Below are 56,052 nucleotides of genomic sequence, written 5' to 3'. Positions count from 1 at the left end.
CCGAACAGGACCCAGGCGATCCAGCCGGTCGGCGCCTTCTCGTGATCTGTCACCCGATCAGCGTCGCCCGCGGCGCAGGCGTACCGCGTCACCCTCGCCGGATGAGGTACGCCGCGCGGCTCGCTGGCGATACTCGGGAGCGACTCGGGCAGTTCTCGAGGAGGACGTCAATGACCAACGTCTATCGACCGCCGACACCGCCGCAGCCCGTGCTGAGCTCCGGCCGCCTCTGGGCCGGCGGCGCCGCCACCGCGGTGGTGGCCGCGCTGATCGCGGTCGTCGGCATCATGTTCGGCCGCGGCGTCTTCGACGTCGAGGTGCTCGCCCCCAAGGGCGAGGGCGTCTGGGGCGACGCCTCCACCGGCTGGTACGCGCTCGGCGCCGCCGTCGCCGCCCTGCTCGCCACCGGCCTGATCCAGCTGCTCATCCTCACCACGCCGAAGCCGATGCGCTTCTTCGGCTGGGTGGTGGGGCTGGCCACCGTGGCCGCGATGCTGGCGCCGTTCGTCACCACCGAGGACCAGGGCTCGCGCTGGTACACCGCCGGCCTCAACCTGGTGCTCGGCGTGGCGATCGGCACGCTCGTCGCCGGCGTCGCGAAGAGCGCGCTGCGGCCGGGCGTGATGCGGCGCGGCGCCGGCACGACTCCGCCACCACCTCCACCACAGACGGGATACCGCTGATGTCGCAGCACGCCGCTCGGCGCGGAGGCCTCACCAAGTGGATCGGCTGGATCCTGTTCCTCGGCATCGTCATGATCGTCAGTGGCCTGATCAGCGTGATCCAGGGCCTGGTGGCGCTTCTCGACGACGACTTCTACCTGGTCGCGGCCGAGGCCCTGGCCCTCGACGTGAGCTACTCGGTCTGGGGCTGGACGCTGATCGCGTTCGGGGTGCTGCTCATCGGCGCCGGGTACGCCGTGATGTTCGGATATCTCTGGGCCCGGTTGCTCTCGCTGATCATCGTGTTCCTGCACGCGCTGATCAATCTGACCTTCCTGGCCGCGTACCCGATCTGGTCGATCATCGCGATCGGCCTGGACCTGATCGCCATCTATGCGCTGGCCGTGCACGGCGCGGAGGCCAAGTTGCTGCGCCGCTCGGAGCGCGGCTGACGTGTCGCTGCGGATCCGGCTGACCCACAAGACCGCCGAGGGAACCGCGGCCGGGATCTACGGCGTCATCGTCAGCTCGGCCGTGCTGGTGACGGCGCACGCCGAGACCGCCTACAAGCTCGACCTCATCGTCCTGGTCACCCTGATCATCTACTGGCTGGCCGAGCGGTACGCCCGGATCGTCGCCGAACGGATCCACGAGGGACACCGGCCCGGCTGGCGCGCCGTGCGCGAGCAGCTCACCACCGGCTGGGAGATCATGAGCGCGTCGCTGGTGCCCCTGCTCGTGCTGCTGCTGGCGCGGGCGGCCGGCGCGGGGATGAACCTGGCGATCCTGTTCGCGCTGATCACCAGCACGCTGCTGCTCGGCCTGGCCGGATGGCGGATGGGCGCTCGCCTGCACCCGGGCGAGCGGGTGGTGTCCACGCTGGTCGCGGGCGCGTTCGGCGGCGTCATGATCTTCCTGAAGATCCTTCTGCACTGACCCCGATCCGTCGCACAGGGAGACCCCGATGAGCGCCACGATCTCCGCGAAGCCGGTCCTGTCCGTGGCCGGCTTCGCGGGCGTGGTGAGCCGGACCATCGCGTACGTCGCCGACTGTCTGATCGTCGCCATCGCCTCGACCGGAGCCGCCGCCGGGATCTACCTGGTCGCGTCGGTCGTCGGCAGCGACGCCCGCGACCTGGCCCGCACGCTCACGACGACCTACCTGGTCGGGCTGCCGGTCGTGTTCGCCCTCTACTGCACGGTGTTCTGGGGCCTGACCGGCCGCACCCCCGGCATGGCCGTGGTCGGGGTGCGGGTGGTCGGCAGCTCCCGCGACCGGGTGCGCTGGTGGTCGGCGCTGGTGCGGGCCGTGCTGCTGGCGTACTTCCCGATCGGCTCGCTGTGGCTGCTGGTCGACCGGCGGCACCGGGCGATCCACGACCTGGTCGCGCGCACCGTGGTCATCCGGCGATAAGGACGATTGCCCGGGCCGCCCGGGCGGCGTAGACAGGGATCACCACCGAAGGGTCTACAACGGAGTGTGCCCATGAAGCGCCGGCTCCTGCCCCTGGTCGTCGTCGTGCTGTCGCTGCTGGCGCCGCCGGGCGTCGCCGCCGCCCACCCGCCGGCGCCGGGCCTGCTCCCGTTCCCCAGCAACCGGTTCACCGTCCGCGACCGGACCAGCCCGACCGGCCTGCGGGTGCATTTCGCCGCCGGCGCGCTGCCGGCGAACGTGGCCGGCAAGCACATCGACCCCGCCGAGTGGAACCGGCAGGACGGCTTCAGCCCCGGCACGCCGATCCTCGCCGAGGTGCCGGGCCTCGATCCGGTGGTCACCGGCATCGCACCGGTCACCGACATCGGACGATCGCTCGCGCCCGGCGCGCCCATCGCGCTCATCGACACGCGTACGGGAAAACGCGTGCCCTATTGGGCCGAGCTCGACGCCCACGGGGTTCCCGGCGAGCAACTGCTCATCATCCGGCCCGCGGTGGCCCTGCGCGAGGCCACCCGATACCTCGTCGTCCTGCGCGGCATGCGCACCCACTCCGGCGCCCTGATCCGCGCGCCCCGGCACGCGACCACGCCGCACCTGCCGCCCGGCCTGCGCCACGATCTGTATCTGGCGTGGGACTTCACGGTCGCCAGCGAGCGCGGGCTCACCGCCCGGGTGCTGCGCATGCGCGACGACGCGTTCGCCAAGCTCGGCCGGCGCGCGCCCGCGTTCACCGTCACCCAGGTCACCGATTACACCCCCGAGCAGGACGCCCGCATCGCCCGCCAGGTGCGCGGCACGGTCGCCGTGCCGAGCTACCTCACCGGCGACGGCGGGCCCGGCTCCCGGCTGCACTATGGGCGGGCCGGCGACCTGCCCACCGCGGCCGGATCCGATCTGGCTTCCGACTTCGTCTGCAACATCCCGCGCTCGGCGACCGCGGCCCGGCCGGCTCACCTCTCGCTCTACGGGCACGGGCTCCTCGGCGCGCCCACCGAGATCAACGCGGGCAACGTCAAGGACATGTCGCAGACGTACGATTTCATGTTCTGCGCGACGAGCTGGATCGGGCTGTCCAACGGCGACATCCCGTTCGTCGCCGGGGTCTGGAGCGACCTGAGCCAGTTCCCGGCCGTGCCCGACCGGCTGCAGCAGAGCTTCCTCAACTTCCTGTTCCTGGGCCGGGCGATGACCGCGCCCGGCGGCTTCGCCTCGAGCCCCGCCTTCCGCGACGCGAGGGGCCGCAGCCTGCTCGACCGGGCCGGCGGCCTGCACTACGACGGCAACAGCCAGGGCGGCATCAACGGCGGCGCGCTCACCGCCATCGCCCAGGACTGGACCCGCTCGGTGCTCGGCGTGCCCGCGATGAACTACAGCACCCTGCTGCAGCGCAGCGTCGACTTCGCGCCGTTCCAGCAGCTCATGGATCAGGCCTATCCCGGCAAGAAGGACCAGCAGCTGATCCTCGCGCTGATCCAGATGCTGTGGGACCGCGGCGAGGCGAACGGCTACGCCCAGCACCTGACCGGCGATCCGCTGCCCGGCACGCCGCGGCACCAGATCCTGATGCACGTGGCGTTCGGCGATCACCAGGTCTCCCCGGCCGCCGCGCAGGTCGAGGCGCGCACCATCGGCGCCCGCATCCACCGGCCGGCGCTGGCCCCCGGCTGGTCCGACGAGGTGGTCCCGTTCTGGGGCATCAAGCCGATCCCCCACTACCCGTACCGGGGCTCGGCGCTCGTGCTGTGGAACAGCGGCCAGGCGTCCGCGCCGCCGCCCACCAACCTCGCACCGGTGGGCCCGCAGTACGGCACCGACCCGCACGAGTTCCCCCGCGCCCAGCCCTCGGCCCAGCTCCAGAAGGCGACGTTCCTGCTCACCGGCAAGGTCGTCGACGTCTGCGCCGGCGGCCCCTGCCCGTGAGCCGTGCCGGAGTCAGCCGTGCCGGGGTCAGCGCGGGGTGAACGCGCCGAGCTCGTCGTCGCCCTTCTGGACGACGCCGTAACTCGACTCGGGCACCTCGTTCCAGGCGCCCGCCAGCTCGCCGAGGGGCTCGGAGACGACGAGCCGGGTCTCCTCGGAGAGCCCGCGCAGCAGCTCCATGTCGGGGTGCAGCGCGCGTAACGCGGTCAGCGCGGTGCTGAAGGACAACGTGCGGCTCTTGCCCTCGCTGGAGTAGCGGAAGGCCCAGACCCGGTCGCCGTCGGTGGCGCCCACCGTCATCTGCAGCGGGCTGGCCACGCCGTGCGCGCGGGCGACCTGCTCGACGAAGCCGGCCATCCGCTCGACGGCGCGCAGCGGATCGTCGCGCAGGCCGAAGGTCAGCGCCAGGTAGAACATGACCTCCGAGTCGGTGGAGCCGGCGACGCTCGGGAACAGGTCGGGGTCGATCGCCAGCATCAGGTCGCGGCGCAGCTCACGGAAGTCGTGGATGGCCCCGTTGTGGCACCACAGCCAGCGGCCGTACCGGAAGGGGTGGCAGTTGGTCTGCTGCACGGGGGTGCCGGTGCTGGCGCGGATGTGCGCGAGGAACAGCCCGGAGCGGGTCACCCGGGCGAGCTCGCGCAGGTTGACGTCGCCCCAGGCCGGGCCGGTACCGCGGAACAGGGCGGGGACGGGCTGGTCGGAGGGTTCGTACCAGCCGACGCCGACGCCGTCGCCGTTGGTGGTCTCGACGCCGAGCCGGGAGTGCATGCTCTGGTCGATGAGCGAGTATCGCGGCTTGTAGAGCAGTTCGTCGAGCAGGATGGGCGTTCCGGAATACGCCAGCCATCGGCACATCGGGTTCTCCTCAATGCAAGGACTTCAACCAGGACTTCAAGAGCTTGTGTACGTCGTCGGCACTGTCCAGCCGGCGATCGACCGTCAGCGACGAGGGGTGGATCAGCAGCGGGCGGTTCTGCCAGCCGCCGAGCCCGCCGTGGCAGCCGACCAGCTCCTCGAACGCGGCCACCTCGCCGGTCGCCGGGTCGTGCAGGCTGTTCACCAGGATGTCGGGCGCGTGGCTGAGCCGATCGTGCCGGCGCAGGTCGCCGGCGGCGTACGGGCCGAAGCCGTCGAGCGGATCCGTGCCGGTCACCGTGTCGTCGCGGAGCAACCGCCGGCCGGCGCCGCCGAGCACCAGCGGGCCGTCCTCCGTCCGCACCATGACCCACCCGATGCCGGGGTGCCCGGCGAGCCGGTCGACCAGCCCCGGCGCGTGCTTCTCGATCTCTTCGAGGGACAGCCGCCCCGGCTGCCGGGCGAGGTACACCAGCCCGAGGTTCCCGGAGGCGACCACCACGAACTCGGGCTCGTCGGCGACCGGGCGCGGGGCGTCGGCGCCCGATGACGGCAGGAGGCTGGCCTTCAGCGTCGCCGCCCGTCCCTCCTGCTCGTCGTCGGTGGCCAGGGCGACGTCGCCGCGCACGAGATCCTCCAGTCCGGCGCCGTAGCGCTGCCGGAAGGTGGCGCCCTGGCTCTGGCCGTGGTCCGACACCACCACGAAGTGGTACGGCCGGGGCGCGGCCGCCGCGACCTCTTCGAGGTTGGCGAGGACCCCGTCGATGCCCTCCAGGGCGGCGAGCGCCTCGGGCCGGGCCGGGCCGGCGTGGTGGGCGATCTCGTCGTAGTCGACGAAGTCGCAGTAGATCGCGGGCGTCCCGCGCATCAGGTGCTCGGCGAGGATCGTCAGGTTGAGGTGGCGCAGCAGCACGTTGGTGACCCCGCGCAGCAGCACGTACGACGGCTCCCGCCTGATCCGCGGCTCGACCCGGCGCAGCCGCTGCCGGCGGGCCTGGTGCAGCTCCTTCACGATCTCGCCGACGGTCAGCACCATCGACCGGGTGAGCCCGAACGGATCGAGCAGGTAGGCGCTCACATACCGATCCGGGCCGCGGCCGGCGCGTGCCGTGCTCATCGTGAGCAGGCTGACCGGGGCGTCCCCGGAGAACACGTTGCTGACGCTGACCCCGCCGGCGGCCAGCAGCCCGTTGCCGTCGCTGAGCCGGGTCTCGACCACCGCGGCGTCGGCGGGCTGGTTCGTGACGATCAGGCGGCCGCTCTCCTTCTCGTACCACCGGAACGCCGGAACCTGATCGCTCGCGCCGTGCAGAAGTCCCGCCTGGCTGGCCGGCGTCGTCGCCGGCAGCCGCGCGTGCCACTCGGTCAGCGAATGACTCCCCGACCGCAACCACCGCCCCAGCGTCGGCAGGTTGCCGGTGTCGAGGGCCCAGCGCGCGAGCGGCGCCGACAGCCCGTCGATCTGCACGAAGACCACGCCCGGCACGCCGGTCTCGGGCACCTTCCCGCGGAAGCGCCGGTTGACCCAGAGCAGATGCCGGGTGACTGCCTCGGTGCGCCCGGCGGTGACCACCCAGAGCACGATGCTGATCAGGATCGAGTAGATCCACGAGGCCCAGAAGGCGGTCCAGAAACCGTCGACGTGGACGCCCGGGGTGATCGCGAGCGCGAGGTAGACCAGCGCGGCCTGGGCGAGCAGCCAGCCGGCCAGCACGCCGATCCAGCCGATCGTCGCCATCAGCCCGGCGAGCGCCGGCCGCAGGACCACGCCGAACAGTCCCAGCAGGAGCGCGGCGAACAGCACTGACCACCCGTTGTCGGCGGTGAGGCCGGGCAGCACAAGGACGGTGAGGCCCAGCGCCGCCCAGCCGACGAGCAGAATCCCGGCGGCGCGCATCGGCTAGGCGGGCGCGCGCCCGATGGCGAAGGTCTCGGACATGACCACAGCCAACGCCGTACGCGAGCAACGGTCTTCATCCCGGAGGGATGCTTCAGAGCAGGCCCATCAGAGCAAGCCCAGCTGGCGTGCCCGGACCACGGCCTCACGCCGCCGGGCCGCACCGAGCTTGCGGTAGATCGAGCGCATGTGCGCCTTCACCGTGTTGATCGAGATGTTCAGGTTCCCGGCGATCTCCCCGGCCGTGAGGACCGTGGGCAGATAGCGCAGCACGTCGCGCTCCCGCTCGCTGAGCACGTCGGACGGCGGCGGGGCGTCGTCGCCGGGCGGCCTCGGCGGCATCACCGCCGCGCTCGCCGTGTGCTCCTCGACCCAGCGGCGCCGGTCGAGCAGCACGGCGAGGCGGCGCTGGTCGAACGACCGGAACACCGCCCGGAATCCCTCCCGCTCGGCGATGGCCACCGCCCGGGAGATCGCGTCGATCGACCGGTTGCCGTGCCCCTCGGCGTCGGCGGCGAACGCCGTGGCGATCCAGGCGGTGACCGCGGCGACGTGGTCGGCGCCCTGCCGCACCCGGGCCAGCAGCCGCTCGGCCGCGTCGTGCTCACCCACCGCCAGCAACGCCCGGGCCAGGCAGACCAGCTCGTGCGGGCTGAGGATGCCGCGCGGCAGTTCCGGGTCGTAGCGGGCCACCACCTCGCGGGCGCCGCCGAGGAGCAGGTCGGCCTCCGACTCGGCGAGCCGCAGCCAGCGGTCGAGCACCGGCGCCACCAGGGTCGCCGGGGCGTCCGCACGGGCCTGCCGCAGCAGCGCCCGGGCGGCGGCCGCCTCGCCCGCGGACAGCAGCATGTGCGCGCGAACCAGCACGGCGAGCAGGGCCGGCGCGGCGGCCGGCTCCTCGCCGCCGGCGTGCAGCGCCACCCGCAGCGCCTCCTGCGCCTCCGGCGCCCGGTCACGGCCGACCTCGATCAGCGCCCACGCGAGGTACGCGATCGCGACCTGGGCGGCGCCGTCGAAGCCGTGGCGCCGGGCGAGGTCGAGCGCCGAGGTCACGAGCTCGGACGCCTCGCGTACCGAGCCCTGCATCAAGGCCAGCAGGGCCAGGTGGGACAGCGCGTTGACCTCGGTGAGCGTGGAGCCGACGCCGCGCGCCGCGATGGCGGCCGCCCAGAGGTAGCGGTCGGCGTGGTCGGGATTGTCCGTCCAGAGCAGCCCGGCGCCCTTCTCGTTGAGCGCGACCGCCCGGTAGTGCAGCAGCGACGGCAACTCGTCGAGGCGGTAGGCGGTGAGCAGCTTCAGCGTCTCGGTGGACTTCTCGACCAGCCCCGGCATGTCGCCGACCCGCCAGTGCAGGACGCCGGCCTCCATCAGGCGCAGCGTCATGTCGGTCGAGGTGGCCAGGCCGCTCTGCCGCCGCGCGAGCGAGCGGGCCAGCCGCAGCAGACCGGCGGTGCCGGCCCGGTCGCCGCTGATGTAGCGCACGGCGGCGCCGCAGAGCGCCAGCTCGACCGTCGCGCCGTGCTGCTCGGCCGGGATCCGCACCAGGATCGCGGCGAGCGACCGCTGCTCACCGGAGAGCACCTGCACCATGGCTCGCTGGACGGTCAGCCGGCCCAGGTACGCCCAGTCGCCCGAATCGGCCGCGTGCCGGAGCGCCTCGGAAATCTGCTGCCGGGCGGCGAACCACTGCGCCGCGAGCAGGTGCAGCTCGGCCTCGGCGCCGGGCAGGTCCAGCTCGATCTGGTGCCGCAGCGCGTCGCGCAGCAGCGGGTGATAGCGGAACCAGCCCGGCCGGTCGTCGACCCGGGTCAGGAAGACGTTGCGGCTCTCCAGGTGCTCCAGGATGCGCCGGCCGTGCGACTCGCCGGTGAGCGCGTCGGCGAGCGGGCCGCAGACCTCGTCGGGCACGCTGGTGCGGATCATGAACTGCCGGGTCTTGGCCGGCAGCCTCGCGACGACCTCGCGCAGCAGATAGTCGGAGACCGCCCGGACCTCGCCGTTGCCGAGCGCGCCGTGCTCGGCCGGCCCGTCGGCCATCAGCTGCAGCCCGGCCACCCAGCCCTCGGTGCGCTCCAGCAGGCCGGCCAGTTCGGCCGCCGGCGGGCGCCGGCGGTGCACGGCCGGCAGCTCGGCGGCCTCGGGCGCGAGGAACGCCAGGTGCCGGGCGCGGATCTCGGTGAGGTCGCCGCCGGCCCGGATCCGGTGCAGCGGCAGGGCCGGCTCGCCGCGGGACACCAGCACCAGCCGCAACGCCGGCGGCGGGTCGTGCAGCAGATCGGTGAGGCCGCCGATGACCCGGGCGTCGTCGAGCTCGTGGAAGTCGTCGAGAACCAGCACGACCGGCGTCGGCAGCGCGTCGAGGGCGGCGAGCACCCGCGCGCGGGCGGACCGGGCATCGAGGTCCCGGCGTTCCGGATCGTTGCCGGCGGGCAGGGCGCCCGCGATGCGCAACGCCATCACGACGTCGGGCCAGAACGCCCGCGGATCGTTGTGCTGTGGCCCGAGGGCCAGCCACGCGATCGGCCCGGAGGTCACCCGCTGCTCCGCCCATGCGGCGACCAGCGTGCTCTTGCCCCAGCCCGGTCCGGCACAGACCAGCGTCACCGGCCCGCGCACCCCGGCGTCGAGCATCTCCGCCAGGCGGCGGCGCTGGACCAAGGGCTGTCGGACCGCCGGGCGCCCCAGCCGGCCGGCGGCCCACTCGGTTTGTGTTGTGATCCTTCCGGACTCCCTCACGTGCCAACCACCCCCGCGGTCGAACCCCCGGCGGCTCCGGACATGCGGCCCGGGTCCTCGCGGCGCCCGGGCGACGGCGAACATTCACGCTCCGCGTTTCGTGCCGCCGATGCACCAAGGTCCGTTGTGGGAAGCCCCTTGGCTCACGAACTACAGAGAGTGACCGTCGTCGTACTTGTCATGCGTCCCCGCCCACACCCCAACACAGAACGCAGCGCAAACGCAACACAGCGCCCTGGATGATCTCGTTCCACGGCCGAGGTTGACCCATCCGGCCCACCGGGCGGCTCGGGCCGCCAGGCCCGCTGTCCGGATGGACATGCGCCGGCCGCCGGTGACGCTGTCACCGGCGGCCGACGTTCTCACCCCCGGATCAAGATCCCAGGATCCTGGCCTTCTGCTGCTGGAACTCCTGCTCGGTCAGCACGCCCTGGGCCTTGAGGTCGCCGAGCTGCTTGAGCGCGTCCAGTTTCGCCTGCATGTCGTCGCCGGCCGGCGCCGCGGCCGGAGCCGGCGGGGGCGGGGCCTGCTGTTGCTGGTGCGCCTGCTCGTAGTAGGCGTTCGCCTCTTCCTGATCCGCCTGCCGTTGCCAGCGTCCGGCCTGCCGGCGGGACACCCGGTTGGACACCGCGGTGGCCGTTCCCGCCACCACCGCGGTCCGCGCCATGCCACGAAGAAGACCCATCACTCAGCTCCTCACGAACTCGGACTCGGTGGCGTCCAGCGCCGCGAGCAGGGACTGGACCGGGATCCGGCCGCCCGCGATCACGCGGCCGCCGGCCCGGCGGACGGCCACCGCGAACGGGGCCGCCCAGACGTTCTCGTACACGATCAGGGCGGCCGCGCTGCCCGGCTCCAGCACCGCGGCGGCCTCCTCCAGGTCGTCGCCGCCGATCATCCCGGACGCGGCGCCCTGGAACAGCGCGAGCCCGGTGTCCAGCTGCTCGCCGACGAGCTCGTTCACCGTGCCGTCCGCGTTCTTGCGGAGGAACCTCAGGTCGAGGACCCGGATGATGCCCCGATCCACCAGGCTCACGATGTGCGGCAGGCCCTGGCCGGGCTGGCTGCCGGGGGGAAACTCGAGGCAGAGATAGTCGACCGGACCCATCTCCTGCAGATCGTCCATCATGGCTTCCTTCCCTTCACGGGCCGCCGACCGCCGCCAGGGCGTTCGGGATGTGCATGAGCGCGAGGACGGTGCCGTCGGTCGACGCCACCTCGCTGGCTAGGTCGTTCACCCACAGGTGCTCGACGAGGACGGCGAGCGCATCGGTCCGTTCGTCGACGAGCTCGCCTACCTCGTCGATGTCGGTCTCGGTGATCAGTCCCGTGGCCATCCGCGCGAGGTCCAGCGGATCGCCGGCCAGCCCGGGGAGCTCGCTGAGCTCCACGCCGCAGGCGCCGCCGGCGGCGTCGGTGCGGACCACCAGCACGTCGACCACCCGGACCCCGGGGGCGCCGTGCAGCCGGTCGAGAGTCGTGCGGACGCCGTCGTTGAGCCGGGCCATGGGGAAGGACAGGACGATGAGTTCCAGCGGACCCAATGCCATGACCGTCAGCATGCGCCCGGCGCTCATCGCGCCGCCTCACCCGTTGCGGATGAGACGGGCGGCCGCTCGATCGGGAGGAACGCCGCGGCCAGCAGGCCCAGCAACGAGATCGCCGCGAGCCGGCCGAGCGGCAGCACCATGGTCCGGGCCGCGGCCGCCGCGGTCCTGGTCATGTCGTGACCGCCAGCAGGTGCTGTCCCCAGGGCGGCAGCTCGACGTAGAGGCCATCGGCGATCAGCGCGTCGCCCTCGCGGTCGAAGGTGCGGTTGTCGAGCAGGTCGAGCAGCCGGCATCGCCGGCCGGCGAGGGCCGGCCAGGGCATCGCGATGCGGGCCTGGGACGGGTGGCCGGACAGATTGATCGCGATCACGTGGTGCGGCACATCGTCGTGCCACGCCCACGCGATCACGTCGGCGTGCGTGGGGTTGTCCGGCCAGCCCTCGCTGTCCAGCATGGTCCACTCGCCGCGGCGCATCCCGGCCACCACCGCGAGCAGCCGGTGGTGGAAGGCGCGCAGGTCCTCGTCGACCGGCTCGTCCGGGAAACGGCCGAGGAAGACGGGCAGGCGCGTGCGCCGCCCCTCGAACTCGCCGTCGTGCCAGAGCGTGGCGCCGGGCAGCGTCGCGATCGCCACCGCGGCGGCCCGGTCCCGGCCGCCGGGCAGCGCCGCCGCGGCCCGCGGCTCGTCGTGGTTCTCGATGAACCGGATCAGGTGGTCCTGATAGTCCCGGCCGGCGGTGAGGTGGCCGCGCACCGCCGCGGCGTCGTCGTGCGCCAGCCGGTCGTAGAGCCGCTTGTCGTAGCAGAAGTCGAAGCCCTGCTGCTGCAGGGTCCACTCCATGTCCCAGTAGGCCTCGGCGATCAGCACCACATCGGGCCGGCTCCGCCGCAGGCGCGCGATGACGGCGGGCCAGAACTCCTCGGCCGGGCGCGGCCCGGCGTGCGCTCCCCAGGTGCGGGCGAACACGTCGTTGGTGAGCAGCATGGCCATGTCGCACCGCAGCCCGTCGCACTGCGCGGCGATGTCGGCGAGCGCCCGCGCGGTGGCGTCGCGCAGCCCAGGGCTGAAGGCGTTCAGCTGGGCCACGTCCGGCCACGGCGGGAAGTAGGGGTCCCGGCCGTGCGCCAGGATCCGCCCGGCGGCCCGGAACCAGGCGGCCGGCTCCTTGTTCTCGTCGGCCTCGTCGCCCTGGATGAACCAGGACGGCTCGGCCGCGACGGCGGGATGGTCCGGCGCGACGTGGTTGGGCACGTAGTCGAGCACGAGTCGCAGCCCGCGCCGGGCCAGCGCGGCCCGGGCGGTGGCCAGCGCCGCCGGGCCGCCGAGGTGGTCGTCGGCCCGGTAGCGGCGCACGCAGTACGGCGACCCGGCCAGGTCGGCCGGTCGCATGCCGGGCAGCGCCTCGTGGAAGGAGCGCTGCAGCTCCTCGTCGGCGCGGGCGACGACCAGGCCGGCCGGGCTGCGCTCCCAAACGCCCATGAGCCACACCGCGTCGATGCCCGGCGGGAGGGTCGCGTCCCACACCTCGTCCGGCACGTCGGCGAGGGTGACCGGACGGCTCAGCCGCTCGGCCACGCCGGTCAGCCAGGGCCAGGTGTCGATCTCGTACACCACGGGCGCGGCGGGCCATCCGGTCGTCATGACGCCCCCTCCTCGAACGCCGTGAAGATGCCGGTCATGCCGTGCTCCAGCAGCTGCGGTCCGGTGACCCGGGCGAACAGGACCGGGAAGACGGCGGCCAGCCCGGTCCAGCCGGTCTGGTGCGCGGCGCCCAGGCCGGCGCCGTTGTCGCCGTGGAAGTACTCGGAGAACGTGATCAGGTCACGCCAGTGCTCGCTCGCGAAGATGTCCTGGCCGCCGTGGCAGGGCCGGCGCCCGTCCGGGCCGGGCAGGAAGATCCGGGTGAGCCGGTGCGAGATCTCCCGGGCCACCTCGAAGAGGGTCAGCCGCACACCCGAGCCGGTCGGGCACTCCACGGTGAAGTCGTCGCCGTAGCCGCCGTAGAGGTTGAGCAGCGCGCGGATCATCAGGGCGTTCACCGGGAACCAGATCGGCCCGCGCCAGTTGGAGTTGCCGCCGAACATGCCGCTGTCCGATTCGGCCGGCGTGTAGGCCACTCGATAGCGGGCGCCGCCCACGTCGAACTCGAACGGGTGGGCGTCGTGAAACTTCGACAACGACCTGATCCCGTACGGGCTGAGGAACTCGTTCTCGTCGAGCAGCCGGGCCAGGATCCGCCGCAGCCGCGTCTCGTCGAACAACGCGAGCAGATGGGTGCCGTGCCGGCCGGCGTACCCGCCCGGCACCGCGGCCGACACGCTCGGGTGGGCCGCGAGGAAGCTGTTGCCCTCGTCGATGATCTCCGGGTGCCGGGCGACCACGGACGCGTCGAACACGGTCGCGGCGGCCAGCGGCAGCAGGCCGACCATCGATCGCACCTTCAACCGGGTCGCGGTCCCGTCCGGCAGCCGCAGCAGGTCGTAGAAGAAGCCGTCGTCCTCGTCCCACATCGACGCCCGGCCGGGGTGGTTGACCGCCGCCGCGATCCAGGCGAAATGCTCGAGGTAGGTCTGCGCCTGCTCGACGTAGCCGGGGTCGTCGCGGGCCAGCTCGAGCGCGATCTGCAGCATGTTCTGGCAGTACAGCGCCATCCACGCGGTGCCGTCGGCCTGGTCCAGGTGGCCGCCGGTGGGCAGCGGCGCGCTGCGGTCGAACACCCCGATGTTGTCCAGCCCGAGAAAGCCACCCTGGAAGACGTTGTTGCCGTCGGCGTCCTTGCGGTTGACCCACCAGGTGAAGTTCCTGGCCAGCTTGTGGAACGCGGTGGCCAGCCAGTCCCGGTCGCCGTGGCCGTGGCGCGCCTTGTCCAGCTCGTGGACCAGATAGGTGGCCCAGGCGTGCACCGGCGGGTTCACGTCGCCGAAGTTCCACTCGTACGCCGGGATCTGGCCGTTGGGGTGCAGATACCGGCGGCTGAGCAGCAGGTCGAGCTGGCGCTTGGCGAAGGTCAGATCGATCAGGCTGAACGCGACCGTGTGAAAGGCCAGGTCCCACGCCGCGAACCAGGGATACTCCCAGGCGTCGGGCATCGAGATCACGTCGTGCGCGATCAGGTGGTACCACCGGCCGTTGCGGATGTCGCCGGCGTCGAGCGGGTCGCGGCCGTGCTGGGCGAGCCACGCCTCCACGTCGTACCCGAAATATTGCTTGCTCCACAGCATGCCGGCCATCGCCTGCCGCACCATGCGGCGCTCGTCGGCCGACAGGCCGGCGGCGAGCCGCTCCGCGTAGAACTCGTCGGCCTCGCGCCGGCGCTGCTCCACGGTCTCCTCGAAGGCCGGGCCGAGCCGCTCGCGGACCGCCCCGGGCACGACCGGCTCCTCGGTGAGCCGCAGCCGCACGACGGCGCGGTCCCCGGCCGGGATCTCCAGGGCGATGTCGGCGGCGAGCTTGGTGCCGGTCAGCGCGGGGTTGACCGCCTCCTTCTCGCCCCGCACCACGAACCGGTCGATCGCGTCCTTGACGAACGGCGCGGCGTTGGGGCCGCCGCCGAAGCGCTCGTCGTTGCTCTCGTTCTCGGTGAACAGCAGCGGGTGCTCGCCCTGCACCAGCAGCCAGCGCCGGCCCAGCTCGGGGTGGCGGGCCTCGGCCACGGCGGCGCCGGTGACGCCGGGCATCTGGAACATGCTGGGCCGCTCGCCGGCCGTACCCGTCCAGGTGTTGCGGAACCACAGGGTGGGCAGCAGCCGGATGACCGCCGGCGCCGGGCCACGGTTGTGCACGGTGATCCGCACCAGGATGTCCTCGGGACCGGCCTTCGCGTGCTCCACCTCGACGTCGAAGTAGCGGTCGCCCTCGAACACGCCGGTGTCGAGCAGCTCGTACTCGAACTGCTCGCGGCCCCGCGCGCCGTTCGTCGCCACCAGGTCGTGGTACGGAAACTCCCGCTGCGGATATTTGTAGAGCATTTTCTGGTACGAGTGGGTGGGCGTCCCGTCGAGGTAGAAGTAGTACTCCTTCACGTCCTCGCCGTGATTGCCCTCGGCGTTGGTCACCCCGAAGAAGCGCTCCTTGAGGATCGGGTCGCGGCCGTTCCACATCGCCAGGGCCAGGCAGAGCAGCTGCCGGTCGTCGCTGAGCCCGGCGATGCCGTCCTCACCCCACCGGTACGCCCGCGAGCGCGCCTGGTCGTGGGTGAGGTGGTTCCACGCGTCCCCGCCCGGGCTGTAATCCTCGCGGACCGAGCCCCACTGCCGTTCGCTGAGGTAGGGACCCCACTTCCGCCAGAGCACGCCGCCTTCGTCGGCGTCGGTGAGGCGCTGCTGCTCGGCGCTGGTCATCTCTCGCCCCCCTTCGTTCCGGCGCCACCCGGGTGGCGCCGGAACGCGGAACCGTCAGGCCTCGCCGGTGCCGTGCAGCGCCTCCTGGAGCTGCTGCTCGGCGTCCTTGGACAGCGAGGACTTGAGCACGGTGCCGCCGAACTGCTTGAGGGCGTCGACGGCCTTGTCCGGGGTGACCGCCTCGACGATCAGGAACAGCGCGGACGTGCCGGGCTGCACGAGGTCGCGGACCTGCTCCTGGAATTCCTTGTTGATCGCGCCCTTGGTGAACTTGCCCATCAGAGCGCCGAGACCCGCACCCACCGCCATGCCGATCACCGGGATGAAGAACAGCAGGCCGAACAGCAGGCCCCAGAACATGCCCCAGGTGGCGCCGCCGCCCACCGCGTGGTGGTTGGTGGTCACGTGGTACTTGCCCTCGACGTCGCGCCGGATGACCGCGATGGCGTCGGGCTGGATGATGAGGTCCTTGGCGAGCCGCTCGGCCTCCAGGCCGGCGGCGGTCGCCGTGGTCTCGTCGGGATACCCGATGGCGACCAGAGTTGACATGGTTTTGGCCCTTTCTCCGTCGGTCGGTGCCGGTGCCAGTCAGCCACAGCCCCGGGGGTCGCCTCCTCATCACGGGGGAATGAAACTGGGGCGTTCATTCGCCTTGGATGACGCGTGTTCGCGACGACGAGGCGAGCGTCGAAGCATGACGCAGCAGATGGAAACGGACGAGGTCGCGCGTCTTCGCGAAGAGGTCGCGTCCCTCCATTCCCGCCTCGAGAACCGCCGGCGCCGGCAGTTCGCGTTGCTGGCCCTGCGCCGGGTCGCCGCCGCGGTGTTCATCATGATCACGGCGTTCGCCCTGGTGGCCAGCGTCGTCGGTCTGTGGGCCGCGACGACGGTGCTGAGCACCGACCGCTGGGTCTCCACGGTCGCGCCGCTCCCGAAGGACCCCAGGATCGCCGCGGCCGTCGCCGAGTACTCCACCACCCAGCTGTTCGAGGCGATCGACGTCCAGCAGCGGATCGAGAGCGTGCTGCCCGCCCAGGCCGCCTTCGTGGCCGGCCCGATCACCGGCCAGCTGCGCACCCAGATCCGCAACACCGTCGACAACGTCATGCGCAGCGACCAGTTCAACAAGATCTGGGTCGAGCTCAACCGGCGCGTGCACGACCGCGTGATGGCGATCGTGAACAACGAGAGCGAGCTGGTGTCCACCACCGAGCAGAGCGTGCAGATCGACCTGCTCCCGCTGATCAACCAGGTGCTGCGCGACCTGAGCGCCCAGCTACCGACGCTCTTCGGCAAGACAATTACGCTTCCCGACCTCAGCAGCGGCGAGATACCCGAGAACCTGAGGGTCCGGGTGCAGGACGCGCTGGGCGTCACGCTGCCGGCGAATTTCGCCCAATTCACCGTGTACGACAACGGGCAGCTCAACGCCGTACAGCAGTCGGTGGCCGCCGCGAAGCGCTATCTCGTGCTGTTCGTGGTCGGCACGGTCGTGCTGCTGCTGCTCGCGCTGGTGATCTCGCCGTGGCGGCGGCGGACGCTCGTGCAGCTGGGGCTCTGGCTGGTGGTGGCCGCGGTCGTGGTCAGCGCGGTCTTGCGCGGGGTCCGTGATCAGCTGCTCGCGCAGGTGCCGGAGGGCGTCTACCGCGACGGCGTGGCGGCCGCGGTGACCAGCGTCTTCAGCCTGCTACGCACGCGCGGCACCCAGCTGATCTGGATCGGCGCGATCCTGGCCGTGGTCTGCTACCTGTTCGGGCCGGGGCGGGGGGCGGTCTGGCTGCGAGGCCAGGTGCGGCGCGGCGCGGTGGCCGGCGGGCAGGCGACGGCACGCGGCGGGCGCTGGCTGGGCGCCAACGCGCCGGGCTGGACCGCGGCGCATCGCGACGTCCTGCGGGTCGGCGGACTGGTGGTCGGCGGCATCCTGGCGCTCATCCTCACCTCCTGGACATCGCTGCTGATCATCGCGGTCGTGGTGGCCGCCTACGAGGTGGCGGTGACGCTCATCGGACGCACCGAGCCGGCCCCCGGCGAAGTGCCGGAGCCGGTGCCGCCGTCACCCGCCGAACCGGCACCGTTGTGAGACACGTCGAGACAGAGTGGGGTTCGCGCCCATGAACACACGGTACGAGATCCGCGTCCACGGCCTGATCGGCCCGCTGCTGCGCAGCCGGTTCCACGGCATGACATGCGAGGCCCTCCCCCGCCAGAGCACGATCCGCGGGAAGCTGTCGGTGGACGAGCTCCACCGGCTGCTGGACCGCCTCGACCAGTCCGGGGTGGAGCTCGTCTACCTCGACTCGAGGAGCTAGATCCCCGATCTAGATCCCGGTCTCGGCCCGGACCCGGCCGTCGCGCACCGCGGCCGCCATGGCCTGGTGGTCGCGCTCGGTCTGATCGGCGTACCGCTCGGCGAAGTCCGCGAGCGCGGCGCCGAACGCCGCGTCCTGCCCCAGATAGGCGGCGATCGCGATCCGGTCGCCGGTGCGGGCGTGCGCCCGGGCCAGGGTCCAGCCGCAGAGCGCGGCGTAGGCGCGCATCCCTTGGGGGTTCATCTCCTCGACCACCGCCGCGCCCTTCCAATCGCGCAGCTGCCGCACGTAGAAGTCACGGCTGCGTCCGTCGAAGCCGGCGGCGCGGTGCCAGCCGAGGAAGATGTCGCTGACCGCCTGCATGAGCCGCTGCCCGGTCACCACCCGCCGGCCCTCGTGCTCGTCCGGTCCGGCCGCGCCAGTGGCCAGCACCGACCGGCCGGCCTCCTTGACCTGCAGCAGCAGCGGGTCGTTCTCGTCGCGGCCGGCGAGCAGCACGATCCAGCAGCGGGTGCCGACGCTGCCCACGCCCACGACCTTGCGGGCGAGGTCGACGAACTCGTACTGGTCGAACAGGTGCCGGCGGTCCTCGGCGAGGCTGTCGCGGTAGCCGGCGAGCAGCTCGCGCAGCCGGCTCTCCAGGTCCCGGCGCTCCAGTTCGGGCATCAGGTCGGCGATCGGGACGAGCAGCGGCGGGTCGGCGGCGATCCGCCGGCGCCCGTCGACGACGGTCGTGAGCTTCTTGTACGCCTGCAGGCTGTCCCGCGTCATCGCCTTGGTCCGCGCGCGGTCGAGCGCCTTCCGGCGGGCCTTGTCGAGCTGGTCGCCGAGCAGCGCCACGAGGTCGTCGATGTCGGCCTTGGCGTACCAGACGTCGAGGTCGCGCATCGCCGCGAACTCCGCCATCGCGCGCTGGTAGCGCTCGGCCATCGCCTGGGTCACCCCGCGGCGGTCCTTGCGCTTGAACCCGTTGTCCCGGCCGGCCACGGCCAGGCTCGCCGCCAGCCGCTTGACGTCCCACTCGAACGGGCCCGGCCAGGTCTCGTCGAAGTCGTTGATGTCGAAGACCAGTCGCCGCTCGGGCGAGCCGAAGACGCCGAAGTTCAACAGGTGCGCGTCGCCGCAGAGCTGGACGGTCAGCCCGGTGTCCGGCCCGGCCGCCAGGTCGGCCGCCATCACCGCGGCCGAGCCGCGCAGGAAGGTGAACGGGGACAGGCCCATCCGGCCGTGCCGGATCGGCACCAGCTCGGGGAGTCGCTCGGCGTCCTGGGCCTGGAGGATCGCCACCGGGTCGCGGCGGTCGTCCGCCGGGGCGAACTCGGCATGACTCTCGACCGGCACCCGCTTGCGTGCGTCCCGGCCGGCCTCGGCTCGTGATCCCGGATCTCTCATGGGGCACCTCCCAGCTCGTCTGGCCTGAGCACAACGCACGCCCACCAGCCGCGCCTCATCTGCCCAGGGTGACGACGGAAGCCACGCACAGGTCGAGTGTTGAAGGTCCAACCGACCGCGGGAGGGACGGTAATGACCGCCACGAACTACCAGGTGCGGGTGTCCGGAACGATCCCGAGCGAACTTCTGGCCGAGCTTTCCGAAATGACGATCTCGGTCGAGCCGCCGGAGACCGTCCTCTACGGGGAGTTGCCCGACCAGTCCGCCCTTTTCGGTCTGATCTCCCGGATGCACGGCCTGGGTCTGCGGCTCATCGAGATCAGGCGGCTGCCCGGGGCCGAGGACCCCGGAAAGCCCGACAAATAGATGATCAGGCGACGGCGCACGCCGATCTGGTCGACGGACAGCTACGGCCCGCTGATCCTGCTGATCGCCGGAACGTACGTGATCGGCACGACCGCCAACCACCGCTGGACGGTCTCGCTGATGCTGTTCGCCCAGGTCGGCACGGTCTGGTACGCGCTACGGGTCTCGCGCGCCCGCACCTCGCTGCGCGCGCCGGCCGCCGTGGTGCTCCTGCTGTCCCTCGTCGCCGGCTCGTGGAACTTCTTCGCCCACGGCAGCACCCTGATCGGGCTGACCTTCTTCGCCGGCAGCCTGCTGTACATCGTGGCGCCGGTGGCCATCGTCGGCGACCTCGGCCGCCGCGCGCACGTGGACCGCGAGCTGATGCTGGGAGCGCTCGCCACGTACCTGATGCTGGGGATGGCGTTCGCCTTCGCCTACCGCTGCATCGCCGCGTTCCAGCCCGGCCCGTTCTTCGGCGCCCAGGGCGACGGGACGCTCGCCGACAGCCTCTTCTACAGCTTCGTCACGCTCACCACGACCGGGTACGGCGACCTCGTCCCGGCCGGCAACCCCGGCCGCACGCTCGGTGTCCTGGAGGCGCTGCTGGGGCAGTTGTTCCTGGTCACCGCCGTGGCCAAGGTCGTGAACGTGTGGCGGCCACGGGGCTGGCGGGACACGTTTCATTCGCCCGGGATGGGGTCCGCGGCGTCCGGAACGACGAACGTAGACCCTAATTTACCCTCCACCGAGGAGTGAGGCATGTCCGAGACACAGCAGAGGCCGCTGGCCTCCGATTCCACCTACGCGCCGCGCCGTCCCCAGGCGACGGGCTGGGTCGGGTACGTCGTCTTCGCCGGCGTCATGCTGATGATGCTGGGCGGATTCCAGGCGATCGAGGGCCTCGTCGCCATCTTCAAGGACGAGTACTACCTGGTCACCCGCAGCGGGCTGCTGCTCACCATGGACTTCACCACGTGGGGCTGGGTGCACCTGATCCTCGGCCTGATCGCGGTGGGCACCGGTATCGGCGTCCTGCTCGGCCAGACCTGGGCCCGGGTCACCGGCATCGTGATCGCGGTGCTCAGCGCCCTGGCGAACCTGGCGTTCCTGCCCGCCTACCCGATCTGGGCCACGATCATCATCGCCCTCGACGTGCTCGCGATCTACGCGCTCGCGGTGCACGGCCGTGAGGTCCAGTACTGATCGGCCGCCGCGGGTGAGGCCGGCGCACTCCATCGCGGGCGCCGGCCTCCCGCGCGGCGTGATCGTGCTGCTCGGCACCGCCTGCCTCGTGGTGGTGGTCGGCGGGATGCGCATCACCGCCGACCTGCTCGCCCCGGTCTTCCTGGCGCTGATGCTCACCGTGACGATCAGTCCGATCGCGATCTGGATGCGCGGCCGGGGCGTGCCGCTGTGGCTGGCCATGATCGCCAACGTGGTCGCCGTCTATCTCCTGCTGGCCGGCCTGGGCGTGGCCATGGCCATGTCGCTGGCCCGGCTGGTCGACCTGCTCCCGCAGTACCAGCAGCAGTTCCTCGACCTGCGCGCCGACCTGGCGAGCGCGCTGGGGAGCCTGGGCATCGACCAGGCCCAGGTGATGGCCGCGCTGGACAAGGCCACCACCCCGGGCCAGATCGTCGGGGTCATCGAGTGGATCTTCGGTGGCGTCGCCGGCGTGCTGTCCAACACCATCTTCCTGCTGGCGGTGCTGCTGTTCATGGGCGTCGACGCGGTCGACTACCCGTCGCGGCTGGCGGCCAGCGGGGCGCAGCGGCCGCAGGTGGTCGGCGCGTTGCGCGAGTTCGCCCAGGGCACCCGCCGCTACCTGTGGGTGACCACGGTGTTCGGCCTGATCGTGGCGGTGATCGACACGCTGGCGCTGTGGGCGCTGGACATCCCGCTGCCGTTCCTCTGGGGCCTGCTGTCGTTCATCACCAACTACATCCCCAACATCGGCTTCATCATCGGCGTGATCCCGCCGGCGTTGCTCGGGCTGCTGCAGGGCGGCGTCGAGAAGATGATCTGGGTGATCGTGGTCTACTGCGCGATCAACTTCGTCATCCAGTCGATCATCCAGCCGAAGGTCGTCGGCGACGCGGTCGGGCTCTCGGCCACCATGTCGTTCCTGTCCCTGATCTTCTGGGGCTGGGTGCTGGGCCCGCTCGGCGCGCTGCTCGCGATCCCGCTGAGCCTGCTCGCGAAGGGCCTGCTGGTGGACATCGACCCGGCCACCCGGTGGATCAACCCGCTGGTGTCCGGCGGACCGCTGCCGGCGACCGACAGCGGTCCCGCCGCCGGCCGGGACGGGCGGGTCACGGAGCCGGCCGACCCCGCCGAGCCGGACTGATCGCCGGCCGGCTTCATCCCGCATGGATGGTACGCAACGCCGTACAGTTATAGGAGTATTTATTGTATTTCTTCCCCGAACGCGAATCTGATTCTAGAGTCGAAGCCGTCCGGCGGATTCGCGCATCGGGGGGACGGCATGCCCAGACCGGCCGAGGGGGACTCCTCGCCCATCACGGTGCAGCGCAACGTCTTCGAGGCGCTGCTCGGCGACCGCAGCCTCACCATCAAGGCGGTCGCCGCGGCCGCCTTCGTCGCGATCGTGGCGCTGTGCGTGGCGGTCCTGTCGATCAACCGGATGGCGACGCTCAACGCCGACCTCAAGCAGATGAAGGCCCAGCACGTCGACAGCCTCCAGGAGGTCGCCAACGTCCGTGGCGAGCTCGCCGCGATGTTCCGGGGCGTCGTGCTCACCCAGCTCGCCATCGGCGACAAGGCCACGATCGCCAGCGGCCGCGACTCCATCGCCACGGCCGACGAAGCGATGGACGCCGCCCTCGCCCGCTACGCCACGATCACCGCCGGCTCGGCCGAGCGGCAGGCCGCCCTCGCGAAGTTCACCGACGCCATCCACCACTACCGGGCGCTGCGCGACACCGTCCTCTACGGCGAGCCGCTCGCCCCCGGGTACACGATGCCGGCCGCCGACCAGATCGCCCCCGAGTTCACCAAGGTGGAGAGCACGATGGCCGAGGCCGTCGTCCGCATGCAACAGCTCGAGGACCAGCTCTCCGACAAGATGGCGGAGGACGGCGCCGCGGCGTACGGACGGGCCCGGACGGTCACCCTGTTCGCGCTGATCGCCGGGTTCGTCCTCGCCGCGTTGATCTGTGTCGTGGTCATCCGCCTGATCCGCCGCCAGCTGACCACCGTCGCCGACGCCCTCGACGCCGTCGCCGCCGGCGACCTCACGGTGGCCGCCGAGGTCCGCTCCCGCGACGAGCTCGGCGCCATGGCCGCCGCCGTGAACCGGGCCCGTGCGGGCCTGTGCGACACCGTGTCCGCGCTGACCCACGGCGCCGAGACCCTGGGCGCGGGCACCCAGCGGCTGGCCGGCGTCTCCGCCCGGCTCGCGGCCGGCGCGCACGAGGCCGCCGAGCAGGCCGGGGTGGTCGCCTCCGGCGCCGGCGACGTCTCCACCAGCGTGCAGTCGGCCGCCGCCGGGTCCGACCAGATGGGCGCCTCGATCCGCGAGATCGCCGAGAACGCCAACAACGCCGCCCAGGTCGCGGCGAGCGCGGTGGGTGTCGCCCAGTCCACCAACGACACCGTCGCCAAGCTCGGCACCTCGTCCGAGGAGATCGGCAACGTGGTCAAGGTGATCACCCAGATCGCCGAGCAGACCAACCTGCTCGCGCTCAACGCCACCATCGAGGCGGCCCGGGCCGGCGAGGCCGGAAAGGGCTTCGCGGTGGTCGCCACCGAGGTGAAGGATCTCGCCCAGGAGACCGCCAAGGCGACCGAGGACATCTCCCGGCGGGTCGAGGCGATCCAGGCCGACACCACCAGCGCGGTCGAGGCCATCGGCGAGATCTCCCGGATCATCTCGGAGATCAACGACTACCAGGTCACCATCGCCTCCGCGGTCGAGGAGCAGACCGCCACCACCAACGAGATGAGCCGCAGCATCGGCGACGCCGCCGCCGGCAGCGCCACCATCGCCGGCAACATCAACTCGGTGGCGGAGGCCGTCCAGGCGCAGACCGGCGCGCTCACCGAGGCCGACCAGTCGGTGACCGAGCTGTCCCAGGTCGCCGACGAGCTGCGCGGGGTCGTCGCCCGCTTCCGCGTCTGAGCTAACCGCAGGGAGATCTCGTATGCGCCTGTTCGGGAATATCAAGATCGGCGCCCGGCTGGCCGGGGCGTTCACCGGCGTCTGCCTCTGCCTGATCGTGGCGGTGGGAGTCGGCCTCTGGGGGCAGCAGCGGGCCAAGAGCGCCTCGGCCGAAATGGCCGCGGCGGCGCAGTTGCAGCACGATGCGCTCACCGCGAAGTTCCGGACCGCGGACTTCAACGGCTGGCAGAGCGGATACGCCTTCGACATCCAGCGCGGGGTGCAGGGCGCCGACTCCGACACGGCCGGGCAGCGCAAGAACTTCCTGGCGTCCACCGCGGCGTTCAAGCAGGACATCGCGCTGCTCGAAGGCCGGCCGCTCACCGCGGCCGAGAACGACGCCGTGGCCGCCGCGTCGGCGGCGTTCGACGACTTCATGGCGATCGACGAGCAGGTCATCGCGGCCTTCCGCACCGGCACCGCGGCCGGCGCCGCCAAGGCCGGCGACCTCGTCTCCGGGATCGCCCTCGAGGACATGCAGAAGATCTTCACGGCCATCGACCAGCTGGTCGAGCTCACCGGCGCCCAGGCCGCGGCCGCCCGGGCCGACGCCGCGTCGACCGCCGACACGTCGCGCACCCTGATGCTCGTCGCGGGCGCGCTCAGCCTCTGCCTCGCCGCGATCCTCGCCGTGGTCGTCACCCGCAGCATCACGCTGCCACTCGGAAAAACCGTGGCGACGCTGCGCGCGGTCGCCGCCAAGAACCTCACCGTCCAGGCGCCCGCCGAGGGCCGCGACGAGCTGGGCGCGATGGGGCGCGCGGTCAACAGCACGCTCGAGGTGCTGCTCACCGCGTTCGGGCGGATCAACGAGCACAGCCGTACGCTGGCCGGCGCCTCGCACGAGCTGACGGTGGGCGCCGCCCGGATCTCGGCGGCCGCCCACGACGCGTCCGGGCAGTCCGACCGGGTCGCGTCGGCGGCCGAGGAGGTGTCGCGCAGCGTGCAGACGGTCGCCTCGGGCACCGAGGAGATGAACGCGGCCATCCGCGAGATCTCCGGCAGCGCCGCGATGGCGGCCGGGGTGGCGGCCAGCGGGGTGGACAGCGCCCGCGCGGCCGGCGAGACGATCGGCCAGCTGAGCCGCTCCAGCGTCGAGATCGGCGAGGTGGTCAAGCTGATCACCTCGATCGCCGAGCAGACCAACCTGCTCGCGCTCAACGCGACGATAGAGGCGGCCCGGGCGGGCGAGGCGGGCAAGGGCTTCGCGGTGGTGGCCTCCGAGGTCAAGGATCTGGCCCAGGAGACGGCCAAGGCGACCGAGGACATCGGCGCCCGGGTACAGGCGATCCAGCAGGACACGACCGCGGCGATCTCCGCGATTGATCGGATCACCGAGATCATCGCCCAGGTCAACGAGCACTCCACGACGATCGCCGCGGCCGTGGAACAGCAGACCGCGACGACCGCCGAGATGGGCCGCAACATCGTCGAGGCGGCGACCGGCTCCGAGGAGATCGCCGAGGGCGTGTCCGGGGTGGCGACGGCGGCGCAGGTGACCGCCGCCGGAGTGGTCGAGGCCCAGGAGACCGCCGAGAACCTGGAAATCATGTCGCGCGAGCTCAAGGAGATCGTCGACCAGTTCGAGGTCAGCCACGCCTAGCTGTGCGCTGGAACGGTGGTGCCGGCCGCCCTCGTCGGACGGGCGGGTCACGGAGCCGACAGCTCCCGCAGCGCCTGATTGATCTTCCCGGCGGCCGAGACGATGCGCGCGCTGCCGACCAGCGGCGCGAGCTCGACCAGCATGGCCTCGATCGTCTCGGCCCGCACCCCGCCGCGGTCGGCGATACCGAGGTGGACGAGGTAGGACGCGGCGGCCGCGTCCATCGCGACCAGCGCCGACATACGGACGAGCAGCGCCGTCCGCGGGTCGATGCCGGCATGCTGAAGGGCGCCCTCGGACTGCTTGGCGAGCGCCTCGAGCACCGGCCCACCGCCCCGCGCGAGCTCGCGCAGGGCGTCGCCGAATTCCTCGGTCATCGTCATGCGGCCAGCTTCGCCCGCAGGTCCGGCTCTCGGCTTCATCCCGCGCGGACGGTACGCGAGCCCGGCGTGGTCGTGCCTACCGCCTTCAGAGGATGCCGAGCCGGCGGGCCCGGAGGACCGCGTCGGTGCGCCGGGTGGCGCCGAGCTTGCGGTAGACCGCGCGCATGTGAGCCTTCACGGTGTTGACCGAGAGCCCGAGGTCGGCCGCTATCTCGGCGGCCGTGAGCATGGTGGTCAGGTAGCGGAGGATTTCGGTCTCGCGGTCGCTGAGGCTCTCCACCAGCGGATCGCTGCCGGCCGCCTCGGGGTCGCCCCGCAGGCCGTCGACGAGGTCCGCGACGAACGGCTCGTCGTGCTGGGTGAGCAAGCGCAGGCGGCGGAGCAGATCGTCCAGCCGGGTGTCGGTCAGCACGACGAACGGCCGCCGGATCCCTTCTCGCGCGGCCAGGCCGACCGCTGCGGAGAGCAGGTCGGCGGCCCGGACGCCCCGCCCGCGCGCGCCCGCCACCAGAGCGCCCAGCACCGCGGCCTCGGTGCGCGCGACGGTGTCGCGCTCGGCTGTGGCGACGGCGGCCAGCACGTCCTCGGCGCGCTCGTGGCTGCCCTGGAGGTACGCGGCACGAGCAACGCGGATCTGCTCGGCGGGATCCAGGTGATCCGCCTCGGCGTACCGCTGCACGACGAGATCCGGCCGGCCCTCGGCCAGGTCGAGGTCGGCCCCCGCGAGGGCCAGCCAGCGGTCCAGCGCGGGCGCGTGCAGGCGCGCCGGGCGGTCGCGTGCTGCCTCGTCGAGCATGCTCCGGGCGTTCCGCAGCGCGCCGCGGGCCATGGCCAGCCGGGCCTGGACGCCGAGCGCGACCAGCCGCTGGGCCGCCTCCGGGTCGCCGAGGTGCGCGCGCAGCCCGTCCCGGGCGGCCCGCTCCGCGCCGTCGAGATCGAGGGCCTGCAGCCGGACGAGCGCCTGGGCGAAGTGGGCGGCGACCGTCTGCAGCGCGTACCGCCAGCCCCGGCGGCCGGCGAGGTCGAGGGCGCCCGCCGCGAGCTTGGCAGCCGCGTCGATGGATCCGTGGAAGGCGTGCAGGAGCGCGAGGTGGCCGGTCGCGTTGACCTCGGCGAGCTCCACGCCGGCCGCGCGGGCGGCGTTGGCGCCGGCCCAGAGGCTTCGTTCGGCCTCGTCGACCTGGCCGGTCCAAAGCAGCGCCAGGCCGCGGTTGTTCAGGGCGATCGCCCTGTTCTGGGCGACGGCCGGCACGGCGGCCGACCGCGCCGCCCGCAGCAGAGCGAGCAGCCGGCCACTGCCCGCGATCACCGAGGGCATGTCGCCGACGGCTCGGTCCGCGGCGAGCTGCAAGGTGTTCGACAAGATCTCGATGGGCTCGCGGGCGGCCTCCGGCCGGGTGCTCAGCAATGCGCGAGCCGCGTCCAGGCGGGCCGGGATGGTCTCGTAGTCGCCGGCGTGGAACAGCAGGAGCACCCCGCAGATCATCAGCTCCGGCGTCGAGCCGAGTTTCGCCGGCGGCACCTGTTGAAGGATCTTGACCAGCGGCCCGCGGTGGGCCGACACCATCAGCGGGCCGGCCTGGCTCACCACCAGACGCCCGACGTAGGCCCAGTCGCGAGCCGACACCGCGTGCGCCAGCGCTTCGAGCACCGAGTTGTTCGCCAGGTGCCAGCGCGCCGCCCGGCGGTGCAGCTCGGGAATCACGGCCGGCGTCTCCAGCAGCAGCCGGTGCCGCAGCACGTCGCGCAGCAGGTGGTGATAGCGGAACCAGAGGGGTTTCGCGCCGAGCCGCAGGACGAAGTCGTTGTCGCGTTCGAGCTGCTCCAGCGTGCGCTGGCCGTCGCCGCCGTGGGTGATGGCGTCGGCCAGCTCGGCGCAGACGTTCGCACAGATGCTGGTCTGCAGCAGGAAGCGCCGCTGCCGCCGCGGCCGTTCGGCCAGCACTTCCTGGGTGAGGTAGTCGTCGACGGCGCGCACGTCGCCGGCGAACTCCGCGATCGCCCGGTCGTCGTCGCGGCCGGCCAGGAAGGCGGCGCCGAGTTGCAGCCCGGTGGCCCAGCCCTCGGTGCGGTCGACCAGCTTGGACACGTCGTCGGCGGTCAGCGTGACACCGTGCCCGGCGATGAGCGCGCCCGCCTCGCCCGCGGTGAAGGCCAGGTGCTCGGTGCCGAGCTCGGCCAGCTGCCCAGCCGCCCGCAGGCGGTGCAGCCGCAGCTTCGGCTCGGACCGGCCCACCAGCACCAGCCTCAGCGCCGGCGGCAGGTGACGGAGCAGACCGGTCAGCTCCTGCAGCACATCGGCGTCGTCGATCTCCTGGATGTCGTCCATCACGAGCACGGTGCCGTACGGCACCTGGGCCAGGCCGGCTGTCAACCGGCTGCTGCGCTCCAGCTCGTCCGCCGGGACGGCGGCGAGGTCGTGCAGCGGATTCTCCGCGGTGATGGCCCCCGCGACCCGCAGCGCTCCAAGCACATAGGCCCAGAAGATCCGCGGGTCGTTGTCGTGCGGATCGAGGCTCAGCCAGGCGACCGGCTCACGGCGGGCCTCGGCCCAGGCCGACACCGCCATCGTCTTGCCCCAGCCCGCACCCGCGCAGACCAGCGTCACCGGTTTGCGGACCGCGGCGTCCAGCAATTCGGTCAGCTGTGCCCGGCGGAGAGCGGCGCGCACCATCCGCGGGCGGGACGTCTTCGCGGCGACCAGCGGGGGCAGTTCCACGTCAAGCTCCTCCACGGTCATGCGGCGGCCTGCGGTCCGGCGCCGTCCGCACGGTGGCGGGCAGCGCTCCACGCGCCCGCGGCCGCCGCGACCGCGAAGAGCGCTATCGCCGGTCCATACCGTCCGAGCCTGGCATAGGAGAACGCCATCACCAACGGTGTGGCGAACCCGGCCAGACCGGCGACCGCGGTCACCAGCCCGGTCACCAGACCCACCATGGGCTGCCCCGCCTCGGCCGCCACCTGCACCAGCGTCGCCGAGCTCGCCACGCCGAGCGCGACCGCCATGATCGGCATGATCAGCCCGGCGGTGACCGGGAACGGCGGCGTGCACGCTTGCGCCGCGGCGGCGAGTGCCAAGGCACCCAGAGCGGCGACCAGCGGGCGCGCCGGCCCGAAACGGTCCGCGACCCACCCGCCGACCGGCCGGGCCAGCACCGCGACGATCACGAACGCGGCCATCCACAGTCCCGCGCCGGCGGCCGGCAAGCCATAGGCATTGCCCAGGTAGACGGGCAGGTAGACGGAGAACGCCACGAACAGGCCGAACTGGACCGAGTACCACCCGGCGCCCTGCCAGGTGATCCGCAGGCGCAGCGCGGCGGCAAGCCGGCTCGCCGCCCGCTGCCCGGACGGCAGCCAGTCCGGCGCCTCGCGGCCCAGCAGGAAAACCGCCATCGCGCACGCGGCCAGCAGGGCGGCGCTCACCGCGAAGGGCACGGCCATCCCGTACGCGCCGGCCCAGCGAACCGCGGTCAGCCCGCCGGCCGCACCACCGCAGACACCCATCCCGAGCACGCCCACGGCCACCCCGCGCCCGGCGCCGGGAAACCAGCCGCTGATGAACTGCACGCCCGCCGCGAAGGTCGTGCCGGCGGCGCCCAGCAGCACGGCGCCGGCCATCAGCCCGGGCAGCGACCGGTAGCCGCCGGCCGCGAGCTCCGCCAGCGCGCCGATCGTGACCCCGGTGACCGCCAGGAACAGGGCCCGGCCGCCGAACCGGTCGGCCAGCGCGCCCACCGGGACGCGCCCCAGGCAGCCGACCAGCACCGGCACCGCCACGACCAGCGCCTGCTCCATCTCGGCGAGCCCCGCCGAGTCGCGGAGCAACGGCGCCAGCGGGCTCAGCAGGCCCCACGCCCACGCGCTGAGGAAATAGCCCACGGTGACGAGCACCAGCATCTGCCGGCCGCGTCGCAGTTCCGCGACAGGCCGGTCCCGAACGTCTGCTCTCCCCAAACCAGCCCCCGACGCGAATACCCCCAGTGCGACACCATCTCACCTAGATCACCAGCCCGCATCATCCGAACCGGATGACCGGCGACGCTCACTCGGACGCCGGAGCCGACCGGATCCCGGCACCTGAGGCGACGGCGGCCGGCGGCCACGTCAATCACTCGCCGCGGGTGAGGTGAGCATTCCCGCCCCGCCCAACACTGAGCAAGCTGGGGATGCCCGCCCTCTTCCTGGCGTATGAGATCCGTTCCGACCAGGAGAGTGATCACCGATGGCAGCCGAAGCCCCGTCCCGGCCCGGCATTCAAGTCGGCCCGACGAGTGAGTTCAGCTTGTTCTTCCACGTGAAGCCCGGACACGGCGAAGCCCTGCGGGAATCCCTGCGTGCGCTGCAGGAGTCACCTGGCTACCGGCCCGGCGACTACGAAATGCCGATCGCGGTCATCCACGAAGCCCGGTTCGTGCCGTTCGACAACGACACCCGCCTGCTGTTCGCGACCAGCTTCGACGGCCCGTGGGACTCGTACATGCTGGACTTCGCGTCCAAGCCGCTCAAACTGTTCGACGCCATCTTCCGGCACGTGGTGGGCTACGAAGGTCTGCCCGATCTGGAGGCGGTCAAGGCCTTCATCCGGTCGGCGCAGGTCAGTGCCGGCGGCTATGCGCGCAACTACGGCGGAACGGTCAAGGAGATCCGCAAGGCCGAGCGCGTGAACAGGGCGTTCCAGCAGGTCCTGGACGACCCGGAGGCGGCCGAGCTGCTGCAGGCGCCGGCCCTGGCGCCGCTGCTCGCCGAAGCGGCCGACTGAGCATGTCCGATCACATCTCGGGCCCGCGCGCGCTGGCGGTGCCGATCGCCGATATCACCGATGTCTTTGCCTTTCCCAGTCCGGAGTCGCCGGGGAACCTGGTCCTGGTCCTCAACACCCTGCCGTTCGCCCCGCCGGACGGCCGGTTCTCGGACGGGCTGATCTACCGATTCCGGCTCCGGCCGCTCACGCCGGCCGGCGGGCCGCCCGGATCGGCGCCGTTCGGCACGGGCGCCGGGGAGTGGGTCTTCGACTGTGTCTTCGCCGACCAGTCCCCCGAGGCCGGCCCGCAGGCCGGCTTGTGCCGGACACCGGCCGGCGACGAGGTCGCCTTTCCGGTCGGCGACCCGGAAGGAGGCAAAGGCGCGGGGGTACGGGTGTTCGCCGGTCCCCGGTGGGACCCGTTCATCCTCGACGCCCCGGCGGCGCTGCGGACCGTGGCGACCGGCAAGCTGGCCTTCACGGACCCGTCGGCGATCTTCCTGGACGGCAAGAACGTGCTGAGCATCGTCGTCGAGCTCGACTGCGCGCAGCTGCTCGGCGGACGGGCCGGCCTGGTCGGCGTGGCCGCGGAAACGCTCACCCGGGGCCGGCTCAACGTCCGGATCGAGCGGACCGGCCGGCCCGAGATCAAGAACCTGCTGCTGGGGCCGAAGCAGTTCGACCCGGTCAACCGGGACCTGGAGATCCGCGACATCTACAACATGGAGGACGCGTTCCACCTGGCCGGCGGCTACCTGGGCGCCTACCGCGCCCGCCTGAACGCCAACCTCACCTTCTGGGACAACCTGGACGGAACCGTCGACTGGCCCGCCGACGAGCACGGCAACCACCCGCTGACCAGCCTGGTCCTCGCGGATCATCTGGCGGTCGACATCGGCAAGCCGTATCAGGAGCACGGGTCGTTCCTGGAGATCGAGCGGGCCACCCTGGCCGGGCACGGGCACACGACCTGCGGCGGCCGGACGCTCAACGACGACGCGATGGACACGTTCTTCACCCTGCTGATCAACGCCGGCACCGGTCCGGTCATCCGGGACGGCGTCGACCGGTCCTCGCGGCCGGCCTCCCGCACTTTCCGTACCTCTCGCCCGCGAATCCCACGCCCCCGCAGCCACCCGAGCACCTGTAGGCGGCCGGCACGTACCTTCTGCTGCGGGTGAACGTCCCGCAGGACGGCCGTGACCTGATCCGCCGGCTGATCCCGCTGCTGTTGCCGGCCCGATCCGTCCTGGACCGCACCCCGTCCCCGTGGATGACGGTCGCCTTCACCTACCAGGGATTGAAGGCGCTCGGCGTGCCGCAGGAGTCCCTCGACAGCTTCGCCCCCGAGTTCCGGCAGGGCATGGCGGCCCGCGCGGCCGAGCTCGGCGACGTCGGCGAGAGCAGCCCGGATCACTGGGAAGAACCGCTCGGCCGCCCCGACGTGCACATCGCGGTCGCCACACTCGCCCCGGACCAGGCGAGTCTGGCGCAGCTGGTGGAGCGGGCGCGCCAGGCCCAGGACGAGTTCCCGGGGGTCGACGTGATCTGGCGGCAGGACTGCTATCAGCTGGCGACCGGACGCACCTCGTTCGGCTTCAAGGACGGGATCGGACAACCGGTCGTGGAGGGTGCCGGAACCGCGCCGGCGAACCCGGGCGAGCCGCCGATCAAGGCCGGCGAGTTCATCCTCGGCTACCCGGACGAGACCGGCGGGCTGCCGCCGATGCCCACTCCGGACGTGCTCGGCCGCAACGGCACCTACGTGGTGTTCCGCAAGTTGCACACCCGGGTCGCCGCCTACCGCCGCTATCTGCGCGAACGAGCCGCCGACCGGGCCGAGGAGGCGCTGCTCGGGGCCAAGATGGTCGGCCGGTGGCAGTCCGGGGCGCCACTCGCGCTCACCCCCGACCGGGACGACCCGGAACTCGGTGCGGATCCGAAGCGCAACAACGACTTCGGCTACCGCGACGATCCGCGCGGCCTCAAATGCCCGGCCGGGGCGCATGCCCGGCGCGCCAATCCGCGCGACTCCCTCGAGGACGACTCCGTCGACGTACGGCTGCATCGCATGATCCGGCGCGGCACCAGCTACGGGCCGGCCCTGCCCGACGGCGTCCTCGACGACGACGGGGCGGACCGGGGCATCATCTTCGTCTTCGCCGGTGCGCACCTCGACCGGCAGTTCGAGTTCGTCAAAACGCAGTGGATCAACGACGGCATCTTCATCGGCGCCCCGCAGGAGAGCGACCCGCTCGTCGGTCCCCGGGACGGAACGGGAACCTTCACCGTTCCGCGCCGGCCGATCCGTCGCCGCCTGCGGGACATGCCGCCGTTCGTGGTGACACGCGGCGGCGAATACTGCTTCGCCCCTGGCCTCCGCGGGCTGCGCTGGCTGGCCGGCCTCACCGAGGAGAGCCGATGACACACACCACCGGCACCGACCGCTGGAAGCCTCTAGACTTCGGGCCTCCGGCACCCGACGACACCGACCCCGCCAAGTCGGTGCTGCTGGACTACGCCGCCGGCGGCGCGGTCGCGGTCATCACCCTGAACCGGCCGCCGGCCGACAACGCGATCACCACCGAAATGGGCGCCCGGCTCACCGAGGTTCTGGAGACCATCGCGGTGGAGCCGGCGATCCGTGTCGCGATCATCACCGGCGCCGGGAGCCGCGCCTTCTCGGTCGGCAGCGACCTGCGCCAGCGCAAGAGCATGACGAAACAGCAGTGGCTGCGCCAGCGGCAGGACTTCGACCGGACGCTCTACACGCTGCGCCAGCTCCGCAAGCCGATCTTCGCCGCCGTCAACGGAATCGCCTACGGCGGCGGTTCCGAGATCGCGCAGAGCACCGACTTCATCATCGCCTCCGACAACGCCACGTTCGGGCAGCCCGAGGCGATGATCGGACTCGCCGCCGGCGGCGGCTCGCCGGCCCTGCTGCCCCGGGTCCTGCCGCCCGGCCGGGCCTTGCAGATGCTGATGACCGGTGACCCGATCACCGCCCAGGAGGCGTACCGGCTCGGCATGGTCAACGAGCTCCATCCCCCGGACGAGTTGTTGCCGGCGGCCCATCGCATCGCCGCGAAGATCGCCGGCAATTCGCCGACGGCCGTGCAGGCGGTCAAGCGGGCGGTCCAGATGGGCGCCGGCCAGCCCATCGAGCACGCGATCTCGATCATGATGGAGGCCCACTGGCGCTCCGCGGTGCACCCGGATCGGATCGAGGGAATCGGCGCCTTCAACGACAACCGGGACCCGCAATTCCAGGACCCTGACTACTGAGCCACCGAGGAGCGCTCGCCATGTCCCTCGCCGTCACCGACGCCATCGCCGCGAACCGGGCCGCACTTGCCATGATCAAGGAGGAGCCGTTCAACGCCGAAGCGCCGCACGCGGCCCTCCGCGATCCCATCACCTCGACCGACGAGCACTACGTCCGCAGCAACTTCGCGCTGCCGGAACACGACGGCACGCTGCACGTGGCCGGTGCGGTCGGTACCGCCCTGCGGCTCACCCTCGACGACCTGCGGGCGATGCCGGCCGTGGAGCACGCCGTCACCCTCGAATGCGCCGGGAACGGCCGCCTCGACACCAGACCGTTGCCGGCCGGTGAACCGTGGGGCGGCTACGCCGTGTCGACGGCCTACTGGAAGGGCGCCCGGCTGGCCGACGTCCTGGCTCAGGCGCGGCCCGGGCCGGACGGCGCCGAACTGCGCTGCGAGGGGGCCGACCACGGCAAATACCACCTCAGCTCGGTCCTCGAGGACGTCGACGACCTGACCTTCGTGCGCTCGCTGCCGCTGGCCCACGCCGCCGATCCGGCCGCCGAGATCCTCATCGCCTACGAGATGAACGGCGAACCGTTGCGGCCCGACCACGGCGCGCCGTTCCGCCTGGTGGTGCCGCACTGGTACGCGGTCGCGTCGGTGAAATGGCTGAGCCGGCTCGACGTGCTCACCGAGCCGTTCGTGGGCGAGTTCCAGACCGGCCACTACATCTACCAATGGCCGGACCGCCCGTTCGAGCCGGTCACGCACATGCGCGTGCGGGCCCGGATCACCGACCCGGCTCCGGAGACCACCATTCCCGCCGGCACCTGCACGATCCGCGGCAAGGCCTGGTCCGGTGCCGGGCCGATCACCAGCGTCGGACTCAGCTTCATCGGCGAGAGCGACTGGAGCCCCGCCGTCGTCGAACCGCCCAAGGGCCCCTACCAGTGGCAGGACTGGCACTACACGTGGGAGGCCACACCCGGCCGGCACAGCCTGCGGGCCCGGGCCACCGACGCGGCCGGCAACGTCCAACCCGACGTCCCGCCGTGGAACCGGCTCGGGTACGGCAACAACGCCATCGAGATCTCGTACGTCGACGTCCGCTGACCGACTCCATCCGGCCGCGGGCGAGCGTTGCCCCGGAAAGGTGGTGCCGCCGCATGTCGCGATCGGGTCGCCGGGAATCCCGGGGCCGGGCGATAACCTCTTCCCGAGGGGTCTTCCGAGGGGAGTGGTGGGATGGCCGAGGACGAGGCCGGTCGCCGGCGGGCCCGGGGCGAGCTCGAGTCCGAGGTGATGGCCGCGCTGTGGGCCGCCGGCGAGCCGCTCACCCCGGGCGGGGTGCAGGCGGCGCTGGGCGGCGACCTGGCGTACAACACGGTCCAGACCATCCTCATCCGCCTGCTCGACAAGGACCTGGTCCGCCGCGGCCCGGCCGGCCGCGGCCGCGGCCACGCCTACTGGCCCGCCCAGGACGCGGCCACGCTGGCCGCGACCCGGATGCGGGCCACCCTCGACGAGCGCCCCGACCGCCGGGCCGTGCTGCAGCAGTTCGCCGCCGCCCTCGGCGAGGACGACGCCGAGACGCTGCGCGCGCTGCTCGCGGAGCGTGAGTCATGACCCTGGCCGTCTATCTTCCGCTGGTCCTGCCGCTGCTGGTCGCCGTCGCCGCGCGCCACGCGATCGACCGGGCCCGCCCGCGCGCCGCCGTCGCCGGCCTGGTCACCGCCGCCGTCCTCGCCGCCGCCGCCACCATCTGGTCGCTGCTGCTGCTGTTCCTCACCCTCTTCGACGACCTCCCGCCGATGGTCGCCACCAACGCCCGGACCGGCATGGTCCTGCCCGAGCCGGTCCCCGACGGGGTTGCCGTGACCGCCCTGGTCGTCCTGGCGATCGTGCTGTTCCGCCTCGCCCGCGACCTCTCCTTCCGCCGCGCCGCCGCCCGCCGCCTCCGCAACGCCGGCCCGTCCGCCGGCGGCGTGGTCGTCGCCGACTGGGCCGAGCCGCTCGCCGTCGCCGTCCCCGGCCGCCCCGGCGAGATCCTGCTGACCACCGGCATGCTCCGCGTCCTCGACGCCGCGGAGCGCCGCGCCGTGCTGGCCCACGAGCGCGCCCACCTGGCCCACCGCCACCACACGGCCGTCCTGCTGGCCGGCGCCGCCGCCGCGGTGAACCCGCTGCTGCGCCCGGCCCGCGACGCGGTGAGCTACCTGGTCGAACGCTGGGCCGACGAGGAGGCCGCCCGCGGCGTCGGCGACCGCGACCTGGTCGCCCGCGCCGTCGCCCGCGCCGCCCTGGCCACCGTCGGCCACCCGGTCGCCGCCCCGGCTCCGGCTCTCGGCATGCACGGCGGCGTCATCGTCCGCCGGGTGCACGCCCTGCACAGCCCACCCCCGGCCGCGGCTCGCTGGCAGCTGGCCCTGCTCGCCGCGGTCGCGATCGCGTGCCTCGCCCTGGAGGCCTCCGCCACCGCCTCCTTCGTCGGCGTTCTCCGCACCTGGCTGACCGGCTGACCCCCTCCTCCCCGCACTCCCCCGCCCGCATTCCGCCTTCCCCGGGCGATTTCCGTTCCCCGCGCTTCGCCGCCGACCGGCCTCCTACGGCCTCGTCACGGCCGGTCGCGCCCTTCATCCGCCGGGAGTGATGTCCCGCCGCCGCCGGTCACCGAGGCTTTCGGTGAGCCCGGCCCGCGTCCGGCGGGCCCACGCGGCGCGCCCGTGCGCCGTCCCGGCGCCGAGCTCGAAGGGACTTCGGATGAGACTGCCCACGCACGCCGGCCCGCTGGTAGCGGGGCTCGCCCTCGCCACGGCGCTGGCCGGGCTCGCGGCCTGCGACGCGGGCGGGGACGGCACCGCGTTGCCGTCGACGGCGCCTTCGCTGGATCGCACGGTCAGCCGCGAGGCGCCCGCGCCCACCCGGACGAGGGAGGGCCAGGCGACCACCGAACCGGCCGAGCCCACGCGCACGGCGGCCGAACCGGCCGAGCCCACCCCCACCGAGCCCACCTCCGCCGCGCCCGCGACCACCAAGCCGGCCGAGCCGGACCGCACCACCGACGCCCCCGCGACCACCGCACCGGCCCGCACGACGAATCCGCCGGAGCCCACGACCGCGCCGCCGGCCACCGCCGACGCGACGACCGGGCCGGCCGCGACCGGGCCGGCGACGACCGGGCCGGCGACGACCGGGCCGGCCGCGACCGGGGCCGCCTCGCCGGCCGCCACCCCATCCGAGGTGGCCGCCACGACGACCGGCGGCGTCAGCGCCCTGGGCTGGGTGTTGATCCTGCTGCTGCTCGGGCTGCCGATCCTGGTGGGCGTCCTGCTGGTCAACCGCAGGCGCCGCGCCGCCGCCTGGAGCACCGAGGCCGCGGCCGCGGCCGATGCCGGCCGCGGCCTGATCGCCACGCGCCTGCCCCTGGTGCTGAGCACCCGCGACGCCGCCGAGCGGGCCCTCGCGTGGCCGCCGGTGCGGGCCGGCCTGACCGAGACCGCGGCCCGCTGGTCGGCCCTCGCCACCAGCGCGCCCGACGACTACCACCGCGCCGCCGCCGGCCAGATCGGCGTCATGGCGCAGGACCTGGTGACCGCCGTCGACGCCGAGAATCAGGCGCTGGCGACCGGCCGTGACTGGCGCCGGCTCAGCCCTCAGGTCGACCAGATCGTGCAGACCCTGGACGCCGCGCTGACCGCGTTCGTGGCGCCCGAGCCCGGCCCCGGCGCCGACACCGGCGCGGGCCCCGACCCCTACCCGGCGTGAGACCCGGCCGGCCCCAGGGACAGCGCCGGCCCCGGCCGGGACGGCAGAATCGGTCCGTGGAGATCAGAGAAGCCGTTCCCGGCGACATCGACGCCATCATCGAGATCGGCCACCGCACGTGGCCGCCCACCTACGGCTTCGCCGGTGACGAGTACGTCCGGGACGGCCTCGCCACCTGGTGGTCAGCCGAGGCGATCGAGCGGAGCCTGCGCGACACCACCATGCTGGTGGCCGCGACCGGCGACGGCCTGCGCGGCGTCGGCAACATCGACCTGCGCGGCGAGATCCCGATCATCTGGAAGCTCTACGTGGTCCCCGAGTCGCAGGGCACCGGCGCCGGGACCGCCCTGATCAACGCCCTGATCGACCGCGCACCGGGCCGCCCGGTCCGCCTCGAGTACGTCGACGGCAACGCCCGCGCGGCCGGCTTCTACCGGCGCCTCGGCTTCACCGAGCTGCGCCGCGACCCGGGCGAGCGCCCCGGCTGGCCCGACACGGTCTGGATGGAGCACCGCCCGGCGGGAGACCGGCCGGCCGGAGACCGGCGGGGCTGAAACCGGCCGGCCGGAGAGCGGCCGTGCGGCGAGCGGGAGATCGGGTGTCAGCCGGTGAACGCCGCCGGCGACTTCGTCACTTCCTCCGCCGGGGCCGGTTCCTCGCCCACCTCGGCCGGCGTCCGGTGCGCGAGCAGCCGCTCGGCGACCACCGCGGCCACCGCCCCGCCGATCGTGGCGAAGATGGCCGTCATCGCGATGGCCCGCCCCATCCGCCGGATCTGCCGGCCGCGCATCACCTGGTAGGCCTGCCCGAGCCGGTCGGAGTAGACCGGCACCAGCTGCCGGAACTGTCCGCCGCTGACCTTGGCCGCGGTCCAGGCGCCGGCCATGGCGTCGCGCAGCTCCATGTCACGTCGTCCCATGGTTCATCCCTTCCCGGTGCGGTTGGCGAACTCCGGTCCCGGCGAAGGCAAGCTCATCAAGATTCCGCCGGTCCGAGAGCCGCGAGTCCCACCCTCCCGTCCGCGCGCCCCCGGCCGCCTCACCCCGTCCGGATGAATGGCCCGCCCACCACCCGCTCCCCCAAATACGGAAATATCAGCGCAGATAAGCGAGCTCGGGCAGGTGCCGCTGGTACTGCGCGATCAGGCGCCGCGCCACCGGCACGGAATCGATCAGCGGATGGCACGCCATCGCGCGTACCGCCACCGCCCGCGACCCGGACCGGGCCGCCTCCAGCACCGCCCGCTCGACCGACTTCATGCGCGTCACCAGCGAAACCCCGTGCGCCGGAAGCGCAGCGCCGGAACCGGGATGCGCCCCCGAACCGTCGACCCGGCACGGCACCTCGACCACCGCGTCGTCGTCCAGGACGGCGAGCGTTCCCCGATTGCGCACATTGACGATCAGATCGGACGGCGTGTCCGACGCGATCGCCGTCATCAGCGCGAGCGCCACCGCCTCATATCCGCCGCCCTCGGCCTCGTCGCGTTCGCCCAGCCCTTCCAGCGCCATATAGGTGGCGTCCCGCTTGCGCAGCGCCGCGGTCCACGATCGCAACGGGTCGGCCGACGGCGAAGTGAGCCGCGCATAGCACTCGTCCTGCTGCCGCAACAGGAACTCCCCGCGCGTCTCGGTGGCGGCCAGCGATGCCCGTACCAGATCCTCGGTGTCGTAGTAATAGTGCAGATATTCGTTGGGCACGGCGGCCAGCGCGCGCAGCCGCGACGCCCCGAAAAGGCGTCCTTCTTCGAAGGACGCGAGGGCTTCGTCGGATTCCAGCAGCCGCGGGAGCAGATTCTCGCCATTGACGCGTACGCCGGAGAGCCACCCCAGATGATTGAGCCCCGCGTATTCGAGCCGCGCGGACGGCACCCCCAGCGCCCGCATCACCCGCCGCCCGAGGGCCGAGGGCGAGTCGCAGATCCCGATCACGCGCTCGCCCAGGTGGGCGGCCATCGCCTCGGTGACCAGCCCGGCCGGGTTGGTGAAGTTGATGACCCACGCGCCGGGCGCGACCAGGGCGATGCGGCGCGCGATCGCGTCCACCACCGGCAAGGTCCGCAATCCGTACGCGATACCGCCGGCCCCCACCGTCTCCTGCCCGAGAACGCCCTCGCCGAGCGCCACCCGCTCGTCGATGACGCGGCCCTCGAGGCCGTGCACCCGGATCGCGCTGAACACGAAGTCGGCCCCGGTCAGCGCCTCGGTCAGATCGGTCGTGACCGAGATCTCGGGCGGGTGCGCGACGGTCGCCGCCTGCGCGGTCAGCACCCGGGAGATGGCGCCGAGCCGGGCGGCGGAAACGTCGTGGAGCACGACCGAGCTGATCGGGCTGTCGCCGCCGAGGAGCGCGCTGTAGACGAGCGGCACCCGGAACCCGCCCCCGCCGAGAATCGTGAGCCGCCGCCGGTCAGCCATGGGCGTGCGCATCCGACAGCCGGGCGAGGGTCGCCCCCGCGCGGCGGACCACCCGCTGCTCGCCGCCCGGGATCACCGCGCCGAGAAAGGCGTACCGCGGATCGCCGGAGGCCCGCCACCAGTCCGCGATGTCGCCCCATCCGGGCGCCGACAGCGACCCGCCGAAATGCTGCACCGACAACGACGCGATGAGGTTGGCGAAGGCCAGCCGCTGCGCGAGCGGCCAATCGCGGAGCGTGCCCAGGATGAAGCCGGCCATGAAGACGTCCCCGGCCCCGGTCGGGTCCAGGGCCTCGACCGGCACCGCCGGCACGCGCACCAGCTCCCCGGTCGCCGAGTCGATCGCGATCGCCCCGTCCGAGCCGCAGGTCACCACCACGACCGGCACCAGCCCGGCGAGGCGGCGGGCGGCCTCCTCCGGTGACGACGCCCGGGTGTAGCGCATGGCCTCCACCGAGTTCGGCAGGAAGGCGTAGCAGTCGTCGAGCATGGCGAGGGCCTCGGCCGGCCACTCCTCGCTGTCGTCCCAGCCCACGTCGGCGAAGACCAGCGTGCCGGCCGACCGGGCCTCGCGGACCCAGGCCAGCCGGTCCTTCGTCAGGCTGACCGAGGCCGCCCGGGCCGCGGGGAGCGCACCCACCAGCCCGGAGGCGTTGAGCGCCGGCGGATGTGCGTGGGTCACCATGGTGCGGTCCCGGGAGGACGCGAGCGACACGGTGACCGGCGAGTGCCCCTCGGTGCGGGTCGAGGCCGACAGGTCGATGCCCTCCTGGCCACACAGGATCGAGGCGCAGAAATCGCCGTATGCGTCGGTGCTGAGCGTCGTGCCCAGCCCGGTCCGCAGGCCGAGCCGGGCCGCGGCGACCGCGAGGTTGGCCACCCCGCCGGGACACGAGCCCATTCCGGTGGCCCAGACCTCGGTGCCGGGGCGGGGCAGATCACGGAGTCCGGTGAAGACGATGTCGAGGTAGACGACACCGGGAACGAAAAGGTCCAGCGTCGGCGCCATTGTGCGATCTTATTTCGGCCGGGCAACGGCCGAGGGTGATCCCGCACGCAGGACCACCCGCAACGCCTGTCGGATATCAGATGTCGAGGGTCGTGGACGACGCGTCGGCGGGCACGTCGGCCGCGTCCCCGCCGACGATCTCAACCCGCCACGGCAGCGCCGCGCCATCCCGGGAGACCCGGACCGAGGCGCCGTCGCGGGTCACGGTGAAGGTGGATTCGCCGACGCGGACCGTCGTACGCGCCGGAAGCGGGCCGAAGAGCCGCAGCGTGACCCCGTCGCGATAGTCGTAGTCCGGCCGGTCGGCCCGGTTGCCGATCGGCAGCACCGCGCCGGGCCGCACGAGGAGCGGCACGCTGCCGAACCCGTGCGTCTCGGTGACCCAGCCGGGCCCCTCGACGACCTCGCCGGTCTCGAACCGGGTCCAGCGACCGGCCGGGACGTAGTACGTGACGTCTCCGGCCTCGCTGAACACCGGCGCGACCAGAAGAGAGGAGCCGAGGAGGTACTGCCGGTCGAGGTGGGTGACGGCCGGGTCGCCGGGGAACCCGACGACCATCGGCCGCATGACCGGCAGTCCCTCCTCGTGCGCCTGGCGGGCGGCCTCGAACAGGTACGGCATGAGCGTGTACTTGAGGTGCGTGAACTTTCGCAGCACCTCGACCGACTCCTCGTCGAACAGCCACGGCACCCGGTAGGAGTGGTTGCCGTGCAGCCGGCTGTGCGAGGAGAGCAGCCCGAACGCGATCCACCGCTTGAAGACGGCCGGGTCCGGCCGCCCCTCGAAGCCGCCGATGTCGTGGCTCCAGAAACCGAAACCGCTCGACATCAGCGAAAGCCCGCCGCGCAAACTTTCCGCCATCGATTCGTACGTGGCGGAGTTGTCCCCGCCCCAGTGCACCGGGAACTGCTGCCCGCCGACCGTCGCCGACCGCGCGAACAGCACCGCCTCCCCCTCGCCGCGGGCCTCCCGCAGCACGTCGAAGACGACCTGGTTGTAGAGCTGGGTGTAGTAGTTGTGCATCCGCTCCGGGTCGGACCCGTCGTGCCAGACCACGCCGGTGGGGATCCGCTCGCCGAAGTCCGACTTGAACGCGTCGACGCCCATGTCCACCAGCGCCCGCAACTTTCCGGCGTACCATTCGCGCGCCGCCGGGTTGGTGAAGTCGACCAGCGCCATGCCGGCCTGCCACCGGTCCCACTGCCAGACGTCGCCGTCCGGCCGGCGAACCAGGTAGCCGTTCGCGACGCCCTCGGCGAACATCGCCGAACGTTGCGCGATGTACGGATTTATCCACAGGCAGGTGCGCAGGCCGCGATCGTGCAGGCGCTTGAGCATGCCGGGCGGGTCCGGGAAGATGCGCGGATCCCACTCGAAGTCGCACCAGTGGAACTCGCGCATCCAGAAAGTGTCGAAGTGGAAGACGCTCAACGGCAGATCGCGCGCCGCCATCCCGTCGACGAACTGGCTGACCGTCTCCTCGTCGTAGGGGGTGGTGAACGAGGTGCTCAGCCACAGCCCGAACGACCACGGCGGCGGCAGCGCCGGGCGGCCGGTCAGCGCGGTGTACTTGCGCAGGATCTCGGCCGGCGTCGGGCCGTGGATGACCAGGTAGGACAGGGTCTGGCCGGCCACGCTGAACTGCGTGCGGGACACCATCTCGCTGCCGACCTCGAAGGATACTTTCCCCGGATGGTCGACCAGCACGCCGTACCCGTGGTTGGTGAAGTAGAACGGCACGTTCTTGTAGGCCTGTTCGCTGCTGGTGCCGCCGTCCTCGTTCCAGATGTCGATGCTCTGCCCGTTCTTCACGAACGGCCCGAACCGTTCGCCGAGGCCGTAGACGGCCTCCCCCACCCCAAGATCCAATTGCTCGTGTACGAAGTGAGCGCCGTCGGCCGTGTCGACGATGCCCATGCCTTTCCAGCCGCTGCCGGTCAGTCTCTTCCCGTTCGCCAGAAAGTCGAGGCCCCAGTCCTCGCCGTCCCGGAACCGCGCGGTCAGCTCACCGGACGTGATCTCCCGCTCGGCGATCGTCGGCGGGAAATTCTCCTGAGTCAGCGCGAAATTCGGCCCCTTGGCGACGCCGCCGAGGAAGTGCCCGATCGTCACGCGGATGACGTCCGGCGCCGGCGCTTCCGCGCGGATCGTGATGATCGGGGCGTCCAGCGTGTCGCTGCGGCTCGAGACTTTCCTGGCGGTCGCGTACGCGGTCAGCGTCGTGCCGTCGTTCTCGGTGTCGTGCAGCTGTGCCGGATGCAGCACGGTCAGCCCGGCACGCTTGAGCCAGAAGCCGTCGGTGAACTTCATGTAGGTCCTTACTCTTTCGGAAGCCTTCGGCGGCTACTTGATGGCGCCGGCGGCGATGCCGCGGGTGAGCGTGCGCTGGAAGATCAGGAAGAACACCATGGCGGGCAGGATGCCGATCAGGGCCGAGGCGCTGGTCGTGGTGGCGTCCATCAGGCGGTCGCCCTGCAACACGCCGAGCGCGACCGGCACGGTCTGGTTGTCGTTCGAGACCAGGAAGACCAGCGGCAGGAAGAACTCGTTCCACGTCCAGATGAAGAAGAACGTGAACAGCACGCCGAGGGTGGGCCGGCTGACCGGGACCACGACGCGCCAGAGGCTCCGCCATTTCCCGGCGCCGTCGATGGCGGCCGCCTCCAGCAGCTCGGTCGGGAACTCCGCGTAGACCGAAGTCAGCAGGTAGGTCCCGAACGCGCTCTGGACGACGGTGAAGATGATGATGATCGAGATCAGGTTGTCGTAGAGCCCGGCCTGCTTGGACAGGTAGTACAGCGGATAGACCAGCGCCTCCTGCGGCAGCAGGTTCGCCACCAGGAAGAAGACCAGGAACCAGACCCGGCCCCGCACCCGGCCGATGCCCAGGGCGTACGCGTTGAGGATGCTCAGCAGCACGCCGAGCGTCGCCACGACGATGCTGGAGATGAAGCTGTTCCAGAGCTTCTGTCCGAAGTTGATCCGGTTCCAGAAGTTGACGATGCCGTCCCAGTACAGATGGGCCGGGATCGACAGCGGGCCGTTGCCGGCGTAGTCGCTGGGGCTCTTGAACGCGTTGAGCGCGACCACGAGCAGCGGCGCGATCACCAGCAGGAGCAGCACCAGCAGGCCGGCCAGGATCGCGAAGCGGGCCGGGTTGCGGCGCTTCGCGGCCTGGACCGGAGCGTCGCCGGCCTTCGCGGGCGCCGGGGCGGTGGTCACGGTCATGTCAGGCCCCGGTCCTCTCGGCCCGGTTCTGCAGCCGCAGGAACACGATGGCCAGCACGATGATGATCACGGTGAGCACGGTCGAGATCGCCGAGCCGTATCCCACCTGGGCTTTCTCGAAGAAGTTCTTGTACGCGAAGTACGACGGCACGAGCGTCGCGTTGCTCGGCCCGCCCCGGGTGAGCACGAAGATCTGCCCGAAGATCTTCAGCGCCGCGATCGTGGTGGTGATCAGCACGACGTAGAACTCCGGCCGGATCATGTAGACGGTGATCTTGCGGAAGCGCTGCCACCAGGTGGCGCCGTCCAGGTCCGCCGCCTCGTACAGCGCGGGGTCGATCCGCTGCAGGCCGGACATGAACATCACGATCGGGTAGCCCAGCTGGAACCAGACCATGACCGCCATGACGCTGTAGAGCGCGTAGTCCGGGTCGCCGAGCCAGTTCTTGGCCAGGCCGTGCAGCCCGATCGAGTCGAGGACCTTGTTGAGCGCGCCGTAGTCCGGGTGCAGGATCCAGCCCCACACGATCCCGGTGACCGCGACCGGGATGACCTGCGGAACGTAGTACCCGGAGCGGAACAGCGACGCCCATCGGTTGCTGAACCTCTTGGCGATGTAGTCGAACAGCAGCGCCGCGAGAACCAGGCCCACCAGCGTCGGCACCACGGCCATGGCCACGATCAGCAGGATGATGTGCCCGAACGACTGCCAGAACAGCGTGTCGTGGAACAGCCGGGTGTAGTTGTCGACGCCGATCCACTTCTGGTCGCCCACACCGTTCCACTTGGTGAAGCTGGTGTAGACCGTCATGACGAGCGGAACCACGATGATCGCCAGGGACGCGACGACCCCGGGGATCAGATAGACCGCGTAACCGCCGCCCCGGCTCGCCCTCTTGCCGGCCATAGGGCTACGTCCCTTCTCCCATTGCCTTTGCCTTTGCTCTGCTTACTGTGAGGAAGCGCCGCCGCCCTGCTTACCGCGAGGAAGCAGAGCGGCTCTGCTTACTGCGGCGGAGCGCTTCCTCCGAGTGAGCAGAGCAAAGGGCTCTGCTGCTCGGTGGCCGCGGGCGGCCGCGAGGCCGCCCGCGGGAAGGTCACTTGCCGAGATCGGCGAGGTTCTCGTTGTACGGCTTCGCGATCTCGTCGAGGAACGCGCCGGGCGTCTTCGAGCCGTTGATCAGGCCCTGGACGCCCGCCACGAGCACGTCGTAGTAGCCGGGCGCCGGCCAGTCCGGGTAGAAGGCCAGCCCGTCCTCGGACGAGATCTTGTTGAAGTTGTCGATCAGTTCCTTGTTCTTGGCGTCGGTGATCGACGCGCTGTCGGCCGCGACCGGGACGCCGCCGCTGTTGCCCAGCAGGTTCTGCACCTCGGGCTGCATGGTGATGTCGATGAAGTCGTACGCGAGGGACTTGGCCTTGCTCTTCTCCGGCACCACCCAGAGGTTGCCGCTCGAGCCCGGGTGCAGCTTGTTGCCCGGGAAGAGGAACGAGCCCCATTGGAAGTTCTTGACCTCGCTGGCGAACCGGCCGTACCACCAGCTGCCCGAGATCAGCATCGGGAACTTGCCCTGCTCCCAGGCGACGCCCATGTCCTCGGCCTTGATGCCGGCCGAGTTCTTGGCGATGTAGCCCTTGCTCACCCAGTCCGCGAAGGTCTGCGCGCCGTAGGTGAGCTGCGGGTCGTGGAAGTCGACCTTGTTCTTGTAGAGCTGGTAGTCGTCGACCCACGCGCGGTCGGCCTTGGACAGCGCGAGCTCGTAGAAGATCTGCTGGGCCGGGTACTCGGCGCCGCCGACCGACAGCGGGGTCACGCCCTTGGCCTTGAACGCGTCCATCACCTTGGTGAACTCGTCCAGCGTGGTCGGCACCTGCAGGTTGTACTTCTTGAACTGGTCCTGGTTGTAATAGACCATGACGTACTCGCCGTAGTTCGGGATGCCGAACCACTTGCCCGAGCCCATGATGCCGTCGTCGTCGTACTTCGCGGTGGTCTGCAGGCTGGCGCTCAGCTTCTTGTCCCACCCCCGCTTGGTGGCCTGGTCGCTCAGGTCGGTCAGCAGGCCCTGCTTCGACAGCAGGCCGGCGGTCGCGTTGCCCTTGTTGTATTCCAGGATGTCCGGCGCGCTGTCGGAGTTGAGGATCATCTGCGCGTTCTGCTGGATCTGCTCGAAGGACTTCTCCTCGAACTTCACCTCCACGCCCGGGTGCGACGCCTTGAACAGCTCGATCGCCTTGTTCCAGGCGACGCCCATGGCGCTGGTCGGGCCCTCGTAGTGCCAGAGGGTGAGGGTCTTCGCGTCGCTGGCGCTGTCGTCGTCGTCCGAGCCGGAACCGCTGCATGCGGTCAGCGCGAGCGACGATGCCAGCAAGAATGCACCGGCAACAGCGCCGGCTCGTGTTCTGAACATGCCGTCCTCCGGGTGGGTTCGTCGAAGCGCTTCGACTCGCGGTCGTCGAAGCGCTTCGACGCGGGACTTTCCGGTGACGTTAGGGTTCGCCGCGCACAGATGTCAACGGTGTGACGAAGAGATTTCACAACGATCGATGCCCGGCGATCGTGACGTCCGCCCGGAGGACGCGCGGCCGTTCAGGCCGGATGCGGTCCGGCGCAGCTGTCGCGCTCGACCAGGGTGGGCGGCAGCAGGCGTACGGGTTCGGTGTGCCGCCCGTCGAGCAGCTTCATCACGGTCTCGACGGCCAGCCCGCCCACGTCGTGCGACGGTATGTCGACCGACGTCAGCGGGATCGGCATGGCCAGGGCGACATCGCGGGGGCAGACCGCCACCACCGAGATGTCCTCCGGCACCCGCCGCCCGGCGGCCCGCAGCTGGTCGAGCAGCGGGCGCAGGGCCTCCTCGTTGTGCACCACCAGCGCGGTGACGCCGTCGAGCTCGGCGTCGATGTCGGCCAGGCAGGTGCGCACCCCGTCCTGGGCCGGCTCGCAGGGATGGGTCATCGTCTGCAGCCCGAGCTCGGCCGAGGCCGACGTGAACCCGGCCAGGAACCGGTCGGCGTACGAGGTGCCGCGGCGGTACACCGACGGCGACGGCCCCACGAGGGCGATCCGCCGGTGACCGTGCCACGCCAGGTGGCGCAGCGTCTCCTTGGCGGCGGCCGCGAAGTCGAGGTCGACGCAGACGATGCCGGCCGGGTCGTCGGGCAGCCCGATCAGCACCGACGGCTGCTTGAGCCGCCGCAGCGCCGGGATGCGCACGTCGTGCTTCTCCACGTCCATCACGATGAGCGCGTCGACCATGGTCGAGTGCGCCACCCGCTCGAGGCCGCTGGTGCCCTCGTCCTTGGTCAGCAGCAGCACGTCGTGGTTGTGCGTGCGGGCCGCGGTGACCACGGCCGTCGCGAACTGCATGATGACCGGCACGTTGACGTCCACCCGCAGCGGCACCACGAGCGCCACCACGTTGGTCTTGCTGCTCGCGAGCGCCCGGGCGCCGGCGTGCGGGTGGAAGCCGAGCTCGGCGATGGCCGCCTGGACCCGGGCCCGGGTCTGCGCCGAGATCGGACGACGGCCGCTCAGCACGTACGACACCGTGCTCGGCGACACCCCGGCTGCCCGGGCGACGTCGTTGATCGTCGGCATCGGCCCTCCCCACGTGACCCGATCGCGTTCCATGATGCGCCCTTCGCCAGGAATCCTAACCGCCTAATTGATCAAGCACCTCCGCGCTGTGATCCCGCGACGATCAGGCGCGGGGTGGTCACGGTCGACGGCCGCTCGGCGATGACCGCCAGGGCGAGGGTGTTGCGGCCGTGCTGCCGCAGCGGACCGGCCGGCAGGACGAAGTCGGTCTGCGGGCCGATCGCCGCGCCGTACTGGCCGAGGTTCCAGCCGTTGAGATAGATGAGCACGCGATAGCCGGACGGGATCTCGCCGTCGAAGCGCAGCGCGACCGAGGTGTCCTGGTTTTTCGGCAAGTCGACCGGGAATCCGGTTCGGAGCCAGGTCACGCCCGCCCCGACGGAAAGCCCGGCCCGCGGCCACGAGCGGTCGTCGTAGCCCGGCAGGCTCCACCCGGAACGTTCGCCGTAGAGGCCGCCGTTGTTGAGGCCGCCGCGAACGGGATCGACGCGCGCCTGTCCCTGGATTTTCCACGAAATTTCCGCGACACCCGGCACCGACGCCCCGACCAGGCCGCGCGGCTGGCGGAACCGGCTGTCCTCGGCCGTCCAGTCGTCGTTGTTGCCCATGTTCTGCACGAGCACGGAAAGCACCGCCGTCCGCCCCGGCTGCACCAGCCCGGCCGGGACGGCGAACTCCCCCGGCCCCGGGTCCGGGTTGACCGGCGCGTCCGAGTCGGCCTGCACGCCGCCGGCCGCGCTGCCCAGATACCGGCCGTTGAGCCAGACCAGGTAGTCGCCGCGCTTGCCGGTGATCGCGTTGAGCTTCACCGTCGTCTCGGCCCCGGTGCCGGTGAAGCGCCCGCGATACCAGACGCTGCCGGCGTGGTAGCCGTACTCGTCGCTGAACAGCACCGGCTGGGTGATCGGCGCGAAGGTGCTGAGGCTGGTGGTCTTGTCGGCCACCGTCCACCGCGAGTCGTCGAAGGCGGGTCTCGCCTCGGGCGCCTCGGCCCGCTGCTTCCAGCCGGCCAGGGCCGGCAATTCCACCCCGCGAGGGCCGGGCAGGGTGCCTTCGAGAGAGCTGCTTCTTCCGGTACGGGTGGGCACCGGCATTCCGTTGACCGTCAACTTTCGCGCGTTCGCGAAAACCTCGACCGGCCCGGCTTTCGCGGTGTCGGCCCGCAGCGCCACCGTGCCGTGCACCTGGCTCGCCGAGCGGACGAGCGACGTGCCCCGCACCAGCACCCCGTCGACGTTCCAGAACGAGGCTGCGGTGTCGTCGGTGCCCAGCATCAGCAGCAGCGGCCGGTGTCCCGCACCGCTGATCAGCACCCGGGCCAGCCCGTGGTGGGTGTAGTCCAGGCGCAGCTCGCCGCCGGCATAGGAGGCCGAGACCGTACCCGTGAGGACCTTGATCTTGGGTGGAGACGCGTAGCGCAGCACCGTCGCGCCCGGCGTGCCGTCGGCGCCGTAGAGGATCGCGACGTCCCGGTCGCCCGGTTGTGCGGTCGTGTAAAGCTCCGATGTGGACGCCACGAGCCGCTGCCCGCCCAGGTCGAGGTTGCTCACGAGCACCTTGGCGTCATGCCCGGGCAGCGTCACCGGGAAGGTGTGGCCGTTCCAGTCCAACGTGGACGTCGTTTCGGTGGTGGCGGCGTTGCGCAGCAACAGGAACTGCGTGCCGGTGTCGGGGTTGGTGCGGGCGGCGGTTTCCAGGCCGGCGACCGCCGGGGCGGCCGACGTGTCGGTCTTGGTCAGCGGCGGGACGGCGCGCAGGAAGTAGCCCTGCCGCTTGTACTCGGCGTACTTCGCGGTCAGTTGCCGCGCCTCGGTGATGGCCGCGCCGTAGTCGTAGGAGGTGTAGACATCGTTGGGCTGTCCGAGCCAGCCCCAGTTGGTGCCGCCGAAGCCCATGTAGTAGCTGAACGCGGTGGCCCCACTGAGCACCATGTTCCCCTTCTGGAAGAACTTGGTGTACGACACTCCGGTCAACTTGCGGCACGCCTCGTACCCGGCGTTGTTCAGGTCGATCGCGCCGGCCTGATACTCCGCCGCGAAGACCGGCGCGTCGTCGCGGACCTTCTCGGTGACGCCCGCGCCCCAGGGGCCCCACGTGGTGCCGGCGTCCTGGCACTCGAACGACTGCGGGTAGTCGTCGACGCCCGGGATCTGCACCGCGCCCGGCCCCGATCCCCAGGTGGACGACCACGACTCGGCGTCGCAGCAGTTGTTCGTGGTGATCGGCACGTCGATGCCGTCGGCCCGGGCGGTGTCCTGCAAATCCTGCATGTACGCCGGGTCGGTGTTCACCGCGTACTCGTTCTCGACGTTGTAGAGCAGCACCGAGCCGCCGCGGGTGACCTGATGGCGCGCCAGGATCGGATTGATGTGGGCGAGCCATTCGTGGTACGCGGCGGTGTATCCGGCGTCGCTGCTGCGCGCGCGGCCCGGCACGGTCTTGAGCCAGGCGGGGAAGCCGCCGCCGCTGGTCTCGGCGTTGATGTACGGGCCTGGCCGGGCCACCACGTACAGGCCGACCTCCTCGGCGGTGCGCAGGAGGCGGTCGACGTCGCGGACGCCGGTGAAGTCGTATTCGCCGGGGGCGGGCGAGTGGAACGCCCACGAGAAGTAGACCGAGATGGCGTTGAAGCCGGCCGCCTTCTCCTTCTCCAGGATGTCCCGCCAGAGGCCGGGGCTGGGCAGCCGGAAGTAGTGGAACTCCGCCGACTGCAGGAGCAGGCGCTGCCCGTCGACCATCAGCGAGTACTTGTCGTAGGTGACGCGGTGCCGGGGCGCCGCCGCCGAGGGGCCGCCGAGCACGGTGAGGCCGGCGACCGCCAGGACCAGGGCGAGCAGGACACGGCGAAGCTTCATGCGGATCCCCTTCGAGGACGCAAGGATCGGCGACCCGCCCGCCGGCTGACCAGGCCGGCGGGCGGGTTCCCCTCTCACCGAATGGAGAATGTGGACACGCGCAGCGCGCCGCCGAAGACGAGATAGACGTCGTGGCGCCCGCTCGCCTTCGCCAGATTCGCGGTCGCGGTGGCGTACTGGTAGACGTCACCGGTCGCGGCCACCGGCGCGGTGCCGATCAGTTTGCCGGTGGGCGAGTCGAGGCGTACCTCGATCGTCGTCGCGGCCGGAGCCGACGTCCGGGCCGTGAAGGTCCGGCCGTTGCGCAGGGCGGCGTCCTTGAAGACGATCCAGTCGCCGGCCGCGGACGATCCCACCGCCGTACCCGTCGCCTTGGACTCGTCGACGAGCTTGACCGCCGGGGCGTACGCGTCGAAATTCTCCGCCCGCGTGACGCGCGCCAGATCCCGGGCCGGAATCGTCTCGCCGCGGACGTGCCAGGTGGTGCGCCGGCGGATGTCGGAGGACGAGGCGCCGATCAGGATGTCGTAGACCGAGGACTCGACCACCCACCTGCTGCGGGTGACGTCCCAGCGCTTGAGATCGTCCGCGGTCAGCCTCAGCGACACGGTCTTGGTCTGGCCGGCCCGCAGGTGCACCCGGTCGAAGGAGCGCAGCTGCTTGACCGCCGTCTTGTCCCGCGAGGTGCGCTGGTGCGTGTAGAGCTGCACCACCTCGTCGCCGTCGCGCTTGCCGGTGTTGGTCACGGTGAAGGTGACCTTGCCGTGGCCGACGGTGGGCTTGCCGTACTTGAAGGACGTGTACGACAGGCCGTATCCGAACGGGTAGAGCGGGGTCTGCTTGCTGTACAGGTACGTCTGCTGCGACTTGATGATGTCGTAGTCGAGCAGGTCGGCCGGCAGCTGGCTGTCCGACCGGTACCAGGTCTGGGTCAGCCGCCCGGCCGGGTTGTAGTCGCCGTAGAGCACGTCGGCGATCGCGTGACCGGTCTCGGCGCCCGCGTGGGTGGTCCACACGATGCCCGGCACGTGCTGCTGCTCCCAGGTGATCGTGTCGGGGTAGCTGGTCTGCAGCACGACGATCGTCCGCGGGTTGACCGCCCGGACCGCCTTGACCAGGGCCTCCTGGCCCGCGCCGAGCGCCATCGTGGTGCGGTCGTGCGCCTCCCGGCCGTTGATGAACGGCTGCGAGCCCACCACGAGCACCGCGGTGTCGGCGGTTTTCGCCGCGGCGACGGCCTCGTCGATGCCGCTGCGCAGCACCTCCTTGCGGAACTTGGCGGCGCCCGCGGCGTCCGGCGAGCCCAGCGCGAGCTTGCCGTCCGCGTCGACGGTCAGGTACCGGTTCGGGCCGAACCAGCTCTCGGTGGTCTCGTAGCCGGCGTACCGGATCGCGACCGTGCCGTCCGCCTGCGGCTCCAGCTTGAACTGCTGTTGCACGTACCAGCCGTTGGGCTGGTCGTCCCGGGTGATGAACGGTCCCCAGTTGTAGCCGAGGTACTTGCCGTTCGCGACGTTCTTGAGGGTCAGCACGTCCTGGCCCCAGTCGTCCGCGTCGAACTGCGCGGCATCCGTCGCCGAGTCCCCGCTGACCGTGACGGCGTCGGCGTCAGTGGTGCCGGTCGCGGTGAGGTACTTGCCGGTCGCCACGTCCTTGAGCGCGATCCGGTCCGAGCCGGTCGAGCTCACGACCTGCCTCGCGTGCTCCTTGATGCCGTCGACGGCCGTCACCTGGTAGGGCAGCTTCCCGCCGTACCAGTCGCTGTAAAGGGTGTCGGCCAGTGGGCCGACCACCGCGACCTTCCCGCCCGGCTTGAGCGGCAGCGCGTCGTTCTCGTTCTTCAGCAGCACCATCGCCGCGTCGGCGGTGTCCCGGGCCAGCTTGCGGTGGGCCGGGCTGTCGATGACCTCGGGCCCGATCCGGCCGTACTTGCCGCCGCCGGGATCGAACTCGCCCAGCCGGAAGCGGATGCTCAGCGCCTGCCCGGCGGCCACGTCGATGTCGTGCTCGGTGAGTAGCCCCTGGTCGAGCGCCTGCTTGATGGCAGTGACGGTCGGCACGCCGTTCGCGTCATCCACGGTGAACGCGTTCAGGCCGGCCTTGATCACGGCGGCGTTCGCCTCGGCCTGCGTCGCGAAGTAGTGCTGCGAGCCGGTCAGGTTGTACGGCGCGTACGCGTCGGAGACGTTGAACAGCGGATACTTGCTCCAGGAGCGCTCGAGCGTGGCGAGGTCCGGGTCCACCGTGGCCGGCCGGCCGTTGACCAGGTTGTAGGAGGCCATCACGCCGGTGGCGGCGTTCGCTTCGAGGGCGGGCTGGAAGGCGGCGCGGTCGTACTCGTTGAGCACCCGGTTCGGCACGTTCGACGAGGTCACGTCGCGGCCGGCCTCGTTGTTGTAGGCCAGGTAGTGCTTCAGCGTCGGCGCGGTCTTGAGGTGGTCGGGATCGCCGCCCTGCAGCCCGTCCCCGTACGCGGTGGAGATCGCGCCGGTGAGCAGCGGATCCTCGGAGTAGCCCTCCTCGTTGCGGCCCCAGCGCGGGTCGCGCAGCAGGTTGACCACGGGGGCCCAGAGGTTGAGGCCGAAGACGCGGGGGTTCTTGGCGTGGAAGCCGCGGGCCTCGTCGCCGACCGCGCCGCCGACCCGCTCGATGAGGTCGGTGTCCCAGGTGCTGGCCAGGCCCACCGGCTGGGCGAAACTGGTGCCGTCGGCCTGGACGACCGCGCCGCCGTTGTCCACGTCGTTCGACCAGGCGACCCCGTGCAGGGCCTCGGTGCCGGCCTTGAAGAGGTTGATGCCCAGCCGCGGGATGGCCGGCTGGTACTGGTGCAGCAACGAGATCTTCTCGTCCAGCGTGAGCCGGCCGATCAGGTCGTCCACCCGGGTCTGCAGGCTCAGGTGTGGATCACGGAACGGGTAGGCGGGGTCCGCGTGCGCGGCGCCCGGAATGGCCGGTGCCAGCAGCAGGGCAGCCGCCAGAACCGGTAAGAAACGCCTTCGCATGGGCGATTCTCCTCATCGAAGGATCTATTTGTCGACACGGCGAAATACCTGCTCAGCGCGATAGCGGCGCCGGCAGGCCGGTGCTGTCTGCATTCGTCGAAGCGCTTCGATTGGACGGTATCGCCCACGATAGATGGCCGCTAATCCCGTGTCCACAGTCTCCGCGAAATCGCGTCGAAACATCGATGGCGCTGGGTGCGTGCCCGCGGCGTCGGCCCAGCAGCCGGCGCGAGCGGTGCGGGCGGCGTCTGGGTGGCACGACGGGTCAGCCCGGCGGGCGCGGCACTTGGCCCGGCCATGCAGTCTCGTCGCGTGGTGAAGTTGAGGAGCATTCTCTACGCGTACATGTCATGGGTTTGATGAATGTGGGGTTGGGTTGATGGAGCGGGTTCGGGCGGAATTGCGGCGGTCCGGAGGGTTTGCGGGGTTGACCTCGCATGTGTGGGCGGATTCGGCGACGATGGCGCCGGCCGATGCGGTGCGGTTCGTGCAGTTGGTGGAGAGGACCGATCTGTCGCGGCTGGGGCAACGGGCGGAAGCGCGGCCTCGCGGGGCTGACCTCATGCATTACGAGCTGACGGTGGAGCGCGGGGGCAAGACGTGGCACGGGACGGTGAGCGATCCGGACATTCCGGCGGAGCTGCGGCCGCTGCTGCAATTTCTGACCCACTACTCGCCCGGCGCGGGACCGTAGGTTAGGTTAGCCATACCTACGACGCTGAGGGAGGGCTCGGGTGAGGCGGACGGTGACCCTGCCGTACAGGATCTTCCACACGACGGTCCGTGAGGTGCGGCGGCTGAGCCCCAGCTTCGTGCGGGTCACTTTCACCGGCGACGATCTCGACCGGTTCGCGGACAACGGCTTCGATCAGCGCATCAAGGTGATTCCGCCGCTGCCCGATTGCGGGCACGACCATTTGCCGACCGGGCCGGACTGGTATGCGCAGTGGCGGGACCTGCCGGATCGGCGGCGAAACCCGATTCGCACCTACACAGTGCGCGCGGTGCGGCCGGAGCTGCGCGAGGTGGACGTCGACATGGTGCTGCACGGCGTGCACGGGCCGGCGTCGCGCTGGGCGGCCGACGCCGGGCCCGGCTCGACCGCCTGCCTGATGGGGCCGAACGCGGATCATGACGGCCCGCACGGCGGCATCGACTTCCGTCCGCCGACACAGACCGAGTGCATCCTGCTCGGCGGCGACGAGACGGCGGTTCCGGCGATCTCGTCGATTCTGGCGTGCCTACCGGCCGGCACCGTGGGTGAGGCACTGCTCGAGGTGCCGACGGCGGCCGACGAGCTGGATCTGGAGAAGCCCGATGGCGTACGCGTCACCTGGCTCCCCCGCGACGGCGCCGCCCACGGTGACCGGCTCGTCCCGGCGATGCGCGCCGCGACCCGGCGCCTGCTCGGTGACGCCTCGCCGGCGGGGCAGACCGACCTGGAGGACATCGACGTCGACAGCGACATCCTGTGGGAGGTGCCGGAGCCGGTGACCGACGTGAGCCGCTTCTATGCCTGGCTCGCCGGCGAGGCCGCGGTGATCAAGACGCTGCGCCGGCACCTGGTCGCGGAGTGCGGTGTGGACCGGCGGTCGGTGGCGTTCATGGGCTACTGGCGGCTGGGGCGCGCGGAGGACAGTTAGGACGCTTGTCCGTCCGGCCCGCTCACCCGGATCTGCGGCTTCTGCTAAGAGTCAGTCATTTGCGGCCGATAGAAGGTCATGTCCATCAGTCTGCTCGATCGCAACCTTGACGAAGGCGCCCGGCTGGCCGTCCTGCACGAGTACCGGCTGCTCGACGCCCCCGCCGACTACGAGCTCGAAGCCGTGGTACGGGTCGCGGCCGCCGTCGCCGAGGTGCCCACCGCCGCCCTCAACATCATCGACGAGAACCGGCAGTGCCAGCCCGCCACGGTCGGCTTCGACGGCGCCGACCGGCCGCGCAGCGAGTCGAAGCGCCGCAAGAGATTCATGGCGACGGTGCTGGACACGGTGGACGTCGGCATCGCCATGGCCGACCCTTCCGGCCACGTCTCGGTCCTCAACCGGGCGGCCCGCGAAATGCACGGCGTCTCCGCGGAGCCGGCGTGGGCCGGTATGGGGTGTTCGAGCGTGAGCGGGAGCGGGAAAGCTCGAAGATCCCGCTGCGATCGATGCTGCCCTCCCTGCCTTCGTTGCTGCCCTCCCCGCCTTCGTTTGGCGGTGGCGGTGCTCGCACCGAAATGACGATCAAGCGGCCGGACGGGGTGACCGTTGACGTGATCTGCCACGCCCACCGGATCGTCGACGATTGCGATGAAATGCTCGGCACTGTCGTGACCATGCACAACGTCACCGGCGTACGCGAACGCTGACTGCTTCAAATACGCTCTTTTAAATGCGAAAAGCCCGCCCTGGTTTCCCAGGGCGGGCTTTTTCCACGTTGAGTCCGGCGGTGTCCTACTCTCCCACACCCTCCCGAGTGCAGTACCATCGGCGCTGGAGGGCTTAGCTTCCGGGTTCGGAATGAGACCGGGCGTTTCCCCTCCGCTATGACCACCGAAAC

General features: G+C 71.5%; 50 protein-coding genes and 1 rRNA gene. 26 read left to right on the top strand and 25 right to left on the bottom strand.

Going from position 1 to position 56,052, the window contains the following annotated elements; all coding sequences use genetic code 11:
• Window positions 1–170: 170 nt before the first annotated feature.
• The 5 genes from ACFQS1_RS33445 to ACFQS1_RS33425 all read left to right on the top strand — a co-directional run bounded on the left by ACFQS1_RS33445 (window position 171) and on the right by ACFQS1_RS33425 (window position 4,020).
• On the top strand, window positions 171–683 hold the full coding sequence (locus ACFQS1_RS33445; RefSeq protein ID WP_378976009.1) for a DUF6069 family protein: 513 nt from the start codon (window positions 171–173) through the stop codon (window positions 681–683).
• Window positions 683–1,114 carry a DUF7144 family membrane protein gene (locus tag ACFQS1_RS33440; protein ID WP_378976008.1) on the top strand — a complete coding sequence of 144 codons (432 nt, stop codon included), beginning with the start codon at window positions 683–685 and terminating at the stop codon, window positions 1,112–1,114. The genes ACFQS1_RS33445 and ACFQS1_RS33440 overlap by 1 nt, the downstream gene beginning before the upstream one ends.
• Before the next feature lies 1 nt (window position 1,115).
• Window positions 1,116–1,598, top strand: coding sequence for a hypothetical protein (locus tag ACFQS1_RS33435; RefSeq protein ID WP_378976007.1), 483 nt, complete (start codon window positions 1,116–1,118; stop codon window positions 1,596–1,598).
• A 28-nt stretch (window positions 1,599–1,626) separates the two neighbouring features.
• Window positions 1,627–2,076, top strand: coding sequence for an RDD family protein (locus ACFQS1_RS33430; RefSeq protein ID WP_378976006.1), 450 nt, complete (start codon window positions 1,627–1,629; stop codon window positions 2,074–2,076).
• Between the two features lie 72 nt (window positions 2,077–2,148).
• On the top strand, window positions 2,149–4,020 hold the full coding sequence (locus tag ACFQS1_RS33425; protein WP_378976005.1) for a hypothetical protein: 1,872 nt from the start codon (window positions 2,149–2,151) through the stop codon (window positions 4,018–4,020).
• A gap of 27 nt (window positions 4,021–4,047) precedes the next feature.
• Here the strand turns inward: ACFQS1_RS33425 and ACFQS1_RS33420 are convergent, their stop codons facing one another.
• From ACFQS1_RS33420 to ACFQS1_RS33375, 10 genes are all read right to left on the bottom strand, one after another.
• Complete coding sequence (locus tag ACFQS1_RS33420; RefSeq protein ID WP_378976004.1) at window positions 4,048–4,878, bottom strand: class II glutamine amidotransferase; 831 nt, start codon at window positions 4,876–4,878, stop codon at window positions 4,048–4,050.
• 10 nt (window positions 4,879–4,888) lie between these two features.
• The gene (locus ACFQS1_RS33415) at window positions 4,889–6,775 is read right to left on the bottom strand and encodes a phage holin family protein (protein WP_378976003.1); all 1,887 of its coding nucleotides are present in this window, start codon (window positions 6,773–6,775) and stop codon (window positions 4,889–4,891) included.
• A gap of 108 nt (window positions 6,776–6,883) precedes the next feature.
• Window positions 6,884–9,433, bottom strand: a complete 2,550-nt coding sequence (locus ACFQS1_RS33410; RefSeq protein WP_378976002.1) for a winged helix-turn-helix domain-containing protein — start codon at window positions 9,431–9,433, stop codon at window positions 6,884–6,886.
• 451 nt (window positions 9,434–9,884) lie between these two features.
• Window positions 9,885–10,196 carry an SHOCT domain-containing protein gene (locus ACFQS1_RS33405; protein ID WP_378976001.1) on the bottom strand — a complete coding sequence of 104 codons (312 nt, stop codon included), beginning with the start codon at window positions 10,194–10,196 and terminating at the stop codon, window positions 9,885–9,887.
• A 3-nt stretch (window positions 10,197–10,199) separates the two neighbouring features.
• A complete protein-coding gene (locus ACFQS1_RS33400; protein ID WP_378976000.1) occupies window positions 10,200–10,640 on the bottom strand; it encodes a DUF6325 family protein in 441 nt (146 codons plus the stop codon).
• Between the two features lie 13 nt (window positions 10,641–10,653).
• Window positions 10,654–11,061, bottom strand: coding sequence for a DUF6325 family protein (locus ACFQS1_RS33395; protein ID WP_378975999.1), 408 nt, complete (start codon window positions 11,059–11,061; stop codon window positions 10,654–10,656).
• A gap of 23 nt (window positions 11,062–11,084) precedes the next feature.
• Window positions 11,085–11,234 (bottom strand): hypothetical protein, encoded by a 150-nt coding sequence (locus ACFQS1_RS33390; RefSeq protein WP_378975998.1) that lies wholly within the window; start codon window positions 11,232–11,234, stop codon window positions 11,085–11,087.
• On the bottom strand, window positions 11,231–12,703 hold the full coding sequence (locus tag ACFQS1_RS33385; protein ID WP_378975997.1) for an alpha-amylase family protein: 1,473 nt from the start codon (window positions 12,701–12,703) through the stop codon (window positions 11,231–11,233). The genes ACFQS1_RS33390 and ACFQS1_RS33385 overlap by 4 nt, the downstream gene beginning before the upstream one ends.
• A complete protein-coding gene (locus tag ACFQS1_RS33380; protein WP_378975996.1) occupies window positions 12,700–15,402 on the bottom strand; it encodes an MGH1-like glycoside hydrolase domain-containing protein in 2,703 nt (900 codons plus the stop codon). Before ACFQS1_RS33380 ends, ACFQS1_RS33385 begins: the two co-directional genes overlap by 4 nt.
• A 54-nt stretch (window positions 15,403–15,456) precedes the next feature.
• A complete protein-coding gene (locus tag ACFQS1_RS33375; protein WP_378975995.1) occupies window positions 15,457–15,951 on the bottom strand; it encodes a DUF1269 domain-containing protein in 495 nt (164 codons plus the stop codon).
• 145 nt (window positions 15,952–16,096) lie between these two features.
• On the opposite strand from ACFQS1_RS33375, the gene ACFQS1_RS33370 reads away from it, so the two are divergent.
• Entirely contained in the window at window positions 16,097–17,482 is a 1,386-nt protein-coding gene (locus ACFQS1_RS33370; protein WP_378975994.1) for a hypothetical protein, read from the top strand.
• Window positions 17,483–17,513: 31 nt separating this feature from the next.
• Complete coding sequence (locus tag ACFQS1_RS33365; RefSeq protein ID WP_378975993.1) at window positions 17,514–17,711, top strand: hypothetical protein; 198 nt, start codon at window positions 17,514–17,516, stop codon at window positions 17,709–17,711.
• Window positions 17,712–17,720: 9 nt separating this feature from the next.
• Here ACFQS1_RS33365 and ACFQS1_RS33360 read toward each other — a convergent pair whose 3' ends face one another.
• Entirely contained in the window at window positions 17,721–19,103 is a 1,383-nt protein-coding gene (locus ACFQS1_RS33360) for a DUF2252 domain-containing protein (RefSeq protein WP_378975992.1), read from the bottom strand.
• A gap of 132 nt (window positions 19,104–19,235) precedes the next feature.
• On the opposite strand from ACFQS1_RS33360, the gene ACFQS1_RS33355 reads away from it, so the two are divergent.
• The 6 genes from ACFQS1_RS33355 (at window position 19,236) to ACFQS1_RS33330 (ending at window position 25,234) form a co-directional block, all read left to right on the top strand.
• Complete coding sequence (locus tag ACFQS1_RS33355) at window positions 19,236–19,469, top strand: hypothetical protein (RefSeq protein ID WP_378975991.1); 234 nt, start codon at window positions 19,236–19,238, stop codon at window positions 19,467–19,469.
• Window positions 19,470–20,207, top strand: coding sequence for a potassium channel family protein (locus ACFQS1_RS33350; protein ID WP_378975990.1), 738 nt, complete (start codon window positions 19,470–19,472; stop codon window positions 20,205–20,207).
• Window positions 20,208–20,210: 3 nt separating this feature from the next.
• A complete protein-coding gene (locus ACFQS1_RS33345; protein WP_378975989.1) occupies window positions 20,211–20,654 on the top strand; it encodes a DUF7144 family membrane protein in 444 nt (147 codons plus the stop codon).
• Window positions 20,638–21,798 carry an AI-2E family transporter gene (locus ACFQS1_RS33340; RefSeq protein ID WP_378975988.1) on the top strand — a complete coding sequence of 387 codons (1,161 nt, stop codon included), beginning with the start codon at window positions 20,638–20,640 and terminating at the stop codon, window positions 21,796–21,798. The genes ACFQS1_RS33345 and ACFQS1_RS33340 overlap by 17 nt, the downstream gene beginning before the upstream one ends.
• 138 nt (window positions 21,799–21,936) lie before the next feature.
• Window positions 21,937–23,592 carry a methyl-accepting chemotaxis protein gene (locus ACFQS1_RS33335; RefSeq protein WP_378975987.1) on the top strand — a complete coding sequence of 552 codons (1,656 nt, stop codon included), beginning with the start codon at window positions 21,937–21,939 and terminating at the stop codon, window positions 23,590–23,592.
• A 22-nt stretch (window positions 23,593–23,614) separates the two neighbouring features.
• The gene (locus ACFQS1_RS33330) at window positions 23,615–25,234 is read left to right on the top strand and encodes a methyl-accepting chemotaxis protein (RefSeq protein WP_378975986.1); all 1,620 of its coding nucleotides are present in this window, start codon (window positions 23,615–23,617) and stop codon (window positions 25,232–25,234) included.
• Window positions 25,235–25,281: 47 nt separating this feature from the next.
• Here the strand turns inward: ACFQS1_RS33330 and ACFQS1_RS33325 are convergent, their stop codons facing one another.
• The 3 genes from ACFQS1_RS33325 to ACFQS1_RS33315 all read right to left on the bottom strand — a co-directional run bounded on the left by ACFQS1_RS33325 (window position 25,282) and on the right by ACFQS1_RS33315 (window position 29,511).
• The gene (locus ACFQS1_RS33325; RefSeq protein ID WP_378975985.1) at window positions 25,282–25,617 is read right to left on the bottom strand and encodes a carboxymuconolactone decarboxylase family protein; all 336 of its coding nucleotides are present in this window, start codon (window positions 25,615–25,617) and stop codon (window positions 25,282–25,284) included.
• Between the two features lie 85 nt (window positions 25,618–25,702).
• Window positions 25,703–28,336, bottom strand: a complete 2,634-nt coding sequence (locus ACFQS1_RS33320) for a winged helix-turn-helix domain-containing protein (protein ID WP_378975984.1) — start codon at window positions 28,334–28,336, stop codon at window positions 25,703–25,705.
• 17 nt (window positions 28,337–28,353) lie between these two features.
• A complete protein-coding gene (locus ACFQS1_RS33315) occupies window positions 28,354–29,511 on the bottom strand; it encodes an MFS transporter (RefSeq protein ID WP_378975983.1) in 1,158 nt (385 codons plus the stop codon).
• 331 nt (window positions 29,512–29,842) lie between these two features.
• Between ACFQS1_RS33315 and ACFQS1_RS33310 the strand changes: the two genes are divergently transcribed.
• The 9 genes from ACFQS1_RS33310 to ACFQS1_RS33270 all read left to right on the top strand — a co-directional run bounded on the left by ACFQS1_RS33310 (window position 29,843) and on the right by ACFQS1_RS33270 (window position 37,949).
• Window positions 29,843–30,379: a hypothetical protein gene (locus ACFQS1_RS33310; RefSeq protein ID WP_378975982.1), complete on the top strand. Its 537-nt coding sequence runs from the start codon at window positions 29,843–29,845 to the stop codon at window positions 30,377–30,379.
• Between the two features lie 2 nt (window positions 30,380–30,381).
• Window positions 30,382–31,542 carry a DUF4331 family protein gene (locus tag ACFQS1_RS33305; protein WP_378975981.1) on the top strand — a complete coding sequence of 387 codons (1,161 nt, stop codon included), beginning with the start codon at window positions 30,382–30,384 and terminating at the stop codon, window positions 31,540–31,542.
• A complete protein-coding gene (locus tag ACFQS1_RS33300; protein ID WP_378975980.1) occupies window positions 31,539–32,786 on the top strand; it encodes a Dyp-type peroxidase in 1,248 nt (415 codons plus the stop codon). The genes ACFQS1_RS33305 and ACFQS1_RS33300 overlap by 4 nt, the downstream gene beginning before the upstream one ends.
• Window positions 32,783–33,646 carry an enoyl-CoA hydratase/isomerase family protein gene (locus tag ACFQS1_RS33295; protein WP_378975979.1) on the top strand — a complete coding sequence of 288 codons (864 nt, stop codon included), beginning with the start codon at window positions 32,783–32,785 and terminating at the stop codon, window positions 33,644–33,646. The genes ACFQS1_RS33300 and ACFQS1_RS33295 overlap by 4 nt, the downstream gene beginning before the upstream one ends.
• Before the next feature lie 20 nt (window positions 33,647–33,666).
• A complete protein-coding gene (locus tag ACFQS1_RS33290) occupies window positions 33,667–34,743 on the top strand; it encodes a sulfite oxidase (RefSeq protein WP_378975978.1) in 1,077 nt (358 codons plus the stop codon).
• A 132-nt stretch (window positions 34,744–34,875) separates the two neighbouring features.
• Window positions 34,876–35,256 (top strand): BlaI/MecI/CopY family transcriptional regulator, encoded by a 381-nt coding sequence (locus tag ACFQS1_RS33285; protein ID WP_378975977.1) that lies wholly within the window; start codon window positions 34,876–34,878, stop codon window positions 35,254–35,256.
• Window positions 35,253–36,149: a M56 family metallopeptidase gene (locus ACFQS1_RS33280; RefSeq protein ID WP_378975976.1), complete on the top strand. Its 897-nt coding sequence runs from the start codon at window positions 35,253–35,255 to the stop codon at window positions 36,147–36,149. Before ACFQS1_RS33285 ends, ACFQS1_RS33280 begins: the two co-directional genes overlap by 4 nt.
• A 241-nt stretch (window positions 36,150–36,390) precedes the next feature.
• Entirely contained in the window at window positions 36,391–37,395 is a 1,005-nt protein-coding gene (locus ACFQS1_RS33275) for a hypothetical protein (RefSeq protein ID WP_378975975.1), read from the top strand.
• A 56-nt stretch (window positions 37,396–37,451) separates the two neighbouring features.
• On the top strand, window positions 37,452–37,949 hold the full coding sequence (locus ACFQS1_RS33270; protein ID WP_378975974.1) for a GNAT family N-acetyltransferase: 498 nt from the start codon (window positions 37,452–37,454) through the stop codon (window positions 37,947–37,949).
• 47 nt (window positions 37,950–37,996) lie between these two features.
• Here ACFQS1_RS33270 and ACFQS1_RS33265 read toward each other — a convergent pair whose 3' ends face one another.
• The 10 genes from ACFQS1_RS33265 to ACFQS1_RS33220 form a co-directional block, all read right to left on the bottom strand.
• Window positions 37,997–38,314: a hypothetical protein gene (locus ACFQS1_RS33265; RefSeq protein ID WP_378975973.1), complete on the bottom strand. Its 318-nt coding sequence runs from the start codon at window positions 38,312–38,314 to the stop codon at window positions 37,997–37,999.
• Window positions 38,315–38,489: 175 nt separating this feature from the next.
• Complete coding sequence (locus ACFQS1_RS33260) at window positions 38,490–39,812, bottom strand: 6-phospho-beta-glucosidase (RefSeq protein ID WP_378975972.1); 1,323 nt, start codon at window positions 39,810–39,812, stop codon at window positions 38,490–38,492.
• A complete protein-coding gene (locus tag ACFQS1_RS33255) occupies window positions 39,805–40,821 on the bottom strand; it encodes a carbohydrate kinase family protein (protein WP_378975971.1) in 1,017 nt (338 codons plus the stop codon). The genes ACFQS1_RS33260 and ACFQS1_RS33255 overlap by 8 nt, the downstream gene beginning before the upstream one ends.
• Before the next feature lie 76 nt (window positions 40,822–40,897).
• Window positions 40,898–43,132, bottom strand: coding sequence for an alpha-xylosidase (gene yicI / locus ACFQS1_RS33250; RefSeq protein ID WP_378975970.1), 2,235 nt, complete (start codon window positions 43,130–43,132; stop codon window positions 40,898–40,900).
• Window positions 43,133–43,165: 33 nt separating this feature from the next.
• Complete coding sequence (locus ACFQS1_RS33245; RefSeq protein ID WP_378975969.1) at window positions 43,166–44,050, bottom strand: carbohydrate ABC transporter permease; 885 nt, start codon at window positions 44,048–44,050, stop codon at window positions 43,166–43,168.
• Window position 44,051: 1 nt separating this feature from the next.
• On the bottom strand, window positions 44,052–44,957 hold the full coding sequence (locus ACFQS1_RS33240) for a carbohydrate ABC transporter permease (protein ID WP_378975968.1): 906 nt from the start codon (window positions 44,955–44,957) through the stop codon (window positions 44,052–44,054).
• A 190-nt stretch (window positions 44,958–45,147) separates the two neighbouring features.
• Window positions 45,148–46,461 (bottom strand): ABC transporter substrate-binding protein, encoded by a 1,314-nt coding sequence (locus tag ACFQS1_RS33235; RefSeq protein ID WP_378975967.1) that lies wholly within the window; start codon window positions 46,459–46,461, stop codon window positions 45,148–45,150.
• 179 nt (window positions 46,462–46,640) lie between these two features.
• Window positions 46,641–47,651 (bottom strand): LacI family DNA-binding transcriptional regulator, encoded by a 1,011-nt coding sequence (locus ACFQS1_RS33230; protein ID WP_378975966.1) that lies wholly within the window; start codon window positions 47,649–47,651, stop codon window positions 46,641–46,643.
• A gap of 71 nt (window positions 47,652–47,722) precedes the next feature.
• Window positions 47,723–50,506 (bottom strand): beta-galactosidase, encoded by a 2,784-nt coding sequence (locus ACFQS1_RS33225; RefSeq protein WP_378975965.1) that lies wholly within the window; start codon window positions 50,504–50,506, stop codon window positions 47,723–47,725.
• 74 nt (window positions 50,507–50,580) lie between these two features.
• Window positions 50,581–53,508, bottom strand: coding sequence for a glycoside hydrolase family 3 protein (locus tag ACFQS1_RS33220; protein WP_378975964.1), 2,928 nt, complete (start codon window positions 53,506–53,508; stop codon window positions 50,581–50,583).
• A gap of 379 nt (window positions 53,509–53,887) precedes the next feature.
• Between ACFQS1_RS33220 and ACFQS1_RS33215 the strand changes: the two genes are divergently transcribed.
• The 4 genes from ACFQS1_RS33215 to ACFQS1_RS33200 all read left to right on the top strand — a co-directional run bounded on the left by ACFQS1_RS33215 (window position 53,888) and on the right by ACFQS1_RS33200 (window position 55,861).
• Window positions 53,888–54,202 carry a protealysin inhibitor emfourin gene (locus ACFQS1_RS33215; RefSeq protein ID WP_378975963.1) on the top strand — a complete coding sequence of 105 codons (315 nt, stop codon included), beginning with the start codon at window positions 53,888–53,890 and terminating at the stop codon, window positions 54,200–54,202.
• A gap of 40 nt (window positions 54,203–54,242) precedes the next feature.
• Window positions 54,243–55,151: a siderophore-interacting protein gene (locus tag ACFQS1_RS33210; protein ID WP_378975962.1), complete on the top strand. Its 909-nt coding sequence runs from the start codon at window positions 54,243–54,245 to the stop codon at window positions 55,149–55,151.
• Window positions 55,152–55,229: 78 nt separating this feature from the next.
• Window positions 55,230–55,733 carry a hypothetical protein gene (locus tag ACFQS1_RS33205; RefSeq protein WP_378975961.1) on the top strand — a complete coding sequence of 168 codons (504 nt, stop codon included), beginning with the start codon at window positions 55,230–55,232 and terminating at the stop codon, window positions 55,731–55,733.
• The gene (locus ACFQS1_RS33200; RefSeq protein WP_378975960.1) at window positions 55,730–55,861 is read left to right on the top strand and encodes a hypothetical protein; all 132 of its coding nucleotides are present in this window, start codon (window positions 55,730–55,732) and stop codon (window positions 55,859–55,861) included. Before ACFQS1_RS33205 ends, ACFQS1_RS33200 begins: the two co-directional genes overlap by 4 nt.
• A 72-nt stretch (window positions 55,862–55,933) precedes the next feature.
• Here ACFQS1_RS33200 and rrf read toward each other — a convergent pair.
• Window positions 55,934–56,050, bottom strand: a 5S ribosomal RNA gene (rrf, locus tag ACFQS1_RS33195).
• Window positions 56,051–56,052 lie beyond the last annotated feature (2 nt).

It is taken from the genome of Paractinoplanes rhizophilus (genome assembly GCF_042664765.1).
Taxonomy (GTDB): Bacteria; Actinomycetota; Actinomycetes; order Mycobacteriales; family Micromonosporaceae; genus Actinoplanes; species Actinoplanes rhizophilus.
The sequence above is the reverse complement of the archived record's forward strand: the minus strand, read 5'-3'. Positions and strand labels throughout refer to the sequence as shown.

Excerpts from the sequence above, each read along its gene's own strand:
- ACFQS1_RS33445 (WP_378976009.1), top strand. The coding sequence starts at position 171 with ATGACCAACGTCTATCGACCGCCGACACCGCCGCAGCCCGTGCTGAGC.
- ACFQS1_RS33440 (WP_378976008.1), top strand. The coding sequence starts at position 683 with ATGTCGCAGCACGCCGCTCGGCGCGGAGGCCTCACCAAGTGGATCGGC.
- ACFQS1_RS33430 (WP_378976006.1), top strand. The coding sequence starts at position 1,627 with ATGAGCGCCACGATCTCCGCGAAGCCGGTCCTGTCCGTGGCCGGCTTC.
- ACFQS1_RS33425 (WP_378976005.1), top strand. The coding sequence starts at position 2,149 with ATGAAGCGCCGGCTCCTGCCCCTGGTCGTCGTCGTGCTGTCGCTGCTG.
- ACFQS1_RS33420 (WP_378976004.1), bottom strand. The coding sequence starts at position 4,878 with ATGTGCCGATGGCTGGCGTATTCCGGAACGCCCATCCTGCTCGACGAA.
- ACFQS1_RS33415 (WP_378976003.1), bottom strand. The coding sequence starts at position 6,775 with ATGCGCGCCGCCGGGATTCTGCTCGTCGGCTGGGCGGCGCTGGGCCTC.
- ACFQS1_RS33405 (WP_378976001.1), bottom strand. The coding sequence starts at position 10,196 with ATGGGTCTTCTTCGTGGCATGGCGCGGACCGCGGTGGTGGCGGGAACG.
- ACFQS1_RS33400 (WP_378976000.1), bottom strand. The coding sequence starts at position 10,640 with ATGATGGACGATCTGCAGGAGATGGGTCCGGTCGACTATCTCTGCCTC.
- ACFQS1_RS33395 (WP_378975999.1), bottom strand. The coding sequence starts at position 11,061 with ATGGCATTGGGTCCGCTGGAACTCATCGTCCTGTCCTTCCCCATGGCC.
- ACFQS1_RS33390 (WP_378975998.1), bottom strand. The coding sequence starts at position 11,234 with ATGACCAGGACCGCGGCGGCCGCGGCCCGGACCATGGTGCTGCCGCTC.
- ACFQS1_RS33385 (WP_378975997.1), bottom strand. The coding sequence starts at position 12,703 with ATGACGACCGGATGGCCCGCCGCGCCCGTGGTGTACGAGATCGACACC.
- ACFQS1_RS33380 (WP_378975996.1), bottom strand. The coding sequence starts at position 15,402 with ATGACCAGCGCCGAGCAGCAGCGCCTCACCGACGCCGACGAAGGCGGC.
- ACFQS1_RS33375 (WP_378975995.1), bottom strand. The coding sequence starts at position 15,951 with ATGTCAACTCTGGTCGCCATCGGGTATCCCGACGAGACCACGGCGACC.
- ACFQS1_RS33370 (WP_378975994.1), top strand. The coding sequence starts at position 16,097 with ATGACGCAGCAGATGGAAACGGACGAGGTCGCGCGTCTTCGCGAAGAG.
- ACFQS1_RS33365 (WP_378975993.1), top strand. The coding sequence starts at position 17,514 with ATGAACACACGGTACGAGATCCGCGTCCACGGCCTGATCGGCCCGCTG.
- ACFQS1_RS33360 (WP_378975992.1), bottom strand. The coding sequence starts at position 19,103 with ATGAGAGATCCGGGATCACGAGCCGAGGCCGGCCGGGACGCACGCAAG.
- ACFQS1_RS33355 (WP_378975991.1), top strand. The coding sequence starts at position 19,236 with ATGACCGCCACGAACTACCAGGTGCGGGTGTCCGGAACGATCCCGAGC.
- ACFQS1_RS33350 (WP_378975990.1), top strand. The coding sequence starts at position 19,470 with ATGATCAGGCGACGGCGCACGCCGATCTGGTCGACGGACAGCTACGGC.
- ACFQS1_RS33345 (WP_378975989.1), top strand. The coding sequence starts at position 20,211 with ATGTCCGAGACACAGCAGAGGCCGCTGGCCTCCGATTCCACCTACGCG.
- ACFQS1_RS33335 (WP_378975987.1), top strand. The coding sequence starts at position 21,937 with ATGCCCAGACCGGCCGAGGGGGACTCCTCGCCCATCACGGTGCAGCGC.
- ACFQS1_RS33330 (WP_378975986.1), top strand. The coding sequence starts at position 23,615 with ATGCGCCTGTTCGGGAATATCAAGATCGGCGCCCGGCTGGCCGGGGCG.
- ACFQS1_RS33325 (WP_378975985.1), bottom strand. The coding sequence starts at position 25,617 with ATGACGATGACCGAGGAATTCGGCGACGCCCTGCGCGAGCTCGCGCGG.
- ACFQS1_RS33310 (WP_378975982.1), top strand. The coding sequence starts at position 29,843 with ATGGCAGCCGAAGCCCCGTCCCGGCCCGGCATTCAAGTCGGCCCGACG.
- ACFQS1_RS33305 (WP_378975981.1), top strand. The coding sequence starts at position 30,382 with ATGTCCGATCACATCTCGGGCCCGCGCGCGCTGGCGGTGCCGATCGCC.
- ACFQS1_RS33295 (WP_378975979.1), top strand. The coding sequence starts at position 32,783 with ATGACACACACCACCGGCACCGACCGCTGGAAGCCTCTAGACTTCGGG.
- ACFQS1_RS33290 (WP_378975978.1), top strand. The coding sequence starts at position 33,667 with ATGTCCCTCGCCGTCACCGACGCCATCGCCGCGAACCGGGCCGCACTT.
- ACFQS1_RS33285 (WP_378975977.1), top strand. The coding sequence starts at position 34,876 with ATGGCCGAGGACGAGGCCGGTCGCCGGCGGGCCCGGGGCGAGCTCGAG.
- ACFQS1_RS33280 (WP_378975976.1), top strand. The coding sequence starts at position 35,253 with ATGACCCTGGCCGTCTATCTTCCGCTGGTCCTGCCGCTGCTGGTCGCC.
- ACFQS1_RS33275 (WP_378975975.1), top strand. The coding sequence starts at position 36,391 with ATGAGACTGCCCACGCACGCCGGCCCGCTGGTAGCGGGGCTCGCCCTC.
- ACFQS1_RS33265 (WP_378975973.1), bottom strand. The coding sequence starts at position 38,314 with ATGGGACGACGTGACATGGAGCTGCGCGACGCCATGGCCGGCGCCTGG.
- ACFQS1_RS33260 (WP_378975972.1), bottom strand. The coding sequence starts at position 39,812 with ATGGCTGACCGGCGGCGGCTCACGATTCTCGGCGGGGGCGGGTTCCGG.
- ACFQS1_RS33255 (WP_378975971.1), bottom strand. The coding sequence starts at position 40,821 with ATGGCGCCGACGCTGGACCTTTTCGTTCCCGGTGTCGTCTACCTCGAC.
- yicI (WP_378975970.1), bottom strand. The coding sequence starts at position 43,132 with ATGAAGTTCACCGACGGCTTCTGGCTCAAGCGTGCCGGGCTGACCGTG.
- ACFQS1_RS33245 (WP_378975969.1), bottom strand. The coding sequence starts at position 44,050 with ATGACCGTGACCACCGCCCCGGCGCCCGCGAAGGCCGGCGACGCTCCG.
- ACFQS1_RS33240 (WP_378975968.1), bottom strand. The coding sequence starts at position 44,957 with ATGGCCGGCAAGAGGGCGAGCCGGGGCGGCGGTTACGCGGTCTATCTG.
- ACFQS1_RS33235 (WP_378975967.1), bottom strand. The coding sequence starts at position 46,461 with ATGTTCAGAACACGAGCCGGCGCTGTTGCCGGTGCATTCTTGCTGGCA.
- ACFQS1_RS33230 (WP_378975966.1), bottom strand. The coding sequence starts at position 47,651 with ATGCCGACGATCAACGACGTCGCCCGGGCAGCCGGGGTGTCGCCGAGC.
- ACFQS1_RS33225 (WP_378975965.1), bottom strand. The coding sequence starts at position 50,506 with ATGAAGCTTCGCCGTGTCCTGCTCGCCCTGGTCCTGGCGGTCGCCGGC.
- ACFQS1_RS33220 (WP_378975964.1), bottom strand. The coding sequence starts at position 53,508 with ATGCGAAGGCGTTTCTTACCGGTTCTGGCGGCTGCCCTGCTGCTGGCA.
- ACFQS1_RS33215 (WP_378975963.1), top strand. The coding sequence starts at position 53,888 with ATGGAGCGGGTTCGGGCGGAATTGCGGCGGTCCGGAGGGTTTGCGGGG.
- ACFQS1_RS33205 (WP_378975961.1), top strand. The coding sequence starts at position 55,230 with ATGTCCATCAGTCTGCTCGATCGCAACCTTGACGAAGGCGCCCGGCTG.
- ACFQS1_RS33200 (WP_378975960.1), top strand. The coding sequence starts at position 55,730 with ATGACGATCAAGCGGCCGGACGGGGTGACCGTTGACGTGATCTGCCAC.